General features: G+C 37.6%; 42 protein-coding genes, 1 tRNA gene and 2 pseudogenes. 19 read left to right on the plus strand and 26 right to left on the minus strand.

Annotation, left to right across the window (positions count from 1 at the left end):
- Positions 1 to 48: 48 nt before the first annotated feature.
- The 7 genes from AN486_RS08270 to AN486_RS08300 all read right to left on the minus strand — a co-directional run bounded on the left by AN486_RS08270 (position 49) and on the right by AN486_RS08300 (position 8582).
- Entirely contained in the window at positions 49 to 1305 is a 1257-nt protein-coding gene (locus tag AN486_RS08270) for a glycosyltransferase (RefSeq protein ID WP_053537777.1), read from the minus strand.
- A 308-nt stretch (positions 1306 to 1613) separates the two neighbouring features.
- The gene (locus AN486_RS08275) at positions 1614 to 2873 is read right to left on the minus strand and encodes a glycosyltransferase family 2 protein (RefSeq protein WP_053537778.1); all 1260 of its coding nucleotides are present in this window, start codon (positions 2871 to 2873) and stop codon (positions 1614 to 1616) included.
- Between the two features lie 86 nt (positions 2874 to 2959).
- Positions 2960 to 3427, minus strand: coding sequence for a DUF2141 domain-containing protein (locus AN486_RS08280; protein ID WP_053537779.1), 468 nt, complete (start codon positions 3425 to 3427; stop codon positions 2960 to 2962).
- Between the two features lie 356 nt (positions 3428 to 3783).
- Positions 3784 to 4746, minus strand: a complete 963-nt coding sequence (locus AN486_RS08285) for a glycosyltransferase family 2 protein (RefSeq protein ID WP_015081092.1) — start codon at positions 4744 to 4746, stop codon at positions 3784 to 3786.
- A gap of 24 nt (positions 4747 to 4770) precedes the next feature.
- Entirely contained in the window at positions 4771 to 5775 is a 1005-nt protein-coding gene (locus AN486_RS08290; RefSeq protein WP_168635360.1) for an NAD(P)-dependent oxidoreductase, read from the minus strand.
- 195 nt (positions 5776 to 5970) lie between these two features.
- The gene (gene devC / locus AN486_RS08295; protein ID WP_053537782.1) at positions 5971 to 7149 is read right to left on the minus strand and encodes an ABC transporter permease DevC; all 1179 of its coding nucleotides are present in this window, start codon (positions 7147 to 7149) and stop codon (positions 5971 to 5973) included.
- 221 nt (positions 7150 to 7370) lie between these two features.
- Positions 7371 to 8582 carry an ABC exporter membrane fusion protein gene (locus tag AN486_RS08300; RefSeq protein WP_290600123.1) on the minus strand — a complete coding sequence of 404 codons (1212 nt, stop codon included), beginning with the start codon at positions 8580 to 8582 and terminating at the stop codon, positions 7371 to 7373.
- Between the two features lie 1841 nt (positions 8583 to 10423).
- On the opposite strand from AN486_RS08300, the gene AN486_RS08305 reads away from it, so the two are divergent.
- From AN486_RS08305 to AN486_RS08335, 7 genes are all read left to right on the plus strand, one after another.
- Positions 10424 to 15802, plus strand: a complete 5379-nt coding sequence (locus AN486_RS08305; RefSeq protein ID WP_290600124.1) for a type I polyketide synthase — start codon at positions 10424 to 10426, stop codon at positions 15800 to 15802.
- A gap of 308 nt (positions 15803 to 16110) precedes the next feature.
- Positions 16111 to 17841, plus strand: coding sequence for an SDR family NAD(P)-dependent oxidoreductase (locus AN486_RS08310; RefSeq protein WP_290600125.1), 1731 nt, complete (start codon positions 16111 to 16113; stop codon positions 17839 to 17841).
- Between the two features lie 216 nt (positions 17842 to 18057).
- Positions 18058 to 19410 carry a polyketide synthase gene (locus AN486_RS08315; protein ID WP_290600126.1) on the plus strand — a complete coding sequence of 451 codons (1353 nt, stop codon included), beginning with the start codon at positions 18058 to 18060 and terminating at the stop codon, positions 19408 to 19410.
- A gap of 4 nt (positions 19411 to 19414) precedes the next feature.
- Positions 19415 to 22729, plus strand: coding sequence for a type I polyketide synthase (locus AN486_RS08320; protein WP_290600127.1), 3315 nt, complete (start codon positions 19415 to 19417; stop codon positions 22727 to 22729).
- 177 nt (positions 22730 to 22906) lie between these two features.
- A complete protein-coding gene (locus tag AN486_RS08325; RefSeq protein ID WP_053537787.1) occupies positions 22907 to 24574 on the plus strand; it encodes a PfaD family polyunsaturated fatty acid/polyketide biosynthesis protein in 1668 nt (555 codons plus the stop codon).
- Positions 24575 to 24576: 2 nt separating this feature from the next.
- Positions 24577 to 26091, plus strand: coding sequence for a thioester reductase domain-containing protein (locus tag AN486_RS08330; protein WP_290600128.1), 1515 nt, complete (start codon positions 24577 to 24579; stop codon positions 26089 to 26091).
- Positions 26092 to 26266: 175 nt separating this feature from the next.
- On the plus strand, positions 26267 to 27058 hold the full coding sequence (locus AN486_RS08335; RefSeq protein ID WP_290600129.1) for an SDR family oxidoreductase: 792 nt from the start codon (positions 26267 to 26269) through the stop codon (positions 27056 to 27058).
- 243 nt (positions 27059 to 27301) lie between these two features.
- On the opposite strand, the gene AN486_RS08340 is transcribed toward AN486_RS08335, so the two are convergent.
- The 5 genes from AN486_RS08340 to AN486_RS08360 form a co-directional block, all read right to left on the minus strand.
- Positions 27302 to 28273 (minus strand): DMT family transporter, encoded by a 972-nt coding sequence (locus AN486_RS08340; RefSeq protein ID WP_290600130.1) that lies wholly within the window; start codon positions 28271 to 28273, stop codon positions 27302 to 27304.
- A gap of 124 nt (positions 28274 to 28397) precedes the next feature.
- Positions 28398 to 29441 (minus strand): iron-containing redox enzyme family protein, encoded by a 1044-nt coding sequence (locus tag AN486_RS08345; protein ID WP_290600131.1) that lies wholly within the window; start codon positions 29439 to 29441, stop codon positions 28398 to 28400.
- A 125-nt stretch (positions 29442 to 29566) separates the two neighbouring features.
- Positions 29567 to 30595, minus strand: coding sequence for a 2,3-diaminopropionate biosynthesis protein SbnB (gene sbnB, locus AN486_RS08350; RefSeq protein WP_290600132.1), 1029 nt, complete (start codon positions 30593 to 30595; stop codon positions 29567 to 29569).
- 40 nt (positions 30596 to 30635) lie between these two features.
- A complete protein-coding gene (sbnA, locus tag AN486_RS08355; RefSeq protein ID WP_290600133.1) occupies positions 30636 to 31628 on the minus strand; it encodes a 2,3-diaminopropionate biosynthesis protein SbnA in 993 nt (330 codons plus the stop codon).
- A 521-nt stretch (positions 31629 to 32149) separates the two neighbouring features.
- On the minus strand, positions 32150 to 33904 hold the full coding sequence (locus AN486_RS08360; protein WP_290600134.1) for a hypothetical protein: 1755 nt from the start codon (positions 33902 to 33904) through the stop codon (positions 32150 to 32152).
- 652 nt (positions 33905 to 34556) lie between these two features.
- On the opposite strand from AN486_RS08360, the pseudogene AN486_RS08365 reads away from it, so the two are divergent.
- From AN486_RS08365 to chlP, 3 genes and pseudogenes are all read left to right on the plus strand, one after another.
- Positions 34557 to 35162: pseudogene (locus tag AN486_RS08365) on the plus strand (SDR family NAD(P)-dependent oxidoreductase); the annotation flags it as partial.
- Positions 35163 to 35246: 84 nt separating this feature from the next.
- Complete coding sequence (locus AN486_RS08370) at positions 35247 to 35837, plus strand: Uma2 family endonuclease (RefSeq protein WP_053537790.1); 591 nt, start codon at positions 35247 to 35249, stop codon at positions 35835 to 35837.
- Positions 35838 to 36253: 416 nt separating this feature from the next.
- Positions 36254 to 37474: a geranylgeranyl reductase gene (chlP, locus tag AN486_RS08375; protein WP_290600135.1), complete on the plus strand. Its 1221-nt coding sequence runs from the start codon at positions 36254 to 36256 to the stop codon at positions 37472 to 37474.
- 87 nt (positions 37475 to 37561) lie between these two features.
- Here the strand turns inward: chlP and AN486_RS08380 are convergent, their stop codons facing one another.
- The 7 genes and pseudogenes from AN486_RS08380 to AN486_RS08410 form a co-directional block, all read right to left on the minus strand.
- The gene (locus tag AN486_RS08380; protein WP_152608919.1) at positions 37562 to 37930 is read right to left on the minus strand and encodes a M48 family metallopeptidase; all 369 of its coding nucleotides are present in this window, start codon (positions 37928 to 37930) and stop codon (positions 37562 to 37564) included.
- Positions 37927 to 38649: a hypothetical protein gene (locus AN486_RS08385; RefSeq protein ID WP_290600137.1), complete on the minus strand. Its 723-nt coding sequence runs from the start codon at positions 38647 to 38649 to the stop codon at positions 37927 to 37929. The genes AN486_RS08380 and AN486_RS08385 overlap by 4 nt, the downstream gene beginning before the upstream one ends.
- A 267-nt stretch (positions 38650 to 38916) precedes the next feature.
- A complete protein-coding gene (locus tag AN486_RS08390) occupies positions 38917 to 39339 on the minus strand; it encodes a PIN domain-containing protein (RefSeq protein WP_290600138.1) in 423 nt (140 codons plus the stop codon).
- Positions 39321 to 39593 (minus strand): DUF2281 domain-containing protein, encoded by a 273-nt coding sequence (locus AN486_RS08395; protein WP_039203019.1) that lies wholly within the window; start codon positions 39591 to 39593, stop codon positions 39321 to 39323. The genes AN486_RS08390 and AN486_RS08395 overlap by 19 nt, the downstream gene beginning before the upstream one ends.
- A gap of 78 nt (positions 39594 to 39671) precedes the next feature.
- A pseudogene (locus AN486_RS08400) lies at positions 39672 to 40457 on the minus strand (N-6 DNA methylase).
- A gap of 26 nt (positions 40458 to 40483) precedes the next feature.
- A complete protein-coding gene (locus AN486_RS08405; protein ID WP_290600139.1) occupies positions 40484 to 40846 on the minus strand; it encodes a type I restriction-modification system subunit M N-terminal domain-containing protein in 363 nt (120 codons plus the stop codon).
- 174 nt (positions 40847 to 41020) lie between these two features.
- Positions 41021 to 41092, minus strand: a tRNA-Thr gene (locus AN486_RS08410).
- 229 nt (positions 41093 to 41321) lie between these two features.
- Between AN486_RS08410 and argF the strand changes: the two genes are divergently transcribed.
- The 5 genes from argF (at position 41322) to AN486_RS08435 (ending at position 45633) form a co-directional block, all read left to right on the plus strand.
- Complete coding sequence (gene argF, locus AN486_RS08415) at positions 41322 to 42242, plus strand: ornithine carbamoyltransferase (protein WP_027403744.1); 921 nt, start codon at positions 41322 to 41324, stop codon at positions 42240 to 42242.
- A 183-nt stretch (positions 42243 to 42425) separates the two neighbouring features.
- The gene (gene lexA, locus AN486_RS08420; RefSeq protein WP_039201448.1) at positions 42426 to 43031 is read left to right on the plus strand and encodes a transcriptional repressor LexA; all 606 of its coding nucleotides are present in this window, start codon (positions 42426 to 42428) and stop codon (positions 43029 to 43031) included.
- Positions 43032 to 43421: 390 nt separating this feature from the next.
- Positions 43422 to 44903, plus strand: coding sequence for a DNA phosphorothioation system restriction enzyme (locus AN486_RS08425; protein ID WP_290600142.1), 1482 nt, complete (start codon positions 43422 to 43424; stop codon positions 44901 to 44903).
- A 63-nt stretch (positions 44904 to 44966) separates the two neighbouring features.
- Positions 44967 to 45200, plus strand: coding sequence for a hypothetical protein (locus AN486_RS08430; protein ID WP_290600144.1), 234 nt, complete (start codon positions 44967 to 44969; stop codon positions 45198 to 45200).
- Positions 45190 to 45633 (plus strand): PIN domain-containing protein, encoded by a 444-nt coding sequence (locus AN486_RS08435; RefSeq protein WP_290600146.1) that lies wholly within the window; start codon positions 45190 to 45192, stop codon positions 45631 to 45633. Before AN486_RS08430 ends, AN486_RS08435 begins: the two co-directional genes overlap by 11 nt.
- Positions 45634 to 45670: 37 nt before the next feature.
- Here the strand turns inward: AN486_RS08435 and AN486_RS08440 are convergent, their stop codons facing one another.
- Positions 45671 to 45991: a hypothetical protein gene (locus tag AN486_RS08440; RefSeq protein WP_290600148.1), complete on the minus strand. Its 321-nt coding sequence runs from the start codon at positions 45989 to 45991 to the stop codon at positions 45671 to 45673.
- Positions 45992 to 46122: 131 nt separating this feature from the next.
- On the opposite strand from AN486_RS08440, the gene AN486_RS08445 reads away from it, so the two are divergent.
- A complete protein-coding gene (locus AN486_RS08445) occupies positions 46123 to 48165 on the plus strand; it encodes a hypothetical protein (protein ID WP_290600149.1) in 2043 nt (680 codons plus the stop codon).
- 28 nt (positions 48166 to 48193) lie between these two features.
- On the opposite strand, the gene AN486_RS08450 is transcribed toward AN486_RS08445, so the two are convergent.
- The 4 genes from AN486_RS08450 to AN486_RS08465 all read right to left on the minus strand — a co-directional run bounded on the left by AN486_RS08450 (position 48194) and on the right by AN486_RS08465 (position 51547).
- Positions 48194 to 48727, minus strand: coding sequence for a hypothetical protein (locus AN486_RS08450; RefSeq protein WP_290600152.1), 534 nt, complete (start codon positions 48725 to 48727; stop codon positions 48194 to 48196).
- Positions 48727 to 49122 (minus strand): deaminase, encoded by a 396-nt coding sequence (locus AN486_RS08455; RefSeq protein ID WP_290600166.1) that lies wholly within the window; start codon positions 49120 to 49122, stop codon positions 48727 to 48729. Before AN486_RS08455 ends, AN486_RS08450 begins: the two co-directional genes overlap by 1 nt.
- A 102-nt stretch (positions 49123 to 49224) precedes the next feature.
- Positions 49225 to 49857 (minus strand): Uma2 family endonuclease, encoded by a 633-nt coding sequence (locus tag AN486_RS08460; protein ID WP_290600154.1) that lies wholly within the window; start codon positions 49855 to 49857, stop codon positions 49225 to 49227.
- Between the two features lie 886 nt (positions 49858 to 50743).
- The gene (locus tag AN486_RS08465; RefSeq protein ID WP_290600156.1) at positions 50744 to 51547 is read right to left on the minus strand and encodes a Uma2 family endonuclease; all 804 of its coding nucleotides are present in this window, start codon (positions 51545 to 51547) and stop codon (positions 50744 to 50746) included.
- Between the two features lie 29 nt (positions 51548 to 51576).
- Between AN486_RS08465 and AN486_RS08470 the strand changes: the two genes are divergently transcribed.
- Positions 51577 to 51717, plus strand: coding sequence for a hypothetical protein (locus tag AN486_RS08470; RefSeq protein WP_168637285.1), 141 nt, complete (start codon positions 51577 to 51579; stop codon positions 51715 to 51717).
- A gap of 25 nt (positions 51718 to 51742) precedes the next feature.
- On the opposite strand, the gene AN486_RS08475 is transcribed toward AN486_RS08470, so the two are convergent.
- Complete coding sequence (locus AN486_RS08475) at positions 51743 to 52735, minus strand: DnaJ C-terminal domain-containing protein (protein ID WP_039201435.1); 993 nt, start codon at positions 52733 to 52735, stop codon at positions 51743 to 51745.
- Positions 52736 to 52859: 124 nt separating this feature from the next.
- Positions 52860 to 54914, minus strand: a complete 2055-nt coding sequence (gene dnaK, locus AN486_RS08480) for a molecular chaperone DnaK (RefSeq protein WP_039201433.1) — start codon at positions 54912 to 54914, stop codon at positions 52860 to 52862.
- Between the two features lie 269 nt (positions 54915 to 55183).
- On the opposite strand from dnaK, the gene AN486_RS08485 reads away from it, so the two are divergent.
- Together AN486_RS08485 and AN486_RS08490 are read left to right on the plus strand one after the other, a co-directional pair.
- Positions 55184 to 56032: a M28 family peptidase gene (locus AN486_RS08485; RefSeq protein ID WP_290600158.1), complete on the plus strand. Its 849-nt coding sequence runs from the start codon at positions 55184 to 55186 to the stop codon at positions 56030 to 56032.
- Positions 56033 to 56362: 330 nt separating this feature from the next.
- Complete coding sequence (locus AN486_RS08490; protein WP_290600160.1) at positions 56363 to 57448, plus strand: ParA family protein; 1086 nt, start codon at positions 56363 to 56365, stop codon at positions 57446 to 57448.
- Positions 57449 to 57671: the final 223 nt, after the last annotated feature.

Here is a 57671-nt window from a genome sequence, read left to right on the forward strand (position 1 = left end):
CCCTACCTCCCCTACCCCCTCTCCCGTCATTTTCGGGTTGACAGACTACTAGATATCTAGCTGGCGAGGGATATTAACCAATTCGTAAAGCTTATTTTCAAACTTTTGGGTACAAGCTGACCAATCAAATTCTAGAATCGAGGGACGTGCTTGTGCAGTCAATTGATTTTTAAGATCAGGATCTTCGAGTATGGTAATTACCTTTTGGGCAAAGTCTTCAGGGCTATTAGGTGCAGCTAAAAAACCATTTACTCCAGAAATAACCTGTTCAGCGGTTGAAGGGGCAACAACAGCCACTACGGGAGTTCCAGAAGCTAAGGCTTCGTTGGTTGTGGTACAGAAATTTTCGGTGACAGAAGGGTTGACAAATATATCTGCTTTTGCAAACCAACCTAAAAGTTCTTTCCCATGAGATTCACCCCAAATTGTGACACCATTGGGGAATTTTTCGGCACGACGGCGAATTTCTGCATCTAGGGGACCGCTACCGACAATTACTAAATGGACATCGGGAATTTTGGCAGCAATGAGGGGATAAATATCTAAAAGTTGATTGACATTTTTTTCTGGGGTAATGCGTCCCACAAATAAAATAGTTGGACGTTTATCATCAGGAATTGGATCATAACAAATATTGCGAGGGTGAAATTTTTCGCAATCAATTCCTTGATAGGGTAAATATTCGCTACGTTGCGCTTTTAGTTTTTGGTATTTAGTTAATTGTTCGCGGGAAGAGAATAAACTTAAATCATAAGTTTCACTAAATTGTTTAACTAAAAGTGGGAGGAGAGGACGAACTAGGTTAAAGAATGTATTTCCAAAATAATATTGGATATAGGCAATGATATCTGTATGGAAAATTGAAATAATGGGTGTTTTGGTTTTTTTGGCATATTGTACTCCCACGGAACGCCCATAACCTTGTAGGAAGCCAGAATATAAACCTCTCATTTGTGGGGCTTCTTCAACAACAATAATATCGGGTTGAAAGTGATTAAGTAGTTTTGTATCACTCCAATGACGATGGTTTAATGGTTGGGGTAAAGATTTATAAAATATCAGTGGTTCTGTCGGAAATGAATAGGAGGAAAAATTAATAAATGTTTCTAGTTCTTCTATTCCCGACATGGGACGATTTCCCACTTGGTTAGGATATTTATTATTGATTTCTGGGTGAACTAGAAAAACTTCATGCCCTTGTTTTAATAGCCAGTGAACTCGTTGATGAACGGCGACAGAAACTCCGGTTAAAAATGGGGCATATAATCCTGTAAATAAGGCGATACGAAGGGGTTTATTTTTCATGACTTTGAGGAAATATTTTTTGCAAAAATAGATTACTGATGCGCTGGTTTATAATAATTGTTGAATTGGGAATTTTAGATATTGAAGTGAAATAAAAAATCTAAAATTTCCCTATTCTCTTAAATAAATATGTTGGGTTTTCTCAACCCAACCTAAGTAGGTGAGCGTTGAAAATTGTCGTTATGGCAAGGCAAAAGGCAAGAGGCAAGAGGCAAGAGTGAAGAGGGTTTGGGCGATTTTACATTTCTTTACACAGTTTGGTTTTATTGTGTTCACCTACTTACATTTAGTTAGCCGAGCAATATTATTTAAAGAGATGCTTTGGGATCAATTGGTTGATCTAGCCATTGGTAAGGACGATATTCAATTAACCGAATATTTTCACGCCCTTTAATGCGATAAGTAAGTCCACGCCAAGTAATTGTTGATACCCACAAAGAAGATAATATTGTTAACCCGTAAACCCATTGTGTTAGGGGAATAACTATCAACATTTTTAGGATGATTAAAGGCGACAATTTGGGTATTTTTTCACCTTGATTGTGCAGCACTTTATGTATGCCAAATTCCATCAATAGCATTAGCAGGACTAAGCCCATGGTATAGGAAATATAGGCGGAAAATAGCAAGGCGGCTGCGTCCCATTGAGCCTCAATCAATAGCTGAAAAATAACAATGATGACTGCATTGGGGACGATGATACTAGAATATGCTTCACTGATTATGGCTAACCACCGGGGATGATAAAGTTTAGAACCAATTATTAACCTTTTTAATGATTCTAGTAAGTTACGTAGACTACTTTCCTCCCGATTTAGCATCAATAAAGAAGGAATAAATTTGATTTGTAACTTTTCTTGCTTGATAAGTTTATGGAGAAGCATATCATCTGTTAATACTTCTCCCCACTTATCTAAAAGGTTGATGCGGTTTAATACTTCTGTTTTGATTGCTAATGTTCCACCCCAGGGAATTTGAAAGAGAAACATTTGCACTACGGTGGAAACGTTACCAGAGTAGCGAACTAATGAACCCCAATAATTACCTGTGGGAAGATACCAACGATTTCCTGTGGTGAGTCCAACTTGATCATCAATAAGGGGGGTAACTAATTCTCGTAACCAATTAGGATGAGCTACAGTATCAGCATCTATAAAAGCTATAATTGGATAGGCATTATCCAAATCAGAAACAGCTTGAACTAAGGAACTGCATTTAAGGCTACAATTATGACGAACTGCTCTTAATATGCTAATTTCAACGTTGGTTGCACCTAGTTGATTGATTGTTTCGGTGGCAATTTTCAAAGCTGGATCTTCTTTACTATCAATGATCAGCTTTAAATCGTATTCTGGGTAGTTTTGTTGTAAGAGCGATCGCAAACAATTAGGTAAAAAAGGATCAGCACCCCGTAAACAGAGGATTACTGCCGTTTTTGGTAATTGTTCATCTGGTAATGACTTGGGTTTGTGTGAACGTAAATACCATAAAAATACTAACGTTAAACAAGTTTGAATTACCAGCCAGCCGAACAAAGACTTAGATAGAAATATCATAAAATCTGGCATTATTTCTATAGTCTTAGAAGGGAGTCAGTAGGGGCGGGGTTTCCCCGCCCAATAGTCAGAAGTGAGGAATTATGTCTAATTCCTAGTTAGGGATCAAGAGAATACTTAAGAAAGATGTTAATGGTAGTATTCTTGTCAACTTTGAAGCTGGAATTATTGAACGTAGGTGAGCCAGTGCTGATAGAAACAGTAGGATTTTTAGAAATGCCAAAGCCCTCTTGAGGAATTCCAAAAAAGTCTTTATTGAGTTTGCGATCGCCATTTTGATCATCAACTACAGCTACAGCATAAGTTCCCGGTTTTAATCCAGAGAATACCCGCTTTATAGAACTACCTGTAATTTTAGTACAACCACTTTTAACTTCACTTTTAGCATTATCGGGAAATCCTTTTTCAGAGTTATAAACTCTCATACAAATTTCCCCAGTTTTGTTAGTAATACCATTAACAACCACAGTTAAAGATCCTGTTGATTCAGCATAGGCTATGTCTGTGAAGTTAACAGTTAGTAAAGTAGCAAGCAAGAAATTACTAACTTGGAATATTTTCAACATAGATCAATATTTCACCCGTAATAAGTTTAGAGGAATTTAATAGTAGTTTTTTACTACTAAAAGTGATTTGTTGTCCAATAAATTGCTAAGTAATGGGACAGAATTAATTACACAACTGATTTTTCTGTTCCCTGTTCCCTGCGATGCACTGAGCTTGTCGAAGTGTTCCCTGTTCCCTCTCTCAACGAGTGAATTTAATTTTGTCCGACTAAGTAGGTGAACACAATAAAACCAAACTGTGTAAAGAAATGTAAAATCGCCCAAACCCTCTTCACTCTTGCCTCTTGCCTCTTGCCTTTTGCCTTGCCATAACGACAATTTTCAACACCAACCTACTTACTTAATATTGCTATAGTTCAGGTTTGATAACTAAACTTACGCAAAAACAACATTTTGGCAGCCATTAAGAAATCTTTCACCAATAACCATTCTGTACCTGATAGCTTTTTAGCGATGCTGATATGGCACAAAATTTGCTCATACCAATTAAGTTGACTATGATGAATAGAAACCCAATATTCCTGTAAAATTCGCCAATGAGGTAACAAAATTTTTCCCTTATTCGTTGAATCAAACCAGACTGCATAATCATAAAAATTAGGCAACATATTCAATGAATACTGGGGATTATTTTGATTAAATGACAAATAATCAGGAAAGAACATACTCAGGGATTGTTGAGGATGGATTCTCGCAAAGAATAGATATTCGGGAATTTCATAAAATTTTCCCAGCATCCCCAGCCTTAATAATAAAATTCCATCTGCATTCCCATAACCACCCATAGGAGGTATTTGTCTTAATGCACTACTGCGAATAACTCCGTAAATTTGATAACACAAATGTTTAGTTAGTAATTCATGAAATCTTTGATGAGCTTTTAGAGAATTAGTATTGAGTTTAATGTCATAATTTTGGATAAATTCTCCCTGCTCATCAATAAAATATGTGTGGGAGTGACATAAAATGTATGTTGGATCTTTTTCCAATACATCCATACATTTCTCAATAAAATCGGGGGCGTGCAAATCATCATAAGCAGCCCATTTAAAATACTCACTGTGAGATAATTCAAAAACACGATTGAAGTTACAAGCACAACCAATATTAGTTTCATTACGATAGTAACGAATCCGTTGATCTTGAGCTGCATAAGTCCTACAAATAGCCTCAGTATTATCTGTAGATGCGTTATCCGAGATAATTAACTCAAAATCAGAAAATGTCTGTGCTAATAGCGAATCTAGGCATTTTTCAAGAAATTTCTCCCCATTATATACAGGTAATCCAATACTTAACTTTGCTTGAGAGTTATTCATGCACAAATTCCTAAAATCTAGGTATTATTTCATTAATTTTTGAAGGTCAGTTTTTTGCAACCATTCATGAGTGCGGCGCATTCCTTCCGCTAAATCAACCTTAGCTTGGTAATTCAAAACACTTTCTGCTTTAGCAATAGAATAGGCATAGGGACGACTCATAAAATCAACTGATTCTGGCAGAATATCTGCCTTTTTCCGAAATAGTTTTTGCCCCTGAAGACGCACTTTTAGAAATAATTTCATTTCCTCTTTAGGTAAAGACATTGGCGCTGGTAAATTTTCCAATGATGCTAAATGAATAAAATACTCCTTCCAAGAAGTTTCTTTACCATCGGTAATATTAAAAACCTCTCCATAAACCGATTTTTCTATGGCTAAAAAGATAGCATCAATTAAGTTATCCACATATAGATGATTCATCACACCTTTGCCTTCATTAGCATAGGCAAATAATTTTTGTCTCATCATCTGAATTGGGCGGACAATCCAAGGCAGACTTCCTGGCCCATAAACATCACCAGCCCGAATCACAATTACTCCAAATTCTGGAGCATTATTGAGTTTTAAAACTTCGATTTCCGCCTCAATTTTTGTTTGACAATAAGCATTATTTTCCCCAGATAGCACACCTGATTCTGTGACTTTATCTGAGTAATCAAATCCATATACTAAGGCAGTTGAAAGATGAACAAATGTCTTCACACCAGCTTGTTTAGCAGCCTTAGCAATGTTTACAGTACCGCTGACATTTATTTCTCGAAAATGCTTAATATCCCCGGCTTCTTCGGCAAATTGAGCGTTATGTAAAACTATATCTACTCCCTGACAAGCTTTCGAGCAAATTGCTGGGTCAGTGATATTACCGACAAAAATTTCTACGCCTAATTTTTGGAATGTTTGATCTTTAACTGGAGAACTTTGAATACCTTTAACCTTCATACCTTGCGCTACAGCTAATTCGGCTGCACGTAAGCCAATAAATTCATCAATTCCAGTAATTAGCAGAGTTTTATTTTGTAAGTTCATGGGGATGTAGATAAGTGTTCGGTAATGAAAAAGTTATACAATCTAAGTTGAAAAATTGCGATTAAATGCAACTACGAAGTATTGTATTTGCAAAAGCATTTTACCGTTGTGAATAACATTAAACTTCTATCTTTAGTTGGTGTTAATTTGCTAAATATTTAGCAGAAGTTGATTAATTTGAGATGCAACAAATTCCTAGAAACTATCAGCCGGATCAGCAGAACGAAGTTTATTAATAGCTAAAGCTCCAGAGGTAATGCAAATTAAGACTGTAGAGACTAGAACAAGTAAGGCATTATTACTTGTCATCATGATAGGTAATTTAGTTGCCCTCATAGCAAAATCATATAAACCAATAGAAACAATAAAACCAGGAATGTAACCTAATAATGCCAAGATTATTGCTTGTTGAAAAACCACATTCAATAAATATCCATTAGCATAACCAATAGCTTTTAAAGTTGCATAGGCAATAAATTGAGTAGCAATATTGCTATACAAAATTTGATAAACAATTACCACACCCACAACAGAAGCCATGATGAGCATCAGATTAAGAATAAAACCAATGGGGGTTCTAACCGACCAATATTGTCTTTCAAAAGCGACAAATTCTTGGCGAGTAAATATTTGAACGTCCTTTGGTAAATTGGCTTTTAAATTTGCTAGAACCCGTTTTATATCCGCACCATCTTTGAGTTTAATCACCCCCATATCTATTTTTTCAACTGGACGGCTATTAGGGTTGATTCTTAGAAAAGTTGAATCACTCACAATTAAATTACCATCAACACCAAAGGACGGTCCTAAACTAAATAAACCACCTACTCTCACTCGATAACCTTTGACAGCATCAAAGGGAAAAATTTCAATTGCTTGTTCAATATTTCCTTGATTAAATAATTCTGCTATTGGTCCAAATTCTGGACGGGCATCTCTATCAAAGAGCATAACATCAGGAATTTTGAGTTTATCCAAATTTTGTTGGACTTCTGGAATATCTAGTACGGATTTTCCAGGGTCAAAACCAATGACATAAATTGAATATTTCTCACCACTGACAGGATTTTTTAATTTTGCAAATTGCAAATAAATTGAACTAACGGAATCCACGCCATCAAAACCTAAAGTTTGGTATAATCGAGTCCGAGAAAAACTTTGAATTGCTGTCAAAGATTTATATTGAGAACTAACTAAAAATAAATCACCGTGCAATCGTTGATGTAGTGCTGTGGCGCTAGAATATAGTGCATCTTGGAAACCAAGCTGGATGAACATTAACAGGACAATGAAGCCAATTCCGGCTACAGCTATGACAAAACGAAGTTTCTGTTGGGCAAGCTGTAGCCACCCTAAAGGAATTTTGATATTCATATTATTTGTTAGTTGTTATTTGTCAGTTGTTATTTGTCAGTTGTTAGTTGTTAGTTGTTAGTTGTTAGTTGTTAGTTGTCAGTTGTCAGTTGTCAGTTGTCAGTTTTAGAAAATAACTAATAACCAATAACCAATAACCAATGACCAATGACCAATGACCAATAACCAATAACCAATGACCAATAACCAATGACCAATGACCAATGACTAATGACTAATGACTAAATCTGGATTGCAACATCAACTTGTAAGTTAGTTAAGCGAGATATTTTTTGACTATCGGTGGAATCATCAATAGATATTTTGACTTCAATTACTCTCCGGTCTGCGTCAGAATTGGGATTAATACTAAAGATGCCTTGTTTATCAACTTGCCAACCAACTTCTCTAACAGTTCCTTGTAATTTGCCAGGAAATGTAGTGCTGGTAATGATAGCTTTTTGTCCAACTCGAACATTTTGAATATCGGTTTGATATACTTCTGCTAGAACCTGCATTTTTGACGTATTACCAATTTCTGCAAAACCAGAAGTACCAATTACTTCGCCATTTTTGGTGTGAATTCTTAAAATTGTGCCGTCTATAGTAGAAGTAATATAAGTTAAATCATGGTCAGCTTTTGCTTGTTTAATTGCAGTTTCTGCACTTTTAACTTCAGTTTTTGCTAACTCTACATCTACAGTCCTGACTTCCTTAAGACTATTAAGTTTGAATTTTCCTTCTTTAAGTTGATCTTGTAATGTGTCTTGTGTGCGTTTGAGAGTAGCTTCGGCTTCTTTTAACTGCTGTTGTGTGGTTTTGAGAACTAACTTTTTAGTATCAGCAACAGAAGCAGAAACAGCACCAGCTTTTGATAATTGTTGATATCGGTCGCTCTCTTTTTGTGCATTTTCGACTTCAGCCCGAATGCGGTTGATTGTTGCTGTTTGAGCCGCAGCATCTCCTTTTAATTGGGAATTTAATCTAGTAATTGCGGTTTTTTGAGCATTGATATCTCCAGTTTTTGCTCCAGCTTGTACCTGTGCAAGTTTAGTTCTGGCAATTAATAATTTATCAAATGTTTGTTGGATAGCTGCTTGAGAACGAGCATAGTTTTCTAGATAGGCTAATACTTGTCCTTTTTTAACATTATCTCCTTCCTTTACCAATAATTTTTCTACACGAACACCATTGACAGAATTAGGAGCAGATAAATAAGTAATTTTATCTTGTGGTTGTAATCTTCCTAAAGCAGTTACGGCAACTTTAACAGGAGTGGATTGAGATTTAATAACGGAACTAACAGCAGGAGTTTGAGTTTGAGAATTGGTCTTTAATTGATGGAAAATGTATAAAGATACTAAACCTGTAGAGAAAGTTAGAGAAGTTGCTAGAATTATTCTCCATTTTAATGAAGTCAGGTTGAATAGTTGGCGTTCTTTATTTACTGCCATATTTTTATTCCAATGGTATTATTTCGGAAAAATACTTGTCACTCAATTTTGGATTGACTCCAACCTAAAGTGTAGAAGCTCGAAAATTTTAGATTTGGGATTGACGATTGGGGACTTGTACCAAGTTTTTTAATCTAAAATCTAAAATTCCCGGTCATGTTTATAGACTTATTCTCTGTTGCTTTTAGATCAGAGATATGTCTAATTATTTATGTATGAATTGTTATCAGCATTTTAGCTGTTATAAATACCCAAATTAGCGGTTTTTTACTTACAATTATCTATGGCTAATGCCACGCTAAGTAGGTTGGCGTTGAAAATTGTCGTTATGGCAAGGCAAAAGGCAAGAGGCAAGAGGCAAGAGTGAAGAGGGTTTGGGCGATTTTACGTTTCTTTACACAGTTTGGTTTTATTGTGTTCACCTACTTATGCTATCAATTTTATGTTGAGTTGCCATTTGATTAAGTAGCCTAAAATACGATAGCTTTAAGGAGAAATAAAAATCTGCACTGCCCAAGTTGTGATGATGCTAATAACTTAGGTAAATCAATAAACTTACCTGTGATTATCCCAAACAACTTGGATATTGTCAACTAAATTTAGTCGTTTTTATCAAGAAAATCCTTGACTAGATACTATATTTAATTACTCATAAATTAATTTAAAAATCTGTACTTTTTTTAGCAAATTATCGTAAATAGATGCTAATTGTCCATATTTCATCACAATTGATATGTTTACAGGTTAATGTTCAACATCCCATAAATTAATGTTTGGTTTATAAATAACCAATTATCTATAAAAGGTAAGTTATCTTATAAATTCATCAAAAACAAAGACTTGATTATGATAGTTTGCTCAAAAAAGACCCAATTATGTTCAAATGTTGGCTGTGTGATTTATTTATAAGTTACTTATAAGACAATTTAACTACAACTCTTGAATTATCAAGCTAAGATTGATATTAAACCCGTAATTACTCAGGATATGTTATGGATAAATATAGTTCTGAATTATACTTGGCTAATTATGTTTTATTGACCATGAGGTAATTTGACAAATATTTTCTCCCAAAAATTAGCAAAAATGAACTATTCCGTTTTCATAAATTGTGCTAGTCTTTTTATTAATTCAACATTTATAGATGAAAGATAAATTGTTGATTTGATTTCCATTAACGGAAGAAATACTAAAATCCATGCAGTTTTTTACAGTAGGATTGCCTAAAGAAACAAAACCTATCCCTGAATAAACCGGGGTTTTGGATCTCACTAAGTTAGCAACTGCTAGATGATTGAAAACCTGTTTAAGTATTTTTTCACTATTCACAAAATTCTCCACAGAGTGTTTATTATTTTTGTAACGATTTTGGCAGCTTTGATCAGTCTAATCATCTAAAATAGGTTATCCTGGACTTTCAAAACTGGCAATTTCTATATCAACATACACAACGTTGTTATCCAATAGGTAAAACATTGAATGAATACGAGATAAAACCACTTCAGTTTAAGTATGTCCTTTTGCCAGTTATTAACACAATGTAATTGACACTTTTTATAGCGGTAATCACGCTTGGTGCAATATAATCGAGGGCGCAGGCCCTGCGCCCCTACAGACTTTACAATTTGCTGACTGGATCTCATTTTCACAAGTTGAGTATTTTCTAGTATTTATTCACGAATACAAGGTTCTAAAATTGTGGAAAAATATCCAAAAAATACTCAAAATTTTGTCAAGTCAAGCATTTAAACTTACCTGCGGCGCGAACGAATGCAGATTGGATAACTATCTGTTAATAGTCTGCTGCACAATTCACGGTACTCAAAATTAGTCTATGTCCTATGTCTTGCCCCCCTCAAAAAATAGACACAATAAAAAGTTCTTTGACGGAATTAGAAGCCCAAATTAATAGTTTTGAACAGGCTGTGCTGAAGTTTATAGAGGAAGGAAAAATGAATTCAGGAAACTTAGAAAATTCGATAAATTCCATGTCAACGAACGAAATTAATAGAAAACTGCACACAACTCCTATAGCTATTATTGGCATGGCTTCTTTAATGCCTCAGTCGAGAACATTAAGGGATTACTGGCAAAATATTGTTAATAAAATTGACTGTATTACGGATGTTCCTTCTAGCCATTGGAGTGTAGAAGATTACTATGATCCTAATCCGAGAACAGCAGAAGATAAAACTTATTGTAAACGTGGTGGTTTTATTCCTGAAGTTGATTTTAATCCGATGGAATTCGGAATTCCTCCCAGCATTTTAGAAGTTACAGATGTTTCTCAACTATTAAGTTTAGTAGTTGCTAAAGAAACAATGGAAGATGCTGGTTATAGCGACTCCCGTGAATTTAGCCGCGAAAATATCGGCGTGATTTTGGGTGTGGCTATGGGCAAACAATTGGGAATGCCATTAGCCGCCAGATTAGAATATCCGATTTGGGAAAAAGTTCTCAAAAGCAGTGGTTTATCTGACGAAGATACCAAAAAAATCGTTGATAAAATCAAATCTGCTTATGTGAAATGGGATGAAAATGCTTTCCCTGGAATGTTAGCAAATGTGGTGGCTGGGAGAATTGCTAACCGTCTCAACTTTGGCGGTACAAACTGTGTAGTTGATGCAGCTTGTGCTAGTTCCTTTGGGGCATTAAAAATGGCCATTAGTGAATTAGTTGAACATCGTAGCAACATGATGTTAACCGGTGGAGTAGACACCGATAACACCATCATGGCTTACATTTCCTTCAGCAAAACTCCGGCGGTTACTCCTAGCGATAATGTGAAACCATTTGATGCTAAATCCGATGGCATGATGTTAGGTGAAGGTATTGGGATGATTCTCCTCAAACGCTTAGAAGATGCCCAAAAAGATGGGGATAAAATCTATGCGGTAATTAAGGGAATTGGTACTTCTAGTGATGGGCGTTATAAGAGTATTTATGCCCCTAGAAAAGAAGGACAAGTTAAAGCATTAGAACGGGCTTATGATGATGCTGGTTTTTCTCCGGCAACTGTGGGTTTAATGGAAGCACACGGTACAGGGACAATGGCTGGAGATCCGATAGAATTTAGTTCTTTGCAGGATTTCTTTGGGAAATATGACAGCCAAAAACAACATATTGCTTTGGGAAGTGTGAAATCCCAAATTGGACATACAAAAGCCGCTGCCGGTACTGCTAGTTTAATTAAAACTGCCCTAGCATTGCATCATAAAGTATTACCAGCAACCATCAATATTACTGAACCAAATCCTAAATTAGATATTGAAAATTCTTCCTTTTATCTGAATACTCAAACTAGACCTTGGATTAAGGCAGAAGGTGAAACTCCTCGACGTGCGGGGGTGAGTGCCTTTGGTTTTGGTGGTACAAATTACCATGTTGTTTTGGAAGAATACGAACCGGAACAACAAAGTTCCTATCGTTTACATGGTGCTGCGGGTGAGGTGCTGTTGTTTGGTGCTACTCACGCGGAATTAATTAGCAAGTTAGAAGCGACTTTAAATAATTTGCAAGCTAATGATGGGGAAAGATATTATTCTCAATTATTGTTAGATTGTCAATCTTTAGCTATTCCCAAAACTGCACTCAGAATTGGGTTTGTATCCGAGAATTTACAAGAAGCTTGTAAGTTGCTAGAAGTTGGTATTGGTTTATTAAAAAGTAAGCCTGATGCAATTTCTTGGGAACATCCTCAAGGTATTTATTACCGTTCTGCTGGCATGGATTTGGGTGGAAAGGTTGTCGCTTTATTCTCTGGACAAGGTTCTCAATACTTGGAAATGGGACGAGAAGCGGTGATGAATTTCCCTAGCTTGCGACAGTTATATGGGAAGATGGATCATCTGTTCAAGCAAAGCAATTTGCAACCGGTTTCTGAAGTGGTTTTCCCTCGTTCTACTTTTGATGAAGTTGAGAAAAAAGCCCAAGTTGCAACTTTGCAAAGAACCGAATATGCACAACCGGCAATTGGGGTGTTTAGTGCTGGTTTGTATGGAATTTTGCAACAGGCTGGGTTTAAGGCAGATTTCACCGCTGGTCATAGTTTTGGTGAATTAACGGCTTTGTGGGCGGCTGGAGTGTTGAGTGAGGCTGATTATTTGTTCCTAGTGAAAGCTAGAGGACAAGCAATGGCCGCACCCAAAGATCCAGATCATGATGCTGGTAGTATGTTAGCGGTGAAGGAAGATATCAGCAAGATTGAACCGCTGCTGAAGCAGTTTCCAAAAGTAAGTATTGCTAACTTTAATTCTCCTACCCAAATTGTTTTAGCGGGTCCAAAGTTAGAAATTCAGAAAGTTCAAGATGCTTGCGAGAAATTAGGATACAGTGCGGTTTTATTGCCTGTGTCTGCGGCTTTCCATACTCCGTTGATTGCCTTCGCACAAAAGTCCTTTGCGATCGCAACTAAGTCGGTAACTTTCCAAAATCCGCAAATTCCAGTTTTTAGTAATGTCACTGGTAGACATTATCCCCACGACGCAACCGCAATTCAAAAGAACTTAGAAAGCCACTTGGCTAGTTCTGTGTTGTTTAAACAAGAGATTGAAAACATCTATGGGGCTGGTGGTTATTGCTTTGTAGAATTTGGACCCAAACGGGTTTTAAGTAACTTGGTAAAAGATATTTTAGGCGATCGCCCCCATCTTACCATATCTCTCAATCCCAGTGCCTCCAAAAACAGCGATCGCTCCCTCAGAGAAGCAGCCGTCCAATTGCGCGTCATTGGCATGAATTTGGGCAATCTTGACCCCTACAAACTTCCTGCCATACTTCCCCCCATTGCCACCAAAAAGACCCTCAGCGTCAAACTAACAGGCATTAACTACATTTCCGACAAAACCAAAAACGCCTTTACCGAAGCCTTACAGGACGGACACAAAATCAGTAGGGGCGCGGGGCCCGCGCCCAATTCGGCAGAACCCGCACCCAAAGTTGCACAAGTTCAGGAATTCAAGAGTTTAGAAATAGAAACTCCTGTAATTGCCAAAATCCCCACAACCAACGGACATAACGGTAACGGTAACGGACACAAAAAACAACCCCTCATTGAAACCCAGTTCCAGCTACAGCATCAGATGACTACCACTGCAACCATTCAAAAACAATCCAGTCCAGAACTGTTCGCGCCCCAATCCAGCGAGAAGATGCAAACACCAGATAAACTTATAAATTGCCAACAAATTCTCACCAGCTTAGAACAACTTCTGAGCCAGTTCCAGCACAACCAAAGCGAGAATTTAGAAGTTCACAGCACCTATCTCAACCATCAAATAGAATACGCCAAAACCTTCTTCCAACTAATGCAGCAGCAAAACACCTTATTTGCTAATGCTAAATCCTCCGCCCAAGCCGCTCAAATTAAGCAAGTAATCATGGAAAGCTTAGAGCGGAGTATGATTCAGTTTCATTCCCAACAAGGTGAAACCCTCCGTATTCATGAACAATATCTGCGGGAACAGATAGAATATACCAAACACTTTTTCCAACTCATTCAAGAAGAATATTCTCAACTTATTTCTGACACCCAAGAAATAGCACCTGCAAATGTTAGTGTTACTCCAGAAGAAGCACCTGTCCCTCCCACAGCCACCATTACTCCCCCTCAACCATTACCAGTAATTGAGCCAAAAGTTCAAATTGCAGAACCTGTAATTGCAGCACAAGTCATTGAACCTGAACCAATTATTATTCCCCAGTCCCCAGTTGCATTTGTCCCAGAACCCACACCTGTAACCAGCAACTTAAATCTGGATGATCTAGCTAACAACCTCTTAAGCATTACCAGCGAGAAAACTGGTTATCCTATCGAAATGCTAGAACTCGATATGGATATGGAAGCCGACTTAGGAATTGACTCCATTAAACGAGTAGAAATTCTGGGAGGATTGCAGGAATTATATCCCAACTTGCCCAAACCCAACCTGGAAGAACTAGCAGAAAAACGTACCATTGGTCAAGTTGTCGAATATCTGCAAGGACAAAAACAGGTAACAACAGAAATCGCACCTGAACCCGCTATCATTCCTCAAGTGCAAACACAAGTAATAGAGGAAGTAATACCTGAACCAGTGATTATTCCTCAAGTGCAAACCCAAGTGATAGAGGAAGTAATACCTGAACCAGTCTCCAGTAACGAATATGCAGATTTAGGACAAACCCTGTTAAACATCACCAGTGAAAAAACAGGTTATCCAGTCGAAATGCTAGAACTGGACATGGACATGGAAGCCGACTTAGGGATAGATTCCATCAAACGGGTAGAAATACTCGGAGCAATGCAGGAAGCATACCCCGACCTACCCAAACCCAATATAGAAGAATTAGGCGACCTACGGACAATCGGACAAATCGTTAACTACCTCCAATCACTGGTGGGAGGTGAAAAAAAAAAGCCGCACATTGATGTTAACCCGGTAACAACCACCACCGTAGGGGCGCAGGGACTGCGCCCACTCCTCGACCTCACCCCACCACCGATAGTAGACATCAATCTTCCCCGTCGTCCAGTTCAGCTAAGAACCTTACCCAGACCAGATTTTTTAGAAGCGCAGCTACCCGAAGGACACATTGCTTTAATTACTGATGATGGTTCTTTAACTACTAGCAAAGTAGTCCACGCACTGATAGAACAAGGTTGGAAAGTAGTAGTTTTGAGTTTCCCCCAATCCTTAGTTCCCGAACAATTGCCATTACCAGCAAGTGTTACCCGCGTCACATTGGCAAATATGAGTGAACAACATCTGCAATTATTATTGCAAAGTGTGACTACTAAACACGGACCGATTGGGGCATTCATTCACCTACATCCTCAATTTACACCGGAAAAACCTGGACATATTTCCTATCCAGAAGCAGAAAAGGCAATTCTTAAACAAGTGTTTTTAATGGCTAAACATCTGAAAGCAACTTTGAATAATGCCGCATCTTTACCAGGAAGAACCAGCTTTTGTACAGTTGCCCATCTTGACGGTGAATTTGGCTTAGGACATCAAGGTAATTTTAGTGCGATCGCTGCCGGTTTGTTTGGTTTAACAAAAAGTTTGCGCTGGGAATGGCCACAGGTCTTCTTCCGAGCAATTGACCTCAATCCTAGTTTAGATCATCATGAATCTGCCCAATATATTGTCGCTGAATTGCATGATTCTAATCGCTATATTGGCGAAGTTGGTTATGGTAATCAAGGAAGAGTAACCCTAGTTGCTAAAGCTGAATAATTTATATAGTGGGTATTAATTACCCACTATACCAATCCTAAATAAAATGTGTTCGCGAAGCGTGCCGTAGGTATCACATCTCTTATTTTCTTACCTCTGTGTCCTCTGTGCCTCTGTGGTTCGTTAAAAAACTAGTTCATAACTCAAATAGGATTGCTATATTTCAACAATTATTCTCTTCTTTTTAGAAGAATATGGATTAAATGAACCACGAAGGGATGAAGAACACGAAGGAAGAAAAGAAGAAGAGAGGGATGATTTTTTCGATTTAGATTCTGTTTGATATTTTGATTTTTACGTGAGGATTTATGACTGTAACTGTTCAAGTTAGCCCATCTTCTGTCTTTGTTGTCAGTGGTGGGGCAAAGGGAATCACTGCTCAATGTACGATTAAATTAGCTCAACATCAACGTTGTAAATTTATTCTTTTAGGTCGTTCAGAAATTACCACAGAACCTGAATATGTTCATGATTGTGTGGAAGATTCTGCTTTGAAAAAGCGCATTATGGAAAATTTGATTTCTCAAGGTGAGAAACCAACACCCATGATGGTACAAAAGATATTTAATCAAATTAATTCTAGTCGAGAAATTAAGAAGACCTTAGCAGCTATTGAAGCGACAGGAGGAACGGCTGAATATATCAGTGTTGATGTCACCGATACTGTAAAATTGCAAGCTAAATTACAAGAAGTTTCTCAAAAAGTTGGTCAAATTACCGGAATTATTCACGGTGCTGGTAACTTAGCCGATAAGTTAATTGAAAAAAAGACAGAAGATGATTTTGAGAAAGTTTACACAGCCAAAGTTCAGGGTTTAGAAAATCTTCTATCTTGTGTTAATCCCCAGCAATTACAACATTTAGTATTGTTTTCTTCCGTGACTGGATTTTATGGTAATATCGGTCAAAGTGATTATGCGATCGCTAACGAAATTCTCAGTAAATCAGCCCACTTAATGAAACAATATAACCCCAATTGTCATGTAGTGGCAATTAACTGGGGTGGTTGGGATAGTGGCATGGTGACACCACAATTAAAAAAAGCATTTGCAGAAAGAGGAATTAGTATTATTCCCGTAGAAGTTGGGACACAAATGTTAGTTAATGAACTACATCCAGCCTATCAAGATCATCCACAAGTTGTGATTGGTAGTCCCATGAAACTACCACCTGCTCCTTTAGGTTTAGAACTTCGTAGCTATCGTATTCGCAGAAGAATGACATTAGCAGAAAATCCATTTTTGCATGATCATACAATTGCAGGTTCACCAGTTTTACCAGCAACCTGTGCTAAATCATGGATGGTAAATGGCTGTGAAGAAATTTATCCAGGTTACACATATTTCAGTTGCCAAGACTTCAAAGTTTTAAAAGGAATTACCTTTAATTCTACCTTAGCTAAAGAACATATTCTAGAAATCCAAGAAGTTGCCAAAGTTGATGGTGATTTTGTCGAATTTCAGACCAAAATATTGAGTAAAACCCCCGAAGGTAGAACTCATTATCACTTTAGTTCTCTGATAAAACTGGTAAAAAATATGCCAGAAGCACCCATTTATGAAGCAATGGATCTCAGAGAAGATAATATCGTCACTGATACAGCCAAAGACTTCTATCAAAATGGTGATTTATCCCTATTTCATGGTCCCGCATTCCAAAAAATTACCAAAGTTTTAAATATTAGCTCAGAAAAACTCACAGCCGAATGTTGTTGGCAAGAAATCACAGCCAAAGAACAAGGACAATTTCCCGTAAAATGGCACAACCCTTACATAATTGATTTGAGTACCCAAACATTATGGTTATGGTTAAATTACATCCATAAAGAAGTTTGTTTACCAGGACAATTAACATACTGTGAACAATATCTAGCAGTACCATTCAACGTCCCCTTTTATGTTTCCTGTGAAATCATAGCCAAAACCGACACAGGTGCAACAGTCAACTTCATTATCCATGATCGTCAAGGAAAAATCTACTCCAAAATCTTAGGAGCAAAAGCCGTAATTTGGCCAATGAAAATGTTAAATAAAAAGTAAAAACCTAAATTCCGTAGGTTGGGTAGAACGAAGTGAAACCCAACATTTATAAACCTTTGTTAGGTTTCCTTCCGTCAACCCAACCTACAATTTTCTATCTTGCTTCTTCCTGCGTCCATAATCCGTAAACATTGGGGAATCGCGTAAATCCTAAATAACATAGGGAAAAGAGTAAATAATATCTCCTTCCCTCATCCCCCAATGAGGATTTCAAAAGTGGAAAAAATAGCAATCATCGGGTTATCTTGCCTATTTCCCGATGCGAATAATCCTGAAGAATTTTGGCAGAATCTCACCGCTCAAAAAGATTCCACATCATCTATAAGTGTAGCGGATTTGGGAATAGATCCCGCTATATTCTACGATCCAAATAAAGGTAAACCGGAAAAGTTCTACTTTCAAAAGGGTGGATTTATCCGCGACTTTAAATTTGATGCCAATGAGTATAACTTACCTCCGGCATTTCTGGAAAGCTTAGATAATACCTTTAAATGGTCATTATACGCCGCTAAACAAGCTATTGTTCAAAGTGGCTATCTGGGAAATCAAACTGCACTTGCAAAATGTGGCGTAGTTTTAGGAACTTTGGGATTACCAACCAAAGCTTCTAATAGTCTATTTGCTCCTATTTATCAGCAAAATATTGAACCTGCCATTGGTGAACTTTTACAGGAAAAAGACTTTCGTTTAGGAGGTTCATCAACCTCCACAAAAGTCTCTCCATACAATGCTATGGTTTCCGGTTTACCCGCTGCCATAGTTTCCAAGGCCTTTTCTTTATCTGCAACTCATTTCTGTATAGATGCTGCTTGTTCGTCATCATTTTACGCCATTAAATTAGCATCCCATTATCTACAATCTGGCAAAGCAGATTTGATGTTAGCTGGTGCAATTAGTTGTGCAGATCCATTATTTGTGAGAATGTTATTTTCTGGTATTCAAGGATATCCAGATAATGGCATTAGTCGTCCACTAGATAAGTCATCACGCGGGTTAATTACCTCCGAAGGCACAGGAATGGTAATGCTCAAAAGACATAGTGATGCTGTTAGAGATGGTGACGAGATTCTGGCAACAATTTGTGGTAATGGACTATCTAATGATGGTAAAGGTAAACACCTTCTTAGTCCTAATCCTCAAGGGCAAACTCTGGCATATCAAAGAGCTTATTCAGAAGCTAAACTTAACCCCGAAACTATTGATTATTTAGAGTGCCATGCCACCGGTACTCTATTGGGAGATACCACAGAATGTAACTCAATTGAAGGCTTTTTTAGTCCATATAAAGCAGCACCATTAGTAGGTTCAACAAAAACAAATGTTGGTCATTTACTAGTTGCTGCGGGCATGGTAGGCATAACCAAGACAATTTTAAGTATGTCTCATGGGGTTATTCCTCCAACTATTCATGTGACTCAACCCATAGGTTCTGAAAATAATGTTATCTCTCCACAAAACATTGTCAGAACTCCGACTAAATGGCCAAGTCAAGGAATTAAAAGAGTAGCTTTAAGTGCGTTTGGTTTTGGTGGAACAAACTCTCATATTATTCTAGAACAGGGAAAGTAAGCAAATGAATATTCAGCAACATAAGACCGCAAAAATGGCAATTGTGGGCATGGATGCCTTTTTTGGAGAATGTCAAGAATTAGATGCCTTTGAGAACAGTATTTACGATAGAAAACAGCATTTTGTCACCTTACCAGAATCAAGATGGCATGGTATTAATGAACAAGAAACTTTACTGCGAGAGTATGGGTTAGAAGCTGGGAAAGTCCCCCAAGGAGCGTATATTGATAATTTTGAAGTTGATACTTTAGCTTACAAAATTCCTCCTAATGAAGTTGAAAAAATCAACTCTCAACAACTTTTATTATTAAGAGTTGCTGACCGCGCCCTCAAAGATGCGGGACTTTCACCTAATAGCAACGTAGCGGTAATTATTGCCGCAGATACAGAATTATCTGTACACCAACTCCAGCAAAGATGGAATTTACCTTGGCAAATTAAAGATGGTTTAAATGGTGCAGAAATTGTTTTATCACCAGAAAAGATCCATCAATTAGAAGGCATAGTTCAAGATAGTATTCACAATCAAGTTGAACTTAGTGAATATCTCAGTCACGTTACCAATATTATGGCTAGTCGGATTTCCTCTTTATGGAATTTTTCTGGTCCATCTTTTACCATTAGTGCCGTCGAAACAGCCGCTTTTAAAGCCCTAGAACTAGCGCAAATGCTGCTAGATACTAATGAAGTAGATGCTGTAGTTGTGGGTGCTGTTGACTTAGCAGGAGGTGTAGAAAATGTCTTATTGCGAAGTCAATTTGGCAAAATTAATACAGGAGTCAATACCTTAAGTTTTGACGAAAAAGCCAATGGTTGGAATGTGGGAGAAGGTGCAGGTGCAGTTGTTCTTAAACGTCATGATACAGCGTTAGCAAATAATCAACGTATCTATGCAGTAATTGATGGTATTAGCATTGGTCAATCTTCCTCAATGGCTGTAGATAGCCATACCATTACCCAAGTATGTCAACAAGCTTTTCAACAAGCCGGCATTGAACCCACAAAAGTTAATTACTTAGAAGTCTGCGCTAGTGGTATTCCCGCAGAAGACGAAGCCGAAATTAACGGTATCCTCCAAGCTTATCCCTCAGTAGGAGATGGTTTACACTGCGCTATAGGTAGCGTTAAAGCTAATATTGGTCATACCTTCGTTGCATCTGGAATTGCCAGTTTAATTAAAACTGCACTGAGTATTTATCACAGATATATTCCCGGAACTCCTAATTGGTCTGGTGTGAAAACACCGCAAGTATGGGAAGGTAGTCCTTTCTATGTTGCCACAGAATCGAGACCTTGGTTTTTGCAAAAAGAGGTCAAATCTCGAATTTCCGCGATTAATAGTATTGGTTGTGACGGTTCTTTTGCCCATATCATCTTATCAGAAGAAACCGCACAACCAGAACGTACCAGCACATATTTAGAATCAAGACCTTTGCATTTATTACCCATTGCCGCAGATGATCAATCTAGCTTATTAGCAGCATTGGATCATTTGCAAGCAACAATTGAAAATGCTGATTCTCTCAAAAATATTGCAAGTCAAACCTTTGTTAAATTTCAACAAAATTCTGACAGCAAATATACACTTTCCCTAACTGGACGCAACCAAAAAGAATTAATTAAAGAAATTAATTCTGCGAAAAAAGGTGTAACTAATGCCTTTGCAAATGGTAAAGATTGGCAAACTCCCATAGGTAGTTATTTTACACCCAAACCCCTGGGTAAAGATGGAGAAATTGCCTTTGTTTATCCCGCTGCTGTTAATACTTACCTGGGTATTGGTCGGAGTCTTTTCCGTTTATTTCCTAAAGTCTTAGATGATGTGATTATCAAAAGTCTTGACGAACGGGCTGCGGATGTTGAAAAATTGGTATTTCCGAGAAGTTTGAGTAAATTGTCAACTCGACAATTAGAAATTCTAGAAAAGAAATTGTTAGATGACTCTCTGGCAATGTTTGAAGCAGAAGTGCTTTTTACCAGATTAATCTCCACAATTATTACTGAGGATTTCCAAATTAAACCTAAATATATTTTCGGATATAGCTTAGGTGAAACTAGCATGATGGTTGCTCAAGGAGTATGGAGTAATTTTTATGAAGTCAGTCACACATTTAATTCATCAGCTTTATTTGGAGACAGATTATCTGGTCCTAAAAATGCTGTCCGTGAGTATTGGGGACTACCAAAAACTGACATAGTTCCAGAAAATAAGTTATGGGCTAACTACGTTCTCATGGCTAGTCCAGCCCAAGTTAGAGAATGTTTAAAAAATGAAACTCACGTTTATTTGACACAGATTAATACAGCAGAAGAAGTATTAATTGCCGGAGAACCAGCCGCGTGTGAACGAGTAATTAAAACCCTGGGTTGTAATTCCTTTCCTGCTCCTTTTGATCATGTAATTCATTGTCAAGCAATGCAATCAGAATCTCAAGAATTGGAAAAATTATACACTATACCAGCGCAAAAAATACCCGGAATTAAGTTTTATTCTGCGGCTGAATATCAGTCAATTGAACTTGATAGCCAAGAAATTGCTCACAATATTGCTACAGGGTTATGTCAACAACTCGACTTTCCCCGCTTAGTTAATCGCGTTTATGGTGACGGGGCAAAAATATTTATTGAAGCTGGTGCTGGTGGTATTTGTTCACGCTGGATAGATAAAAATTTAGCTAATCAAGAACATCTTACCGTATCCCTAAACCGACGCGGTACAGATGACCATAGTTCCCTAATTAAAGCATTAGCAAAACTATTAAGTCATCAAGTCAAGTTGAATCTAGCTCCTTTATATAACCTATCCTCAGAAAATACCCAACAAAAAAAAGCTGCACTGAGGAAAGTTACATTAGGTGGTAGTTCCATGACTGCTGCAATTTTAAATGCAGAAAATCGCCAAATTTTTGCTAATAACCAAAAGCAAACAATTTCTACTCAGCCAGAGTATAAAATCATTAATTCTCTACAGACATCCGAGAAAATAGCACCCACAGAGATTTACCCTAAACCCCAACCAAAGCTACAAAAAAATACCATAAAAACGATCATGGAGAACGGTTTGGAATTGTCAAAGAAACTAAAATTCTTTGAGTCAACAAAAATCATTAAGCAAAACATAAATCAAGAATCTGGTGAAAAAATTAGCATGAATGATTTAAAAAAAGCTCAGTATCAAAACTTGAGTAACAATACTGCCAAATTAACTAAAACTCACACAAACTTCTTAGCAGCTAGACAGGATTTTAGTCAGCAAATGAGCGAAATTATTCAATTGCAACTAGCTTGCGCTCAAAACTTACTCAAGGAAGAGAAATAATTCACTTAGTGTTAAGTGTAAAACTCTTTTTTAACTAACCACAGAGGCACAGAGGACACAGAGGGAAGAAAAATGCTTAACTGAGACGTAAAAAGATTAATGCTCTTTCTCTGTACCTCTGCGTGAGCTAGATTCTTCATTTCACATCCTTTGCTTATAAATTGAGGAATAATTACCGTGACAACAATCGAGACGGTACTAAGTAAACATGATAATGGACTGGGTTTTTTCACCTGTAATCACCAAAACCAAATTTGGAAGGGTTCATTAGATTGTGTTAGCTTTGAAAAAAGTGCTATCAAAGATAAACTATTAACATCAGATAAACCTTGTTATATTATTAAAATAGCTGGGAAAATCGGTGCTACTAATGATGGTTATTTATCATCTGCTGATAATGCTTTATCTGGACAAGCAGAACTTTTAATATCACTCCCTCCCCTACGTTTACAACAACTTGGCGACCCTAGTTTTCTCGCCGCTTATGGTGTAAAATATGCCTATATGACAGGAGCAATGGCTGGGGGTATTGCTTCTGAAGAAATGGTAATTGCACTCGGAAAAGAGAAAATTTTAAGTTCTTTTGGTGCAGGTGGTTTACTTCCAGAACGCTTAGAAACTGCGATTAATACTATTCAAGAAGCGTTACCTAGTGGTCCTTATGCTTTCAATTTAATTCACAGTCCTAACGAACCAGCTATTGAACGCCGCGCTGTAGATTTATATCTGAAATATGGTGTCAGAACTGTAGAAGCATCAGCATTTTTAGACTTAACTCCTAATATCGTTTATTATCGAGTTGCTGGGTTAAGATTAAATGCAGCTAATCAAATTGATATCCGAAATAAGGTAATAGCTAAAGTTTCTCGTCGAGAAGTTGCCACTAAATTTTTACAACCAGCACCGGAACGAATTCTCAAAGAGTTACTTCAGCAAGGACTAATTACCGAATTGCAAGCTAATTTGGCTAGACAAGTGCCAATGGCTGATGATATTACCGTTGAGGCTGATTCTGGTGGGCATACAGATAATCGTCCTTTAGTATGTTTATTACCATCAATTGTTGCCCTCAGAGATGAAATTCAAGGGCAATATAATTACTCAGTTCCTATTAGAATTGGCGTGGCTGGAGGCATTGGTACACCAGAAGCAGCATTAGCTGGTTTTATGATGGGTGCTGCTTATATAATGACTGGTTCAATTAATCAATCTTGTGTGGAATCTGGCGCTTGTGAACATACTAAAAAGTTGTTAGCACAAGCAGAAATGGCAGATATGACAATGGCTCCCGCAGCCGATATGTTTGAAATGGGAGTCAAATTACAAGTTCTCAAACGGGGGACAATGTTTCCCATGCGAGCGCAAAAACTATATGAATTGTATCGCACTTACGACTCTATTGAACAGATTCCCTCAGCAGAAAAAGAGAAGCTAGAAAAACAAATTTTCCGTAAAAGTCTTGCGGAAGTTTGGGAAGGTGCAGCGGCTTATTTATCCCAAAAAAATCCTGAAAAATTGGGTAAAGCTGTTAATAATCCTAAATTGAAAATGGCTGTCATCTTTCGTTGGTATTTAGGATTATCTTCTCGGTGGTCTAGCACTGGTGAAAAAGGTCGGGAAGTTGATTATCAAATATGGTGTGGTCCAGCTATGGGTGGTTTCAATGACTGGGTGCGTGGTTCATATTTGTCAGAATATAATCAGCGTCATGTTGTTGATGTTGCTGACCAAATTATGAGGGGGACAGCATTTTTATATCGTAGTCACAGTTTAAAAATGCAGGGTTTACAAATGCCTACTTATTACAGTCAATATCAACCAATTCCTTCTACATTGGAGAAGTAAAAATGAGTTTAAAACAGTCTTGTACTTCTGAAAGTATTCAATCATTTCTAGTTTCCCATCTCGCGGAAGTTGTCGGAGTTGAAACCGCAGAAATTGATGTTGATGAAAACTTAGAAAATTATGGTTTGGATTCTGCTCAAGCCATGATGATCATTAGTAAATTAGAGGAATTACTAGGTTTTAAACCTTCTCCTATTTTACTTTGGCATTATCCTAATATTGCGGCACTTTCCCAACGATTGTCAGAAGAATCTAGTAATGGTTCTCAGCTACAAGATGCAGGTTCTGGAACAAATTCCCCTGTTAGTTTTGCTCCTCCTCTTCTAGATTTGGCTGCGGAAGCTGTTCTAGACCCCACTATTCAACCCATAGGCACTGCTGTTTCTGTTACTAACCCTAAAAATATCTTTTTAACCGGGGGAACAGGTTATTTAGGTGCTTTCATTATCAAGGAATTACTAGAAGTATCGGACGCAACTCTTTATTGCTTAGTCCGTGCTAGTAATTTGGAAGAAGGTAAAAGCAAATTAGAAAATAATTTGCAACAATATGGCATTTGGCAAGATCATTATAGTGGCAGAATTATTCCCATTATTGGGGATTTAGCACAGCCACATTTAGGAATTAATGCAGAACAATTTCAAAATCTAGCTGCTAATATTGATACTATTTATCATAGTGCAGCTTTACTGAATTATGTTTATCCTTACTCAGCATTAAAAACAGCGAATGTTTTGGGTACACAGGAAGTTTTGCGTTTGGCTTGTCAAACTAAAGTTAAGCCATTGCATTATGTTTCTAGTGTGGCTGTTTTTGAATCCAGTGCTTATGCTGGTAAGTTAGTTAAAGAAGATGATGATTTTCATGATTGGGAAGGTATTTTCCTCGGTTATTCCCAAACTAAATGGGTGGCAGAAAAATTAGTAAAAATTGCTGGTAGTCGAGGATTACCTATTACTATTCATAGACCTCCTTTAATTTCTGGAGATAGCCAAACCGGGATTTGTAATACCCATGATTTCATCAATTTGATGATTAAAGGTTGTCTGCAAATGGGTTCTTTCCCTGATGTAGATTATATGTTGGATATGTCTCCTGTTGATTATGTGAGCAAATCTGTTGTTTATCTTTCTCGACAAGAAACATCTGTAGGTAAGGCTTTCCATTTACAACATCCTCAACCTGCTTCTTTAAAATCTTTAGTTGATTGGGTGCGTTCTTTTGGATTTTCACTGAAGATGATTCCTTATGAAGAGTGGCAAGCAGAGTTAATTAATAATGTCACATCTCAAGACAATCCTTTATATACTTTACGTCCATTTTTACTAGAACGTTGGTCTGATGAACAAATCACCATTCCTGATTTGTATTTACAAGCAAGAAGACCAATTATCAGTTGCGAAGAAACTCTAGCAGCATTAAAAGGTAGTTCCATTGTTTGTCCGACCATTGATTCTCAATTGTTGATGACTTACACATCTTACTTAGTACAAACTGGTTTCCTAAGTCTTGCTTAATATCAATTTTAGGTGAAGCTGCACATAATTATTAAATCCAGAGTTTATCTGCCTTCATCTGCGGTCAATTATTCTGGAAATATTAATTATATGCAGCTTTATTTGAATTTGTTATAATATAGGGATATTGGCAGAATTTGTTAGTGCCAATTTCAGCTAACTCAACTTTCTTAAAATGAATATAAAGTGTCAGGGAACAGTTTTGATTACGGGTGCAGCTAATGGTATCGGTTATCAATTAGCTCGTATTTTTGCTCATAATAATTATAATCTAGTCTTGGTAGATAGACTAGAAGAAAAAATCACAAAAATAGCTGTTGATTTTGCAGAAGAATTTGGAATTTCTGTTAAACCTATTATTAAAGATTTATCTATATCTATATCTCCTGAAGAAATTTTCACAGAATTACAAGAATCTGGTATCAAAGTTGATATTCTGGTAAATAATGCCGGGTTTGGTACTTATGGGTTATTTAATGAAACTAATCTCAAGACTGAATTGGAAATGTTGCAGGTAAATTTAGTTTGTCTGACCCATTTAACTAAGTTGTTTCTCAAAGAAATGGTTAAACAAGGTCATGGCAAGATATTAAATGTTGCTTCTGCGGCTGCATTTCAACCAGGTCCGTTAATGGCAGTGTATTTTGCCACTAAGGCTTATATTTTATCATTCTCAGAAGCGATCGCTAATGAATTAGAAGGTACAGGTGTCACCGTCACAGTTCTTTGTCCAGGTTCAACTGCATCTGCTTTTCATGAAAGAACCGGCATGGCAGATTCTAAAATGCTGAAGGGGAAAAATATGATGGATGCGGAAACTGTGGCTCAGATGGGCTATGATGCGTTAATGAGAGGAAAGACAATTGTTATTCCTGGGTTTATGAATAAAATGATGTCAAAATGTGTGCGGTTTATTCCTAGGAAAATGGTGACGAAAATTGTGAGAAGTATGCAGGAAGACAAGTAATAAAAAGTAAAATCTCCCAAGACCTCTTCCCTGTCCCCTTGTCATAAAAACGAATTTTAACGCCACATAAAGTTCTTGGCGATTTATTAATGTTTCATCTGGATTTGGAAATTAGGCAATTATTTTTGCGATTCAGATTCATAAGTACTTAGACAGAATTAATTACATATTAGTTATTTACCAATTCTTTACCAGTCAAGGATTTCAGCCCTGATGTTTGTGTAATTAATTTTTTCCAGGTACTTATTTTGACGGATGAGGGTTAACCTCACCATCAGATTCTTGAGCAGATTTAGCGACATATATACCAACTAAAACTACAATAAAAGCTAACCCATTTAGGAGACTTAAATCTTCACCAAAGAAGATCCATGCAAGAATTGTAGCAATGATCGGCTCAAGCAGAAGGAACAAAGAAATAAATCCTGAAGAGAAGTGTTTGAGGCTATAGAAGAGAATCCCCGAACCAATCACTTGGCAGAAAATAGCTAGAAAGATGACTGGTAACCATCCCTGCCAGGAAGATGGGAAAATTTTATCTTCAGTTAATATCACTACTGGAAATGTCAAAAATATTCGGAAAAAACAAGACCATAATAATATGCTTATTGTCGAAAACTTGACTCTTAATTTTTCTACCACTAAATTGTTAGCTCCAAAAAATATAGCAGACAGTAAAGCTAAACTATCACCATTCAGATGATCTGTAGAAATTTGTAAATCTTGAATGCTAATAGTTATAGCTCCTCCTATAGCTAAAACCATACCGATGAGAAATTTACTGTTAAAGGAATAATTTAATAGCAGCCATCCCCCTAATATGGTGAAAATTGGGGTCATATTATGTAATAAATTCGCGTTAGCAACGCTTGTTGTAGTTATAGACCAAGCCCAGGAAAGCTGGGAAAGTGAAATTAAGATAGCCGTTAACACCAATAGTGATATATCGAATATTGTATAACTTTCTTTTACACTGGAAGTATCTTGGAATAGTTGAGAAGCTAAATATTTACCACCTTTCCACAGTCCTAGAATAAAAGTGGCTATCCAGAAGCGATTGAAAATCGTAGCATTAGGACCAATATATTGTTCGCTAAATTTGATTAAGATTGCTGCTAGTGATAAAGTAAATACTGCTACGAACAATAAAATCATCTGTATTTTATCGGATCTAAAATCTGTCTGTTGCTCTGGCAATTCCACGGTATTAGTCATAATGATTTTGTTGCAAAGACTTTTGGAGGTAATGTTGTACAAAATAAACAGGGCGGGTAAGGAGTCCCACCCCACAATAATTAAACTTGTTTTAAGTTATACAGTTTAAATTCCGAACAGCTTACTATTTGAGAGTTGAAAGATAAGACAACATCCGCCCATACTGTGCTGTTCCCGCTGCTATTGCTAAATGTGATCCCAGAAGAATTTGGTCAACTTCTGCTTGATTTAACCTCGGCTCTTGATTAGCTATACCGGCAAGTAACTCTCTTGTGTGATATTGATCAATGGCTAGGTGAGCAGTAAAATAAATACTCAAATCTTCCTGATCAATACCAACTCTTTTTAAACCCGCAATAATTCTTTCAAAATGTGGATGCACCCAACTTTCAAATATCAAGAAAGCTCCATATGCCATATATTTGTATCCTGGACGTGTCAACAGCATATTAAATGAGTTTGATGTTATCTTAGCGTACCAGGGACTCGTTAGTTTTCGATAATCAGATAGTTGATTCCAACCATTTAATTCTTCCAACAACATTCTTAACCAATATGTGTGGAAATCATTAAGCTTGCCACGACCGCACTCATCCCAAAGATTTGATGCAACTACCTTTTTTAGTAGCCCTTGTAAACCCTTTACCAGTAAAGCTACCTCATCATCAACCACCTCATTGCGGATGACTTCATTTTGTAAAAAAGTTATAACAGACGTTTTTGAGGCCTTTGTCGCAATATAATCAAATAGTTCGTGGTAAACGCCGGAATTATCAAGTATTTTTTTGTTAAGATAATCAACCGCTTCACCCTGATTTAGCTGTTGGGGAATTACTGGTATATCTAACCAATAATTCATTAATTCTCTTTCTAAAACAATCTTTAATTGCTGTAATTTTATTTCTAATTCTTCATTGGTCGTGATATAGCAAGGGCTATCTTCATAACCGAGTACATACGCATAAATTAATCCTAAACTTTCGTGAATAAATTTACCATGTTCTTCAGAATTATCCCTGCTTTTAGCTAATATTTCATATTGCTGAGTTACATCTAAATAAAGAAAGTCTTTGATTAAACCGCTGAAACCCTGAAATTTGTTGACAGGAGGCCAACTCCGATCTTGTAAATTTGAGGACTTTTCCTGTAACTGATTAATACTTAGCACCTGACAACTCCTTTAAAATTCAAGTAGTATACAACTGATTTAGATTTACATAACACAATGCCAACACTTGTATCCCGTTGCATTGATATTAAATATTATCTCCCTGTCCAATTTGTGATTTGCCCTTAATCAAGATTCAACCAAAAGCCAACCCCCGTAGCCAGGGCTTTCTCGTAGATGCTTTGGGAACAAGCCATATCTTCAATTGCCATTCCCATGGGATTAAGAACGATGATTTCTTCATTTGACTCCCGACCTGATCGGTTTCCAAGGATTATTTCACCTAGTTCCGCGTGTAGATGCTCGCGGGAAAAGCTCCCTTCAATTACTAACTGATTAATTATTTTCTTCTCACGATTGGATTGTTCCCAGTCGTCCACTACTACCTTATCAGCTTTCAAGAAGACCTCTTTGTGTAGGTCCATAATGGAAATATTGCTCACAAAAGTTCCTTTTTGCAGCCATTCGTAGGGTATATAGGGTTTGTCCGTAACCGTACAGGTTATAACCACCTCGCCCTGGCGCACTGCTTCCTCTGCCGTTGCTGCAATATGGTATTCCACTCCTGGGAAGTGTTGGTTTAGCTCAAGAACTAAATTCTTAGCAGCGAGGGAGTTGAGGTCGAATAGATAAATGGTAGTAATTAAAGGGAATTGCTCAAGAATTGTCAATAGTTGCATCTTGGCAATGGGTCCACAGCCAATGCAGGTTACACGAGAAAAACCTGTTCGCGCTAGGTACTTAGCCGCTACCGAAGTAACAGCCGCGGTTCGCATACCGCTGATTAGACTGCCCTCAAGAATAGCAATTGGGTAATGAGTTTGGGTGTCATTCAGAATGATGATTGCACTAGCTCGGTCTATACCGTGTACAGAAGGATTATCATGCTTACTTCCAACCCACTTTAAACCAGCGACTGGGTTATCACCACCCAAATAGGCCGGCATGGCTATTATCCGGTCAGCAATATGATTTTCATCACCGCGCCAGCGCAAATATGGCTTGAGGGGTTGGACAATTTTGCCCTCAGCGTGAAGAACAAGAGCATGGCTGACTGCATCTATGTACAACTGAGAAGAATTTCCGCACAGTTGAATAATGTCTGATTTGCTCAGATAAAGAATCTTTGGCGGTTGTGTAAGTCGGGAGGTCATATTTTTTTTGATGGGGATAAGTGCTAGATTCGTTTGTAAACTAGACCATCTGGGTGATCATACCAGGTAGTTTAGCCGTTGTTAGTGGCGTGGGCAATTGCATTAACCAGTTATCGTTATAGACTGAATTTAAGTACCGTTCTCCTCGATCAGGTAAAATAGTGAGGACACGGTAAGAAGAAGGCAAAGTCGGGATGAGTTTCTGAATAGCGGCAATCACTGACCCTGAAGAACCACCAGCAAAAATACCTTCATGTTCAAGAAGAGCGCGACACCCCAAAGCGGACTCTCTATCGTTAACGTAAATAACTTCATCTACTTCAAGCTGACTGCTAAGTTCAGGTACCCGACTTGCACCAATGCCAGGTATCTCCCTCGCGCCTGGTTGTGCCCCAAAAATAACCGAACCCACAGCATCCACGGCAAAAACTCGCAAGTTAGGAAACTCCTGACGGAGACGTTTCGACACTCCCAATAGTGTTCCTGTGGTACTGGTAGCAATGATTAGACAATCAATGGGGTGGTCTAGACTGGAAACAATTTCAGCACCAGTCCCATAGTAATGTGCCTTCCAGTTAAGTTCGTTAGCATACTGGTTAATCCAATAACTTTGGGGAATGGTCTTTAATAATTCCTGCACCCGTTTAATTCTAGACTGTAGATAGCCGCCTTGATTGTCAGGTGTGTCAACCATCTCAATATTAGCCCCCAAAAGCTTCAACATCTGTAAGTTCACTGTTGATATTTTAGGATCTACTACACACGTGAATTTAAGCTCGTGGACTCGTGCCAGCATGGCCAAGGCAATACCTAAGTTCCCAGACGTACTTTCAATTAGGTGGGTTTTTCTAGAAATGCTTCCATCCTGCAACCCTTGTTCAATAATAAAGCGAGCCGGACGGTCTTTAATACTACCTCCAGGATTTAAAAATTCCAGTTTTGCTATAACTTTAATGTTTTTATAGGGGAATAATCTAGACAAAAATACTAAGGGTGTTTGACCTATAGAGCTTGCTACTGATTCATGAATCATCTTAAACTACACCATAGATTGCGTTTTTCACTGACTAATGTAACACGGTGTAAATAACATGACCATATAAAAGCCAAGAAAATTTGATTGATTACGAGGCTCAAAAATGGTAGGTATATTTATACAGCAAAACACATGATTAATAATATCACGGGGAGAACTTTGTATTAAAGAAATTGATTTAAGAATCTTGTCATGAGGAAAATTTTTAGGAACTATGCACTATACAAATTAACCATGATTATTAAATCTTATACTATAATATCAAAAAATATTGGCAGGCGATAGCGTAACCTACGGGAAGCAAGCTACGCGGAGCGTCCCGCAGGGAACTAGTGCTGTTGCAAGCAGTTCGCTAAAACCAAATCTCCAAACAACCAATTTTCGTTGTGTGATAGTTTAGGGTGCGGAAGGTAGGATACAATAGACATCTCCAAAAAAAATGTAGATCCGAGAATCCCTACCCGCTTCTACGATAGGCGTATTTCATTTCTGGAGATGTCTAATTAAGAATGGAAAACTCAGGTAATGAGATTCTGACGAATCAAAGAATCATAAAGAGAAGAAAGCTTTTTGAGCACTTCTTCAGGATCTCTATTTGCCACCGCGATCATACCCCAACAACCAGGAATTGAGGCAATCGTGGTGGCATAAGTTTCTGTATCAGTAACAACATTAGTGATTTGTCGAATAACGGGGAGTGTGCCCTGAAGGGTTGGACGTATCACCCTGGTAACTGCATAAAAGTGATCATCTGTCCAGAATGAATGGTGATCCTTAACCTTTTCTCTAAAGATTCTGAGACATTCGGCACCATTGAAAGAAACATTCGGGTCTTGTGCGGCTACCAGCACCTCGTCCTCAAATACTCCCCCGATTCTACCAATAGCGAAATCAAAGCCGGCAATCATTAAGCCAAGGTTTTTACTTTGAAAGGCACATAGAAAATCGTTCATTGTTTCAGCAATAATCTGATAATGTGCTTTGGAGACTCCGAATAAATCCCCAACTGCTTCGTTAATATAAATATTACCTTTCCAGGAAGTTCCCTGTGTCATTTGCAGGGTTAAACCTTCTGCAACCTCTCCCCAACGGATATGTGCAGAGGGTGTAGTTTTCAGCATTTGTCCACCTACGTTAACTTGCAGATATTCAATATGTGCTTCGAGGAGATAGTCATCTCCATGCTGATAAGCATCCTTGGCAAGATCCTCGATTTTCAATTCATCTCTGAGATCAAGACCCGCAAAAATACGTGCGCCATCAGCTGCTTCGGAAGCTTTTAGACAAGCGCGTTCAAGTCCATATCTTGTCTTGAGCAACCTTGTGGCCTGAATTGTTTGCTGAACAAAAGAGTCTATATCTTCTCCCGAACGTTCAATTGTATAGCCCGGTAGTACGGGAATCGTCAGGTTTAGTTTTTTATATAAAAGTGAAGAACGTGATTCAACCTCTAATATATGTCGAGGGGAGTGGTTTAGTAAAATTGTTTCCAGTGCCAGTGCGTCTCGAACTGTTGGATAGAGTATACTTTTGCGATTCCAAGATTGAGCTACATCAGGAGTATTGGTGTCTATAGATAGGTTTTCTAAATTTGCCAAGCGCTTTAGCCAGATAAGAAATATTTGCATCTCTTTCTCCAGGTTATACACGCGAACAATCGTATATTCGTTACTTCTCAAGAACTCAAGGATCTGATTGATTTCTAAACTGGGTGAGATTAGATGTTCTTCAGCAAGTAGTAGCAGCGCATGGGAAAGGTAGTAGTAATCAATACCCGGAATTTCAATGGCATTAATCTTCTCCAATTCAACTGCGGTTTTCCACGGGTTAGTACGACCAATCGCTAGATCCTGTTGTCGCGCAAAATAAGCGGAACGAGCTTCAGCATAAGTTGTGTGGTCTAAAGGAGTCGGACCATTCATCAGATCGAGGAGATCTTGTTCAAAGGATTTGACATCGGGGGTTTGTGAGTGCATGATTAGGGCCGGCCAATTCTTTCCGAGGGGAGTAGGCTGTAATTCCTGAGATGCTACTTTTTGCAATTCTGTGATGTCTATCCCCAAAAGCTTTAGACACAGTGCTGCAATTTCTTCAGTGGTCAAAGTCAGAGGTCCAGTATAAAAACCTTTCCACCTAACTCTTCGTTCATCATCAAATACTAAATCCCACTGGTATTCTAGTGATGTCGTGGGTTCTAACTGCTCTAGGAAAACTTTTTCGCATTGGAACATCGAATATTCTCCTTTCTTCTCTTCGTTTTTGTGAGATCCCATGACGATACTTTTTTACTAACTAATATTAATCAACAAACACATACAGCGTTTTCCTCTGAAGATGAGGTACAAAGTTGAATTATGAAACTCTTGTGATGCGGGCATCTTGCCAGCTAGATATGTACCTCATAACACCGGGAAGTGCTGTAAGTTAAGATTTCTCCCAAAAGGTGTTTTGCTACTATATAAAACCTAGACAAAACTAGACTTTACTTTTTACTTCAACAGGAGGATGGGATCGGTTATTTCTCAGTAGATTTACACGCTGTAGCCAAACGCGATAGATTAACTCTCATTGCCAAGGCTACAGATTAACTCTCGCTGAGTGTATCACAAGTGAGGAATAGTTAGCAAATTACTAATTAGACTCATCGCCTCACATTATAATAATGACAGAATTTAATTTTATCTGGCTCTTGCGTCTCTTTTATGGTGATTGAGGATTGATGATAACAAAACCCTTACGGGACAAGGGTTATAAACAATTATTTCCATATTTTCAATGAAATGCCTACACAATAAGGCTTTCAATGATTTTGAACCAGGTTTTCCATAAAAATAACCGAAGAACCTTTTATCTTTTTTTACTGATGTTTTTTCTGTCAGACGTTCCGCAATTGCAACTATAGCTATCAATACCCCAAATCAGCAACGCCATTTATCTATATCTACATCTCCTGAAGAAATTTTCTCGGAATTATAAGAAGCTGGTATTAAAGTTAATATCCTGGTAAGTAATGCCGGATTTGGTAACTATGGATTATTTAATGAAACTAACTTAAATAATGAACTAGAAATGCTGCAAGTAAATCTAGTTTGTTTAACCCAGTTAACAAAATTATTTCTCAAAGACATGGTTAAACAAGGTTATGGGAAAATATTAAATGTTTCTTCTGCCGCTGCTTTTCAACCAGGTCCATTAATGGCAGTTTATTTTGCCACCAAAGCCTATATTTTATCATTCTCAGAAGCGATCGCTAATGAATTAGAAGGTACAGGTGTCACCGTCACAGTTCTTTGTCCAGGTTCAACTGCATCTGCTTTTCATGAAAGAACCGGCATGGCAGATTCTAAAATGCTGAAGGGGAAAAATATGATGGATGCGGAAACTGTGGCTCAGATGGGCTATGATGCGTTAATGAGAGGAAAGACAATTGTTATTCCTGGGTTTATGAATAAAATGATGTCAAAATGTGTGAGGTTTATTCCTAGAAAACTTGTCACAAAGATTGTCAGAAGTATGCAGGAAGAGAAGTAGGGGTTTAGGACTGCTGAACCGTCACAAAATTAGATCATGATAGAATCTTATTAATATCACAATTATTAACTCTGTGTTGATATTATGCAAACACAAACACGATACTACACACCAGAAGAATACTTAGAACTCGAAGAACAAGCAGAGTATAAAAGCGAATATCGAGATGGAGAAATTATAGCTATGACTGGAGGAACAACAAATCATAATAAAATAGCTCTTAATTTCGCAGCTTCCTTAAAATACGGATTAAGAAAGAAAAACTATGACGTTTATATTGGTGATGTCCGCTTGTGGATACCGCGTTATCGTCAACATACATACCCTGATGTGATGATAATTCAAGGAGAACCTATTTATGCTACTGAAAATACTACCACTGTGATGAATCCTTTATTAATTGCTGAAGTTTCATCTAAATCAACTAGTAATTATGACCAAAGTGATAAATTCATGTATTATCGTTCTATACCTGAATTTAAAGAATATATTTTAATCAATCAATATCAATATCATGTCATGCAATATGTGAAAACAAATGATGGTAAATGGATATTCACAGAGTTAGAATCGGAATCAGATATTTTAACATTACAAACTATAGATTTTCAGATTGCTTTAAGTGAAATATATGAACAGGTAAATTTTACCCAAAGCAATGAAAATCAAGAATAATCATAATGTATCTTTGATATCCTGTATTTGCTGTTATACTGATTTGCCGTGAGACTAAAATTCATACCCTTAATCAGCAATGCCGAATTTTGGGCTTTGGTGGGTGAAGGTATGATTTTTCAGGCTTCGCCCCGCTTCGCTAACACGCAGAGGCGCAGAGTCGCAGAGAGTAAGAGTTTGAGAAATAGAATGTTTGATTTTTATACCTCAGTTCAGCAATGTCCATATTTAATGATTAGTTGTTCTTCTAGTTATCATTGACTAATATTTACTCATAAGATATAAAAAACACGGGTTTCATGTCGAAATATTAAGGAATATTGTATTTATATCAAAACCTGGAGCTACAAAGGAAATTCAGCCAAAAGTCCGTGATAGGATACTTTGGGAAAATATTCATAATTAGGAGAAAACCTTTGACACTACGGGTTGCTGTTGTGGGTTCGGGACCTGCGGGTTCATGCGCTGCCGAAACCCTAGCTAAAGCTGGGATTGAAACCTATTTGTTTGAGCGCAAGTTAGATAACGCCAAACCTTGTGGGGGCGCTATTCCCCTGTGCATGGTGAGTGAGTTTGACTTACCTCCGACAATTATTGACCGTCGGGTACGGAAGATGAAAATGATTTCTCCTTCTAATCGTGAAGTTGATATCAATCTGATAAATGAAGAAGAATATATAGGAATGTGCCGCCGAGAAGTGCTGGATGGTTTCTTGCGGGACCGGGCGGCAAAATTAGGGGCAAATTTAATTAACGCCACTGTTCATAAAGTTGATATTCCTGGGAACAATACCGACCCCTATACCATTCACTACGTTGACCATACAGGAGACGGGGCGCAAGGCGTTACCAAAACCCTGAAGGTGGATTTAATCGTGGGCGCTGACGGGGCAAATTCCCGCGTTGCCAAGGATATGGGCGCTGGAGATTACAATTATGCGATCGCCTTCCAAGAACGCATTCGTCTTCCCCAAGACAAAATGGACTATTACAACGACCTCGCCGAAATGTACGTTGGCGATGATGTTTCCACCGACTTCTACGCTTGGGTATTCCCCAAACACGATCACGTAGCCGTCGGTACTGGCACAATGCACATCAACAAAGCCAGAATCAAACAATTTCAAACTGGTATTCGCGCCCGGGCTTCAGAAAAACTCGCTGGTGGTGAAATTATCAAAATCGAGGCACACCCCATCCCTGAACATCCCCGCCCCCGTCGCGTTGTCGGTCGCATAGCCTTGGTAGGAGATGCTGCTGGTTATGTTACCAAGTCCTCCGGGGAAGGTATCTACTTCGCTGCTAAATCTGGCAGAATGTGCGCTGAAGCCATTGTGGAAGCCGCTAACGGTGGGGCGCGGATTCCCACAGAACGAGACCTCAAAGTGTACATCAAGCGTTGGGATAAGAAATACGGACTCACCTACAAAGTGTTAGACATTCTTCAAAACGTCTTCTATCGTTCCGATGCTACCCGTGAAGCATTTGTAGAAATGTGTGATGACATGGATGTACAAAAGCTAACTTTTGATAGTTATCTCTATAAAACTGTAGTTCCCGCTAACCCCTTCACCCAGTTAAAAATTACTGCCAAAACCATTGGTAGTTTAATTCGTGGTAACGCCCTTGCACCCTAAATATAGGAAATCAGAAGCCGGAAATTCGTTTCTAGGCTTCTTTTTTTTGGGTCGGTTTCTATATCGCTCGTTGGAAAAAGTTTCGTTTTATGGTAGAAAATCAGAAGAAAATTTAGAATTATTAGGCGAATTTTGAGAAAGTTGTAATTTTTGCTCTTTTTCTTCCCAGTCAGGCAAATAAGCAGACATAAAGCATTTAAACAGTTTACCGTGATTGGGAACGAGTAAATGTACTAATTCATGAACAATCACAAATTCTCCCAGTTCCTTGGGTAAATCCAGTAATTCAGTATTGATGGTTAAGCGGCCGATAGTGGAAATAGAAGCCCATTTGCGTTTCATGGAACGGAATTGAATTTGTTTAACTGTTACTTGAAGGCGATCGCTCCATTGTTGTACAGTATCTTTGAGTTCTTCTGTATCCTTCCAATGGGTTTGGACAGTGGTTGTATTCATGATTCCACCCGTTCTAGTTTTAGTAGGTTATTAGTAATTTCAATAGTTTGCTCAACAGAGTTGGTTATTTTGCACAGGTTAACGTAAAGTTCTGTTCTTAAATCAACTTCGTGACGGGCATCCCAACGATAATCAAGGAAGTTATTATAAATAGCGTTGATAGTTTCCGCTTGCTTCACTTGCACATTATCTATTGCTTGTTTAATGACGGTGTAAATAGCATAGGTATTTTCATCAATTTGTAGATTTTCCCGTTCTGTTTCCGCTTGAATACGTTCCTTGGTAATTTCTTCCAGTCTCGCTAATGCTTCTGTAGCTTCAATTTGCCTATTTTCAAACTGCTGGCGAATTTTCTCAGCGCGATCGCCTATGGAAATTAAAAAAGGTGATTTTCGGCTTTTATCCTCTACATCTTTGAATAATGCTTTGCTTAAATTAAGAACCTTTACAGTTTCCGTTGTCTGGTTTTGATGGAATTTTTCTAATTGTTGAGTATTCAATTCATAGATAATTCCCGGCATTTCTAAATCACTGATTTTTACATTTTTCCGTACCAGTTCCTTAGTTTTCGCTGTCAGTTCAATATCAATGTAGGCACTAGTATTATAAGCAGCGCGAATAGTCCCATATAGTCTAATTATGGCTTGGTAATTGTCCATGAATGGACGCAAAAAAGGATCAGGGGAAAGAATTTCATAAATAGATTGAATTTGACGCACAAATTTAAAAAACTTCGGCTCTTGCGTCTCTTTTATGGTGATTGAGGATTGATGATAACAAAACCCTTACGGGACAAGGGTTATAAACAATTATTTCCATATTTTCAATGAAATGCCTACACAATAAGGCTTTCAATGATTTTGAACCAGGTTTTCCATAAAAATAACCGAAGAACCGGAGTTCCTCCAGAAGTTACTTTAGAAATTTCCCCCAATTTTACAACCTTCCAACTAGGAGGTAATTCTATTTTATCCATGTCTAAACTTTTATATCCCATCAGCAATAATTAAATCAATCATTTCATTTTTATTCTTGCGATAAATTCGGAAATCACTATCTATAGTCAATATATAACTACCAGGAATTAACTCACTCATCCTTACCAAACACCCATCAGCTAAAGACATTGGTACATTTTGATAGCGTTTCATCAACTCTCGTATAGTATTTATTTCTTCATTCAAAGAAAAATCAATTTGAATATTCCCGCTACTAACTAAACCCATAACAGCATCTTCACCACCATAAACATTTTTTAAAAGAAAACACGCCTCTGTAATTACAGGTTCACAAGTTAAAAAAGGACAAGGTAAATTTGCCACAGTTTGAGTTGCCCAACGGTGAAAGTTATCGCTTTTATCCAAAATAGCAACTAATACACCTGTATCTATTAATATTCTTCTTTGCATATTAATTTATATCCTTGTTTTAACTCCTTCTTTTTTAAAGACAAATCACCCATACCACTATCTACACAACCAACAAACTCCTTAGCCGCATCTAAAAATGATCTACCTTCTTGTGGTTGTTCCTGGTGATTTACCTGTTTTTGTGCCTTAAATTGCAAAAAATCAATAAAATTTAATACCTCTTCCTGTTGTTCCGGTGTTAAATTCTGGACTCTATCTAAAATAGATTCTTGTTTTGCTACAGCTTGAACCATAACTAAAAAACCTCATAACTCCTAAAATTATTTTACACCACTAGCCAAAATTCCCAAAATTTTATTTACATCATTAAATCATTTACCTAAATTCAACTTAACCAAAACCTCATCTAAATCCTTATCAGCCCATTCCCGCGCTTGTCTTGCTGCTGCCAAATCTGCTAAAATATCACCAATTTCCCGATGTACAAACTTCTCGCTAATATCCACAAACTGGGAAGGACTAAGATTATAATCAGCCTCCCTTAACTGTTCAATTTTAACCACCTTACTCAATTTATCCCTAGTTTCCCAACTGCGAAAAACCTCACTAACAACCTGAATACCTTCCTTAGTTAAAATATTTTTTGGATCACCCTTAATAAAATAATCAGCAGCATTAATTAACAAAAACTCACCCTTTCTATGTGCCGACTTTGCCCGATTTAAGAAAATAACTACACCCGGCGCAGTAGTATTATAAAACAAGTTTTCCGGTAATAAAATCACCGCTTCAATCCGATCTCTTTCTATAAATTCCTTTCTAATATCCCGTTCTCTATCCTTGTTTTGACTACCAGAACCGCGAGAAACAGCCCCCGTATCTAACACCACAGCCCCCCGTCCGTGATCCTTTAAAGATGCCCAAATATGCTGCATCCAGCCCTAATCGGCGGTATTTTTAGAAGCAATTCCTACTTTAAATCTTTCAAAAGAATCAGCTTCATAATCATCAACATCATAATTATCATCATTCCACATCGGGTTAGAAACAATATAATCAAACCGTTTTAATTTATTATCTTCTGTAAATTTAGGTTGGCGGAAAGTATCACCAATTTCAATAATTGAATCTGTAAAATCCTGTAAAAACATATTCATTTTGGCAATAGCGAAAGTAGTAGTATTCAACTAGGAATATAGTATCTAACAATGGGCTGACGATTATTTTTAATTGCGTCTTGATGATCTGCTTCAATAAAATAACGGGCTAATTCTCCACTACCAAATTTTTCTGCACATTTTTCATATTCATCATCAAAAACATCAGATAGACGTTTATAAAAAATTAACGGGAGAATAAAATCTTTGTATTTTGGTGCATCTGTAGAACCGCGTATTTTACAAGCAGCATCCCACAGCCATGTTTCCATTGTGGGAATGTCTAAACGTTCCTCAGTTTTATCAATTTCTGCTAATATAGATAACAGCCCCGGCGTATTATTTTCGGCTGGTTGTTTTTTAGTGCTTTTTCTAGTTCCACGTGGCAAAATGCTGTCTCCTATCAATGTATTGATGCTTGCAGGAAACTATTAGGTTAACGCAGTTTGTTAACTAATTGTTGATAAATAATATCTAACCACACAGGAATCACAGGCTTACCTTGATCCAGGCATGCGATCGCAAACCACACTAACAAAAGAGAATATGTGTTTAAGAATAAAGGCCAGCAGTTGGATTTGAACCTACGACCTTCCGATTACAAGTCGGATGCACTACCACTGTGCTATGCTGGCGGTTTGGGTAAGAACGTTTTTAATTGCCTCACCGATTTCATATTATAGCATAGGCATATCATTTGTCTAGAGGGTAAACAAAATATTTTTCCAGTTGCCAAGAATCAGTAAAACTAGCGGACGTGCTGTAGATTGATGCAAAAATATTTGGTACAGTGCAATTGGAGTATTCCTGGTGACACGGCTATACCAAAGCGCAGGAACATTTGTTCTTTAGAGATAATCAAGCATGGCAGCATTGATAGGCAGAGATTTATTAAGTCTAGCGGATCTGAGTTCTGAGGAACTGCAAGAACTTCTGGAATTGGCTACTCAACTCAAGTCAGAAAAACTGAAGTTGCATTGTAACAAGGTTCTAGGTTTGTTATTTTCCAAAGCTTCAACACGCACTAGAGTCAGTTTTACAGTCGCAATGTACCAACTGGGCGGACAGGTAATTGATCTGCATCCTAATGTCACTCAGGTGAGTCGAGGAGAACCTATCCAGGATACTGCTAGGGTGTTAGATCGTTATTTGGATGTTTTAGCAATTCGTACCTTTGCTCAACAGGAGTTGGAAACTTTTGCCAAATATGCGAAAATTCCTGTAATTAATGCCCTCACGGATTTAGAACACCCCTGTCAGATATTGGCAGATTTACTCACCATTCAAGAAAAATTTGGCAGTTTGGCGGGTTTAACATTAACCTATGTCGGTGATGGGAATAATGTCGCTAATTCCCTGATGTTGGGTTGTGCTTTAGTGGGAATGAATGTCAGAATCGCTTTTCCTTCAGGATACGCTCCCGATGCAGAAATTGTGGAAAAAACTAGGGAAATAGCTAATAAAAAAACTGAAGTTATCTTGACTCATGATCCCGAAGCAGCAGCAAAAGGTGCATCCGTACTTTATACTGATGTTTGGGCAAGCATGGGGCAAGAAACACAAGCCAATAATCGCTTCCCTGTTTTTCAACCTTATCAAATTTCACAACAATTATTAAGTCTTGCAGATCCAGAAGCAATTGTTTTACACTGCTTACCAGCCCATCGCGGTGAAGAAATTACTGAAGAGGTAATTGAAGGTTCACAATCACGGGTTTGGGATCAGGCAGAAAATCGCCTCCACGCGCAAAAAGCTTTACTTGCAAGTATTCTTGGGGCAAAATAACAGTATTGGTAATGGGTAATGGGTAATGGGTAATGGGTAATGGGTAATTAGTGAAATTATTATCTGTTCCCTATTCCCTATTAGTTACTAATTACCATAAATTTTTAATAAAAGCTTGTTAAGGGAAGAATTTTGTAGTACCAATGTTCTAGGGACATTTATTATTTACTTCCCAAAAAAATTATGGAACGTCTCACAGAACCCCAAAAAGAACTATACGAATGGTTGGTAGAATATATCAGGTTGAATCAACATTCTCCATCAATTCGCCAAATGATGGAAGGGATGAATTTGAAATCTCCCGCACCCATTCAAAGTCGGTTAGAACATTTACGCAATAAGGGCTATATTGGCTGGAATGAAGGCAGGGCAAGAACTTTGCGGATAGTTCATCCTGTTAAACAAGGTGTACCAATTTTAGGAACTATTGCCGCTGGTGGTTTAATTGAACCGTTCACTGATGCGGTGGAACATTTAGATTTGGCTAATTTATCATTACCTCCTCAAAGCTATGCTTTACGGGTCGCGGGGGATAGTATGATTGAGGATTTAATAGCAGATGGTGATGTCGTATTTTTGCGTCCTGTCGCTGAACCAAATCAATTAAAAAATGGAACTATCGTCGCGGCAAGGGTGGAAGGACATGGAACAACTTTAAAACGATTTTATCGCCATGATGATCTTGTCACCCTTAAACCTGCAAATCGTAATTATCATCCGATAGAAGTATCAGCAATGCAAGTAGAGGTACAAGGTTCTTTGGTGGGTATTTGGCGTAATTATAACTAAAGGATGTCATTTGGAGACTTCCAAATAAAAAAATGTCCCAAAACTGATGCAAAAATTCTCTCTCTGTGTACTCTGTGCCTCTGTGGTTCGTTTCTTGGGATAATTTATTTCTTGGAAGTCTCTTGTCAGTTTGTAGGGGTAAAATGCAATGCTCATGAGTGTCAACTTAAGCTGCAAATGGCTCATCTGTAAGCTGCCACACCCGCCCAGAAATGAATTTCCGGGCTAATAGCCAAAGTGTACTAAAGTAGACTGATAGCAAAGCGTAACGTAAGCCATAGATTCTTCAAATTATTTAGTCATCTTTAGATGACTTGAGCTATTAGCAAGGAACTTAAGTTCCTTGCGGAACTAAGGTTTTACTTTACTCCTACTAATAATTACCAATTTATGTACCTAACGCAAAATGCAGTACCGAAATTGCCTACTTTTAAGCTCAAGTTACCTTATGCGAGTGAGAAAAAAGGCAGTTATCAAATTAATAAATCATTACCGGGATGTCCAAAAATGCCTTTATCTGTGCAATTGCGGGGATATCAACGCCAAGCTGTGACTAGCTGGTTTGCTAATCATGGTAGGGGGACATTAAAAATGGCTACTGGTAGTGGTAAGACTATTACTGCATTAGCGATCGCTTGTGAATTGTATCAGCAAATTGGTTTACAAGTCTTGTTGGTGGTTTGTCCCTATCGTCATCTTGTCACCCAGTGGGGCAGAGAATGTGAGAAATTTAACTTACAGCCGATTTTAGCATTTGATAATTTACGCAGTTGGCAAAGTCAACTTTCTACGCAAATCTATAATTTGTCTTCTGGTTCTCAAGATTTCGTCACGGTAATTACCACTAACTCGACTTTAATTAGTGATGGTTTTCAAACCCAACTTAAATATTTTCCCCCAAAAACATTAATTATTGGTGATGAAGCCCATAATTTAGGCGCACCAAAACTAGAGGAAAGTTTACCCCGAAAAGTTGGTTTACGTCTAGGTTTATCAGCCACACCAGAAAGATATTTTGATGATGATGGCACAGAATCTTTATTAGATTATTTTGGAAATATTCTTCAACCTGAATTTAGCTTACAGGATGCTATTTCTCAAGGTGCATTAGTTCATTATATCTATAATCCGGTGTTGGTGGAATTGACGGAAACTGAGAGTATCGCTTATTTAAAATTAACCAAAAAAATTGGGCGTTCTCTCCTTTATCGAGATCGAGATATTGGGGAAGGAGCAGATTTTGAAGATAATGAAGATATCAAATCATTATTAATGCAAAGAGCGCGGTTAATTGGCACAGCAGAAAATAAATTAATAGCCTTAAAAGAATTAATGTCAACTCGTCGAGAAACCACCCATACACTCTTTTATTGTAGTGATGGTTCTCAAGAAATCGGACAACGTTATTCTCTGCGTCAACTCAAAGCCGTTTCTCAACTTTTGGGAGGAGAATTAGGTTATAAAGTCAGTACCTACACAGCAAATACTTCTTTAGAGGAAAGAGAAACTTTACGCCGGCAATTTGAAAGTGGAGAATTACAGGGTTTAGTCGCAATTCGGTGTTTAGATGAAGGTGTAGATATTCCCGCAATTCAAACCGCAGTCATTTTATCAAGTTCAGGAAATCCCCGCCAATTTATCCAACGTCGGGGACGGGTTTTACGTCCTCACCCTGGCAAAGAACGGGCAACGATTTTTGATATGATTGTTTTACCGCCAGATTTGGATAGAGAAACTATTGAAGTGGAACGAAATTTATTAAAGAAGGAATTACGGCGGTTTGTGGAATTTGCAGATTTAGCTGATAATGCTGGAGAAGCGAGGATGAAGTTATTGGCTTTGCAAAAACGATATGGGTTATTGGATATTTAATTGACTTTGTGGACTAAAAAAAGTAAGATCTAATTTAGTAGATATTGTTGAGGATAAAAGGTAATGAAAACAATAGAAACAGTTGTGAATGTTACCCCAGAACGACAAATTACAGTCCAATTACCTCCAGATATACCCGCAGGTGAATATCAGGTAGTTATAGTTCTTAATAAAAGTGTTAAATCAGAAGAATTAGTAGCGAAAAATCAAGCAAAAAGGTTTAAATTTTCAGCCTATCCTGTGGGTTTAGTTGCTGATAATTTCACGTTTCGTAGAGAAGATTTATATGATAGATAAAGCGATTTTTATAGATACAAATATTTTGATTTATAGCAATTTGGCTTTATCACCATTTCACACACAAGCAATACAAAGATTACAAGATTTTGCTGATCAAGATATGGAAATGTGGATTAGTCGGCAAACTTTGCGAGAATATTTATCAGGAATGACAAGACGTAGTGATTTAACTGGAACAATTCCTATTACTTCTTTAGTTGCTGATGTAGAATATTTTAGTAGTTATTTTCATGTTGCTGAAAATACTGCCTTAGTAACTGAAAGATTATTAAAATTAATGACAGAAATTAATATTGGCGGTAAGCAAGTACATGATGCTAATATAGTTGCCACAATGTTAGTTTATGGCATTCCTCGGTTGCTGACCCACAATATAGGCGATTTTGCTAGATTTTCTGAATTAATTACGATTTTACCATTAGAAAACTAATAAATAAAAATAAATTTTCCAGTCATTACTAATAACCCTACTTATCTTCTAATTGCACACCTTCAATTAGTTTATGAGCAGTTTCAGACATTTCTGTTGTATAAGGTTGTAGTGTATTATTTTTCGATGATTCTTTAGTAGCAAAATCGAGAAACAGCCGCATTAATAGCGAGTCTTCTGCATCTTCATCATCATTCAATTGAGGAGCAATTCGCACAATTGCTGTATCGGGTGATAAAACCTCAATCCAACTATCTGCATTTGCAAATTGAGGATGTTCACGATAAAAATCAGCAGGAAGTCGAAACCCTGCACTATTACCAATTTTGGTGCTACGTATATTGTATGAGTTGCTCATGTATTGTGTATGTACATGATGTGATTACATTATATCAATCATCTATAGGGATTTATCAATAGTTATTGACTATATAAGATTTGTAAAACATGATATTATGCTGTAGACAAAATTACACAAATAACCTCTTTATGGGATTTTTCAACAAGATTGCTGGCCTTTACAACCGAGTCATCCAATCCATACAGGATGGACGTGATGTAATTTTTAACTTACCCGCAAAAGTAGAAGAAAACTCGCAGTTATTCAAAACAATTTTTAACGGTAACTGGTCAGATCGAAATATTAACGACATGGAAGAAGCCGTAGAAGAAGTAAAACACCGTGTTATTCATGAACTGATTCCGGCTGCTGCAACTTTAAATTCACTCGGTGCATTTGGTATTATAGTATATACTCCATGTCAGATTATAGGAGGATTGGCAATAGCACATATTTACAACCCAGAATATACAGTCAATCCTAAATATATGCTAAACATTGCAACAGTAATGATTTATGGAGAGCTTGCTGGTGAATTAGTATGGTCACAATTGGTTCAACTTCTAACACCTCTTTTGACTCCACCTGTAGTGGGAGTAGTTATGACTCCCTATATGCAAGCTCTGACAGAGATGTTACTAAACAAAGTGCATAATTATTTTCGTCAAGAATTTTTAAATAAACAGAAGGTTAAGACTCAAAATAGCACACAAGCATCTCAAGCAGCACATTCAAAACAAACTAATTCAGAACCTAAAGCAACTAATAATACTCAAAACTCTGAAGTAATACAAGAGGCTAACAAGTTACTTGAACGAATTAATCAAGGTGGAAAAATTCTCTTTCCTACTCAAGAATTGGTATTTCATGAATTGGTTCAAGGATCGAATAATGAATCTGCTCTGACACTGGAAAGGACACATATTTTTCGTGGTGTAGCAGGTAGTGGAAAAACTGTTATTCTTGGTCAATTAGTACCACACTTAGCAGAAACATTTCGAGTTAGACATGGTTACTATCCATATATATTAGTTTATCACCACAATAATTATATAAATAAACTTCTGGCTGATGAAATTCAATCTGCTGTAAATGCACCTATCAATATTCCACCTTTACCCAAAGAATTTTATAAAAAAAATGTATTTATTCACAATCTTTCAACATTGAAAGATGAACTTTATGATCGAAAGATGATGAATAAAGGTCTTTCACTTAAGGAAATTAAGGAAAGTAATGAGCGGGCTAAAAAAATATTTGATTATCTTAACAATCATACAGGAATATTCGATATTATATTTGTTGATGAGGGACAAGATATTAGTCAAGAAGAATATAACTTAATTATCAATCTATGTCGTAGTGGTTCAAAGACTACATCTAAAAGTATATACATTTTCTATGATGATCTTCAAAACATATTCGGAATCAAAGACCTTGTTTTAAAAAGAGTCAATAGCCAAAGACCGATTGAGCATTTTTTATCAAGTTGTGTCAGAACTTCTAAAAAATTAGTTGACTTTACTTTTAATACCTGTTTGGGAGATTCCATTGATGATACCAGTAGGGTTGAAATGAAGCGTTTAATGAGCCTTAATAAACTTAAAGAAAGATCCCTAATTACAGAAAAGTATATGGAAAATGGTCGGAATTGGATTAGTTGTAATTTCTGTGTTTTCCCTGGAGAAACAACACCAGAAGTGCGTCAGTTTAATTCTAATCAAGAATGCTGTAATGCTGTTGTTGAAGACCTCGATCAACTTTTTTCTGCTCAGGGTTTAGAGAATGTCCTGAAAGGAGGTGTATTAATCCAGTGTTTTAGCAAAAATATGGTACAAGAGATATCTAATGTATTGTATGCAAAGTTTGGTAATAGGGTAAACCGTCGTAGTGGAGAGGATATTAGCAGTCAAGAAAAACGCATGAAATTAGCAGTTGAGCCACAAACTATCAATGTTGCATTGGTTTGGGACGCTAAAGGATATGATGCTAATATTGTGTATGTTATTAATCCAGATGGAGGAGATCAAAACACTATAAAAAAACGTTCCCTGTTTTATGTAGCTGCTACCCGTGCAAAGCAATTTTTAGCTGTTTATAGTTCCATACCTGAACAAAATGCTCCTATAATGCAAGATGCGCTTGTAGCAGTTCAGAAGCTTGAGCGACAACTTGTAGAGACTCAAAAATAGACTCAGTTAGTTTTATTTTTCTGGATAATTATACAGTAACTAAAGATTCATCTTCTTCCCAAGAAAACAAAGGTTCAAGTTCACCTGATTCAGCAAAAGTAATTGCAGCTATTAAACATTGGGGTAAATTAACACAAATTTTATCAGAATAATTTCCAGCTTGTCCACCAACAATTAATTTTTGCTCATTAGGAGAACTAACATTATTGTTTTTTGCATTTATTAATACTTCATAAAAACTAGATAATAAAATCTTTTTTTTACGAGATGAACTCATGTTCTTATGATAAACATCTGATTTAGCTATTTCATCGTCAACCGGATACAAGAGAGAATAAAAAACCTCATTATCTAAGGTTGCAGTAACAATATATTTACCAGCATTACCACCACCAATCATCATATAACTCTCGTCGTCTACTTCTAAACTGACTAAAGTTTTAGTATTACCATCTAACTCACAAATAGCTGTTTTAATTTGTTGCCAATTTGGATTTTCAATGAAGTTTTCTTCATTTCTGTTTCCCGTCCAGTTGTCTGTATATAATTTTGATACAAACATTATTTCCTCCTTGTCTTTGGGGGTGTAACTTCAATTATTTTAGTGCCACTGGGAGTAATAATTTCTAATTCTTCTATACCTAATTGATAAGCCATAGAATTTACACCCCCTCTTAAACCACAAGCATCACAAAGGTCTCTATCTACAATTAAACGAGCTTTTTTAGCTGTAATATCTGCATCTTTTACTTGCTGGAAAACATCAGCTTCTGCATGAGTTTTAGAAATAGGGTTAACTTTGAAAGTTATTTGCCGAGGATTAGGATTACTACCAGAATTGATGCCAAAAAAACTTTGACCATCTATTTCTATTTTAGCAATTGTTGATTTATCTGTCTCACTACCAGCAGGGGGTAAACTAAGACGCTGCCTATATTCAGCTAAGTCATCAAAAATACTGTCCGTTTTTCTTCTCCTGTAACTTGAATATTACTATTTCATTTTAGCATGGCTAAATTTAGTTAGTGTGATTATATACGATAGTGACAAATAAGTAAACTACCCTATCTTCCCTCTCACCCAAGCGCGGAAAGATTTCAACAAAGCAATTTCACCCATAGTTTTACTTTGCTGGATAAATCTATTCATATCCCCAACAGAAACTAGAGGAAAAGTCATACTAAACTTAATCTCAATATATTGATTTTCCACCAATTGATAAAACTTCAAAACTTCACCGTCATATTTCCACAATTCAGCCACACCTAAAGCCGCATAAATATTAAACTTATTCACAGAACTGCTAGTAATATCAATTTCAACTGCTAAATCTGGAGGAGGATCTATTTCTAAATTTAAAGTTTCCCTACCTCTCATAGCCGCTTCATTTTGGATATAATAGCAACTATCTGGTTCTATTCCTTTTGCAAAAAATTTACGTTTTAATGTTGTAGAACCAGCACTTCTAACTTCAATATCTAATTCTTCAGCTAAAGCAATAATAAAGTTACCAAAATTGCTTTTCGGGTTTTCGTGTTCAAATAGTGGAGTCATAATTTCTAAAGTACCGCAGTCATAAGCAAACCGAGTACCCCTATTCTCCCCTGTATCTCTTAACAAGGCTTCAAAGGTATCCCAGCTAACGTTATATAAAACCGTTCTTTGTTCAGCAGTAATTGACTCCAGAAGCATATACAATACCTATTCCATCACGATACTAGATAAAATACCGAGAATTTTACCGATATTATTAATATAATAATCTGTCAAGTCAATTTCTACCACTTGATTAATCAGGTTTAAAAATTCCAGTTATACTCAAAACGGCTAGTACCGCAAGGCGGAAGTCAAAAGTCAAAATGAAGACAGTATAGGCTTTTGGAGGATTTAGAATGGTTGGTTTATTTACGCCGTTTTGTACTAGAAGCTGGACTTTTTTATCATACAAAGAACAAGGTTCAAAGCCTCTCCAGTATTAAATATTATTCCTTTTCCCTCTCCTCTTAGGAGAGGGTTAGGGAGAGGTGCGGGGAGAGGTTTACCAGAGGGGTTTCATATTTGGTTAAACCATGAACCGATTGCAGTATAGTAAGTAGTGAGACAGAATTAATTACACAATGTCATTGCGTAAACGTTGCGTGGCGTTAGCCATATGGAACGAAGTAAAATGAAGCAATCGCAAGGGTTGTGATTGCTTCCCTTCGCTCGCAATGACTGTAAATTTTTAATCGAAAACGGCAGGGACAATTGTTGGGGTGACGCTTTGTGTTCAGTCCTGACCTTGGGTATACTACTATTGCTGATGCCTAAACTCGTCAAAAACCGACTACCCCAACTACATTTTTCTTGTTTCTTTTTTGGTGGTTTATATCGCTCGCAAAAGCCTTTGTAGCGTTTGGCACAGTCATCTAATCTGCTGACAAACTTTTTGATATCCTACGATCCACTTTTCCCAAACTAGCCAAGTATGAATTATCAATTGACAATTGACAATTGATAGCTAACTGTGCAAAATTAATTGAATATTTTAAATGTTGGGTTTCCTTGCGTCAACCCAACCTGCACAAAGTGTGTTATTTCATAAAATGTCAGGGTCAATATTCAATTCTCTGAGTTTGGCAGCTAAACGTTCTGCGAGTTGTGTTTGTTGTTCTGCAAGTTGTGTTTGTTGTTCTGCAAGTTGTGTTTGTTGTTCTGCACGTTGAGCCTGTTGTTCTGCAAGTTTGGTTGCTTCTTCTGTGAGTTGAGCTTGCTGTTCTGCACGTTGGGTTGCTTGTACCCCATATTCTTCTGGTGTTAGCATTAACTGTCCTTCTGGCAGAAAATAACGCAATTTACCGTCATGGACACCCAAATATAAATTTAGCTGCTGACTCCATAATAAACCTTGAGGATTAGGTTCTATGGGTTGATATGTTCCACCAAACAAGATAAAACCAGCAAATTCTAAATTTTGCGGATTAAACCAGAAATATTCAGGTGTGCGGAAAATATCTTGATAAATTTGTTTTTTTAACCCTTTATCAGTGGAAACAGTGGAGGGAGAAAGCAATTCTATAATTAAGTTAGGATATTTACCATCTTCCTCCCAGACTACCCAATTATTGCGATCGCGGTCTTCTGTATCCAGCACTAGGAAAAAATCTGGACCACGAAAATCTTTGGTTTTAATTTGCCGAGGACTGTAATAAATAGTCATGTTCCCAGCAACAAAATAGTCATTAATTTTATTTATATCTCGCCACCACCAATTGAGACATTGGATTAGTAGTAGCATTTGTTGTAGATGTAAAGATGATTCCAAAGGGGGTTCGTCACTTTCTAGATTACTTGGTGGAAATATTACATCCAAACCGGGTTCAATATTTTGGGTGACGGTCATAGCTGCAAGGTAGTGGAGGATCTATTTTTATGGTAACAGATACTCAAAAAAGTTGTCATCCTCATATTTTACTGCCCATTATTGTGGAAAATTCAATTTCTCAGCCTCTCATTGTTAATGGTTACAAATATCAACATTTACGTTGTTCTTTTAATCCTGTTAATCCTTAAATCCTGGAAATCCTGATTCTGACAATTAAATTAAATCAGCGCGAGGTTTAAAAGTTTCTATTTCTCGCAATTTTTCATAAAGTTCCCGTTCTTGGGGAGTAATATTTTTGGGAGTTACTATCTGAATTTCTACCAGTTGATCACCTCGTTGACCGCTTTCACTAGGGTAGCCTTTATTACCAAGACGGAATCTTTGCCCAGACCGAACACCAGGGGGAATGGTCATTTTCACTGGACCATCAAGGGTAGGTGCTTCAACTTGTCCGCCCAATGTTGCTTCACTGGGAGTTACAGGGACTTGACAGAAAATGTTAGCCCCTTCCAGCTTAAACAAAGGATGAGGATCTACGGTAATTTTTAAGTATAAATCACCACCACTAATTCCTTGATTTCGTAAGCGGATGGTTTGTCCTGTCACCATAGCTGGGGGCATAGTCACTTCGAGCGATCGCCCATCCTCTAACCTTATTCTCTCATTGCCGCCTTGATAAGCTTTTTCCAATGGTAAAGTTAATCTGGCTTCGATATCCCTGCGAGTGCTACGGGGTGGAGTATTGACAGTATATGCCACTTTAGTTCTAGGAGTGCGAAAGGGGTCGCTAGTGGTGGTGCTTCCCGGACTATTTTTAGGATCTTTACGGTTGCTGACACCAATCACTTGATTGACAAAACTTTCAAAATCGTTGAATTGGCTGGGGTCTACATCCTGACTAGAACGCCCGTTAGGACGGCTATCCCAACCTTTAGGCTTGGGAGTTTGTTTATTGCCAGCAAAGCCGTTTTGTTGCCAATAGCGGCTAAATTGGTCATATTGCGATCGCCTGCTAGAATCGGAAAGGATTTCATAAGCCTCCCCAATAGTTTTAAATTTCTCCTCAGCTTCCTTATTCCCTGGGTTCAGATCAGGGTGATATTGTCTAGCTAAACGCCGATAAACCTTTTTAATTTCTTCGCTTGTGGCATCTTTAGAAACTCCTAAAATCTCGTAATAATCCCGAAAATTTTGCAAATTTTGCATATATTTAAACGTCAGTGGTCAGTGGTCAGTGGTCAGTGGTCAGTGGTGTTTCTACTTGTGACTGACCCTGCAAATCCAATATTGGGAAAGATATTAAATCCCAATTTAAAAATCTAAAATCGAATTATAACCAATCATCGTCATCATCCCAGTTATCCTGGTAGCTGGGGCGTTTGCTGCGAGTGGGACGACTTTCATAATTGGGAGAACGCCCTGGGTTGCCATAATCTCTGTTAACACCTCGGTTAGATGAATCTCGTTGGCGATAGTTATCTCTGTAAACATCCCGTTCCGGTTCTCTTTCTTTTTCACCCACGAAGATTTCCCGGATAGCGCCAAATAAATCCTCATCTTCATCCTCAGCATAATACTGACGGACTTCTCTATTCAGTTCATACAGAGCATCTTGTAAATCAGCATAAGCCTGATCAATCCCGCGATCTTCATCAGCTTGTAAACTTTCTCGTAAATTTCGGCAAATATTATCAATGCGTTGACGACGGTTACGGGCAAATTGCATTCCCATTTCCAAAGCCACTTCTCGCAGTTGCCGTTCTGCTTGTAATATTAACGCTTCGGCACGGGTACGTTTTTCAACTCGTTCTTTCCGTTCTCTGTCAACATCGGCGTATTTTTGAGCATCCTGAATCATCCGGTTAACTTCTGATTCACTCAAAGTAGAAGCACCTTGAATAGTAATGCTTTGTTCCCTGCCAGTGGTACGATCTAGTGCCGTTACCTGGAGAATCCCATTAGCATCAATATCAAAGGATACTTGAACTTGAGGAATACCTCTTGGTGCTGGGGGAATACCATAGAGTTTAAACCGTCCCAAGGACTTGTTATCTGTAGCCATGTCCCTTTCACCCTGCACTACATTAATTTCTACACTGTTTTGGTTATTTTCAGAAGTAGAAAAAATGTCAGAACGACGGACTGGGATGGTTGTATTCCGGGGGATGAGTTTTTTCATTACACCACCGATGGTTTCTAAGCCCATAGATAGGGGTGTGACATCTAAGAGGAGAACATCTTTAAGTTCACCAGCCAGAATACTGCCCTGAATAGCTGCACCTACAGCGACGACTTCATCAGGATTGACGTTTTCATTAGGTTCAATGCCAATTAAGTCTTGAACTAGCTGTTTTACCATTGGCATTCTCGTAGAACCACCAACGAGGACAACTTCTTCAATATCTACAGGAGAAAGTCCGGCATCTTTTAACGCCCGTTTGACTGGTGTTCTGATTCTACTCAATAAGTCTACACATAAACCTTCAAATTGCGATCGCGTCAGGCGAGTTTCTAGGTGTTTTGGACCATCTTCTGTGGCGGTAATGAAGGGTAAATTAATATCGGTGACACTAACCGCCGAAAGTTCGATTTTCGCCTTTTCTGCGGCTTCCATTAACCGTTGCAAAGCTTGGCGATCGCGTCTTAAGTCTACACCCTCTGCTTCTAAAAACTGTTCCGCCAACCAATCAACTACTTTTCTATCAAAATCATTGCCACCAAGTTGAGTATCTCCACTAGTAGCTTTAACCTCAAATACGCCGTCACCTACTTCGAGCAAGGACACATCAAAAGTTCCCCCACCTAAATCAAACACGAGAATAGTTTCTGTGTAACCTCGATCTAATCCGTAAGCCAAAGATGCCGCTGTGGGTTCGTTGAGAATTCGTAACACATCTAAACCAGCAATTCTGCCCGCGTCACGGGTAGCTTGGCGTTGGGAATCATTAAAATAAGCCGGAACAGTAATGACAGCCCCGGTAACAGGTTCACCCAAATAACGACTAGCATCATCAGCTAATTTTTTCAGCACCATAGCTGAAATTTCTTCTGGAGAAAATTCCTTATTCAGCCGAGGACAGGCAACTTTAATATTGCCAACTTCATCTTTACGGATAGTGTAAGGTACGCGCTTAGAATCTGGGTTTAATTCGCCATACTTGCGCCCAATGAAGCGTTTCACAGCAAAAAACGTATTTTGGGGATTGAGGACGGTTTGCCGCCTAGCCATTTGTCCTACAACCCTTTCACCCTCTTTACTAAAGCCAACTACGGAGGGGGTTGTTCGCATTCCTTCTGCATTGGCAATCACCACCGGCTTGCCACCCTCCATGACGGCGACTACTGAGTTGGTTGTCCCCAAGTCGATGCCAACTACCTTGCCCATGCGTTACTCGTCTCCTGTTGCGTGTTTTGTAAATTTATAATGATATAATAATACTGCTTTTAGCTTGGTGCTAAATCAGGTCAACAATCCAATAATATAATAGTCATCATTATTAAATCAGGAATTAGAGGCATTTTAGCAACAGCAGTGCTACTTGCTAAACTAGGATAGCATTTTAGGTCAGTTGTCAGTTGTCAGTTGTCAGTGGTCAGTTGGAAAAGGAAATTTTGATCTTTACTCTTGCCCATTAAACATTATCTTTATCCACTTTGAATTTAAAACAGCGGTTAGAAACCCATCTTCAGGAAGTAGCCAGAGAACGCAACCCATACATGGACAGTGCGGCGCATTTCTTTGTTCAAGAATACATTCGCCAGCAATTAGGACAATGGGGAAGTGTGGAAATCCACACCTTTGAAGTCAGAGGCAAAACCTGTAAAAACCTAATTTTAAATTTACCCGCTGCAACCACAAAACAAAAGGCAGATTTACCACCTATTTTAATTGGCGCTCACTATGATGGTGTATTAGGAACTGTTGGGGCTGATGATAATGCAACGGGTGTGGCGGTTTTATTAGAATTTGCCAGGAGTTTTGCCGAGAAACCCGCTAGATATCCTTTGCGGCTAGTGGCTTTTGATATGGAAGAATATGGGTTGTTGGGTAGCGCAGATTATGCAGCTTTGTTGCGCGAACAAAAGCAACCTCTTCGCTTGATGATATCTTTGGAAATGTTGGGATATCGGGATTCTACTCCTGGTTCTCAAAAATACCCATTTCCTTTAGAGTTATTTTACCCAAATCGTGGTGATTTTATAGCTTTAATTGGCAATTTGCGGACTTTGGGTGATTTAATTAGTTTGAGTGGTAGTATGAGAAAATCCAGTGTAAATAGTCAATGGCTACCAGCACCAAATCGGGGTTTATTCGTTCCCCAAACTCGTTTAAGTGATCATGCACCGTTTTGGGATCAAGGTTATCCGGCAATTATGGTGACGGATACGGCGTTTATGCGAAATCCACATTATCACAAGGCTAGTGATACTATTGCTACATTGGATTTAGATTTTCTCACGGGTGTATGTGAGGGGTTGGAACAGGGAATTAGAGGATTGTAAATTAATATTATTGTCTGAATCAGGATATCCAGGATTTAAGGATTAACAGGATTAAAACTTCGTTCGGCAATAAGAGATTCCTACGGAGTACTTCGCGATCACATGATTCCTCTCTTTTCTAAAGTTTACTGGAGGCGATCGCTATTTCATCCAACAACAAATACTTTCAAATTATGTGATGTGTTTTGGAGTGTGATCGCAAATGATCAGAAGTCGGCATATATTAAGACCTATGCTAATTAATAGTATCATGTCTTGTGGAAAGCACCTCATAAAACATGATACAATAGGGGCTTATCAGCAAGATATCTACATACTCACAGATAGCAAATGACTAAGATAATTTCTTTGTTCAACAATAAAGGTGGTGTTGGCAAAACAACTACTGTTTTTAATTTAAGCGCTTCTTTGGCAAGAAAAGGAAAAAAAGTTCTTCTAATTGATTTTGATCCTCAGTGTAATCTTTCAATTGCTACAATTGGTTACGACGAGTTTTCAGATTATATTAAAAGGACAAAAGAGTATCCTTTTGGAAAAACTATTAGAGCTTTTGCTCAACCATCTTTACAACCGACTCAAAGTATTAAAGTCCATGTAACACAGCCTAAATACCAACTAAGCTGTCTTCATGACCAAATGGAAACCATAGATGGTCAAGTTTTAATAGATGTTATAGCAGGTGATTTTTGGCTAAATAGTTTTGCTGACGTTTTAACTGTTGGAACAGATGTTGTTCAAGGCTCAGGGCTATACAAATTTCTAATCCCTTTTCTTCTAGTAGAAAAACTTAAAGAAGAAGAAAAGAAGATTTACGATTATGTCTTAATCGATCTGCCTCCTTCTTTTAATACTCTAGTACGTTCTGCATTGTATTGTTCCGATTATTTTCTAGTGCCTTGTACTCCCGACTCATTTTCTTCCTATTGTGTTAATTTAATTGGGGAAGTTTTACCATCTTTTATCGAAGATTGGAATCAAGGCAGAAAGCGGTATGAAGCTTCAAATAAATACGATGAAATTATACCCTTAAAAGGTCAACCTAAATTTGGCGGCTGGATATTTAATGGGTTTGATACAACGATATACACCAGTACGAAAGAACGTAAAGAAATCGGATCTCATAAATTTCATCTTGATCAAATATTGGACACAATGAGAAATAGTCTCTTTCCTAAACTAAATGGAATTTCTTCTTACTCTTGTCTTCCTGGCTTCGTCACACCTGAACCTGCCGCAAAAATTGAAGACTTAAATACAATGGCTGCTGAAATTCAGAAGTTAAATGTACCTCTTAGCGATTTATCTTCATGGAAACCAACAATATTTTCATCTTGGTCAAGTTTTCAAAAAGAACTAATGAAAAGAATGAACCAAGAATACTCTTTTTTGGCAGATTATGTAATTAATAATTTTTAGTGTTAAGAACAACATTAGTAAACCGAAACAAGATTAGTGCGGGAGTCAAAGAAAGCAAATTTTCATTTCTTAGCATCAAAGTGAAATTCTCAAGTTTACGATTATACTATCCGAAGGTCAGGGTAGCGATTACTAGGTCGCGCTTCGCTATCGCCTCTTATCTTAATGGATATAGTAACTAATGCTATAACTACTATATATCCCATTCTCACATCACTAAAGA

The organism is Anabaena sp. AL93, from assembly GCF_001672085.1.
Lineage (GTDB): Bacteria > Cyanobacteriota > Cyanobacteriia > Cyanobacteriales > Nostocaceae > Dolichospermum > Dolichospermum heterosporum.

What these genes read in the sequence shown, in the direction of transcription:
- AN486_RS08290 (WP_168635360.1), bottom strand. Translation starts at nt 5,775, where the DNA reads ATGAACTTACAAAATAAAACTCTGCTAATTACTGGAATTGATGAATTT.
- lexA (WP_039201448.1), top strand. Translation starts at nt 42,426, where the DNA reads ATGGAACGTCTCACAGAACCCCAAAAAGAACTATACGAATGGTTGGTA.
- AN486_RS08445 (WP_290600149.1), top strand. Translation starts at nt 46,123, where the DNA reads ATGGGATTTTTCAACAAGATTGCTGGCCTTTACAACCGAGTCATCCAA.
- argF (WP_027403744.1), top strand. Translation starts at nt 41,322, where the DNA reads ATGGCAGCATTGATAGGCAGAGATTTATTAAGTCTAGCGGATCTGAGT.
- AN486_RS08380 (WP_152608919.1), bottom strand. Translation starts at nt 37,930, where the DNA reads ATGAATACAACCACTGTCCAAACCCATTGGAAGGATACAGAAGAACTC.
- AN486_RS08285 (WP_015081092.1), bottom strand. Translation starts at nt 4,746, where the DNA reads ATGAATAACTCTCAAGCAAAGTTAAGTATTGGATTACCTGTATATAAT.
- AN486_RS08470 (WP_168637285.1), top strand. Translation starts at nt 51,577, where the DNA reads ATGGTAACAGATACTCAAAAAAGTTGTCATCCTCATATTTTACTGCCC.
- AN486_RS08390 (WP_290600138.1), bottom strand. Translation starts at nt 39,339, where the DNA reads ATGCAAAGAAGAATATTAATAGATACAGGTGTATTAGTTGCTATTTTG.
- AN486_RS08395 (WP_039203019.1), bottom strand. Translation starts at nt 39,593, where the DNA reads ATGGTTCAAGCTGTAGCAAAACAAGAATCTATTTTAGATAGAGTCCAG.
- AN486_RS08330 (WP_290600128.1), top strand. Translation starts at nt 24,577, where the DNA reads ATGAGTTTAAAACAGTCTTGTACTTCTGAAAGTATTCAATCATTTCTA.
- sbnA (WP_290600133.1), bottom strand. Translation starts at nt 31,628, where the DNA reads ATGATTCATGAATCAGTAGCAAGCTCTATAGGTCAAACACCCTTAGTA.
- AN486_RS08340 (WP_290600130.1), bottom strand. Translation starts at nt 28,273, where the DNA reads ATGACTAATACCGTGGAATTGCCAGAGCAACAGACAGATTTTAGATCC.
- AN486_RS08335 (WP_290600129.1), top strand. Translation starts at nt 26,267, where the DNA reads ATGAATATAAAGTGTCAGGGAACAGTTTTGATTACGGGTGCAGCTAAT.
- AN486_RS08425 (WP_290600142.1), top strand. Translation starts at nt 43,422, where the DNA reads ATGTACCTAACGCAAAATGCAGTACCGAAATTGCCTACTTTTAAGCTC.
- sbnB (WP_290600132.1), bottom strand. Translation starts at nt 30,595, where the DNA reads ATGACCTCCCGACTTACACAACCGCCAAAGATTCTTTATCTGAGCAAA.
- AN486_RS08370 (WP_053537790.1), top strand. Translation starts at nt 35,247, where the DNA reads ATGCAAACACAAACACGATACTACACACCAGAAGAATACTTAGAACTC.
- AN486_RS08430 (WP_290600144.1), top strand. Translation starts at nt 44,967, where the DNA reads ATGAAAACAATAGAAACAGTTGTGAATGTTACCCCAGAACGACAAATT.
- devC (WP_053537782.1), bottom strand. Translation starts at nt 7,149, where the DNA reads ATGAATATCAAAATTCCTTTAGGGTGGCTACAGCTTGCCCAACAGAAA.
- AN486_RS08270 (WP_053537777.1), bottom strand. Translation starts at nt 1,305, where the DNA reads ATGAAAAATAAACCCCTTCGTATCGCCTTATTTACAGGATTATATGCC.
- AN486_RS08300 (WP_290600123.1), bottom strand. Translation starts at nt 8,582, where the DNA reads ATGGCAGTAAATAAAGAACGCCAACTATTCAACCTGACTTCATTAAAA.
- AN486_RS08310 (WP_290600125.1), top strand. Translation starts at nt 16,111, where the DNA reads ATGACTGTAACTGTTCAAGTTAGCCCATCTTCTGTCTTTGTTGTCAGT.
- AN486_RS08450 (WP_290600152.1), bottom strand. Translation starts at nt 48,727, where the DNA reads ATGTTTGTATCAAAATTATATACAGACAACTGGACGGGAAACAGAAAT.
- AN486_RS08360 (WP_290600134.1), bottom strand. Translation starts at nt 33,904, where the DNA reads ATGGGATCTCACAAAAACGAAGAGAAGAAAGGAGAATATTCGATGTTC.
- AN486_RS08460 (WP_290600154.1), bottom strand. Translation starts at nt 49,857, where the DNA reads ATGCTTCTGGAGTCAATTACTGCTGAACAAAGAACGGTTTTATATAAC.
- AN486_RS08465 (WP_290600156.1), bottom strand. Translation starts at nt 51,547, where the DNA reads ATGACCGTCACCCAAAATATTGAACCCGGTTTGGATGTAATATTTCCA.
- AN486_RS08490 (WP_290600160.1), top strand. Translation starts at nt 56,363, where the DNA reads ATGACTAAGATAATTTCTTTGTTCAACAATAAAGGTGGTGTTGGCAAA.
- AN486_RS08305 (WP_290600124.1), top strand. Translation starts at nt 10,424, where the DNA reads ATGTCTTGCCCCCCTCAAAAAATAGACACAATAAAAAGTTCTTTGACG.
- AN486_RS08435 (WP_290600146.1), top strand. Translation starts at nt 45,190, where the DNA reads ATGATAGATAAAGCGATTTTTATAGATACAAATATTTTGATTTATAGC.
- AN486_RS08440 (WP_290600148.1), bottom strand. Translation starts at nt 45,991, where the DNA reads ATGAGCAACTCATACAATATACGTAGCACCAAAATTGGTAATAGTGCA.
- AN486_RS08275 (WP_053537778.1), bottom strand. Translation starts at nt 2,873, where the DNA reads ATGCCAGATTTTATGATATTTCTATCTAAGTCTTTGTTCGGCTGGCTG.
- AN486_RS08280 (WP_053537779.1), bottom strand. Translation starts at nt 3,427, where the DNA reads ATGTTGAAAATATTCCAAGTTAGTAATTTCTTGCTTGCTACTTTACTA.
- dnaK (WP_039201433.1), bottom strand. Translation starts at nt 54,914, where the DNA reads ATGGGCAAGGTAGTTGGCATCGACTTGGGGACAACCAACTCAGTAGTC.
- AN486_RS08320 (WP_290600127.1), top strand. Translation starts at nt 19,415, where the DNA reads ATGAATATTCAGCAACATAAGACCGCAAAAATGGCAATTGTGGGCATG.
- AN486_RS08475 (WP_039201435.1), bottom strand. Translation starts at nt 52,735, where the DNA reads ATGCAAAATTTGCAAAATTTTCGGGATTATTACGAGATTTTAGGAGTT.